This is a genomic window from Veillonella sp. S13054-11 (genome assembly GCF_002959795.1).
In the GTDB taxonomy this organism is placed as follows: Bacteria; Bacillota; Negativicutes; order Veillonellales; family Veillonellaceae; genus Veillonella; species Veillonella parvula_E.
This window is the reverse complement of record NZ_PPCY01000003.1, coordinates 57,672-101,400: the sequence shown is the minus strand read 5'-3', so window position 1 is coordinate 101,400 and position 43,729 is coordinate 57,672. Positions and strand designations below refer to the sequence as shown.

Here is a 43,729-nt window from a genome sequence, read left to right as displayed (position 1 = left end):
GAATTACTAATAGTTAGTTAAATCTTCTATGTATACAATATATTTACTGAATATACGTTGTATATTTAAATCAGTTTAGGTATGATAAATGTGTAATATTCATTTCAGATAGGATGGTGCAAGTTATGACAAGTGTTGCTGCAAAGCATGCAAAAGGAAAAAAATTAAAAGACGTAATCTTCGTAACTGCTGGTCAAGCTCAAGCTGATGCTAAAGAAAATGGCCGTGAGAATGTTGTGAATGGTACGTTGGGTGCTATTCATGATGAAGAGGGAAACTTAGTTTTTCTTAAGACCGTTAAAGAAGAATATTTGAGTCTTTCGGATTCTGAACATGTTGGTTATGCACCAATTGCGGGTATTCCAGATTTTTTGTGTGCTGCTGAAAAAGAATGTTTTGGTAATTTCCGTCCAGAAGGTCATATTCGTAGCATTGCTACCGCAGGTGGCACTGGTGGCATTCATCATTTGATTCATAACTATACAGAGCCTGGTGATGAAGTATTAACAGCGGATTGGTACTGGGGTGCATACCGTGTTATTTGTAGTGATACTGGACGTACACTAGTTACGTATTCCTTATTTGATGAACATAATAACTTTAATCATGAAGCATTCCAAAATCGTGTAAACGAATTGGCGGCTAAACAAACAAATGTGGTTGTTATCTTTAACACACCAGGTAATAACCCAACCGGCTACTCTATTGAGGATAAAGATTGGGATTCTATCCTTAATTTCTTGAAGGATTTAGTTGCTATTGGTCGAAATAATGTGATTATTGGTATTGATGTAGCATATCTTGATTACTCTGGTGAAAAAGATGAGGTACGTGCGTTCTTCAATAAATTTAGTCATTTACCAAAAGAAATTCTCACCTGTGTGTGTTATAGCTTATCTAAAGGATTTACTATGTATGGTCAGCGCGTTGGTGCGATGATTGGGATCTCTGATGATGAAGAAATAGCTGATGAGTTTTTCGAAGTTAACAAATCTACAAGTCGTGCCACATGGTCCAATATTTGTCGTCCCGCAATGCGTACAATGGCTAATATTGTGGCTGATCCAGCTAAGTTTAAGGAATATGAAGCTGAACGCAATTGCTATTATCAATTAATTCGCGATCGTGCTGATATCTTTAAACAAGAAGCAGCACAAGTAGGACTTCCTATGTTACCTTACCGCGGTGGCTTCTTTATTACAATTCCTACAGACTCTGCGAATGCTATCTGTGAAGAATTGAAAAAAGAGCACATCTATGTGATTGCATTAGCAAATGGTATTCGTATAGCAGCATGTGGTATTCCTAAATGTCAAATGACAGGTCTAGCTGAAAAAATTTATAATGCCATGAAACGTCTTGGTAAATTATAATACATAAGTAAATTATACTAAAAACCACTTGATACATGTATCAAGTGGTTTTTAGTATGTAGATATAAATTTGATTGAATAAATATAAAAGGATATTAGTAATGTAATCAATTTTGTTTATTTGTTACATTAGTGAATATCTTTATGCTCTTTAATGTCTTTATCAGCTTCTTTTGCCAAGTTTTCAAGCGCTCGTTTAGGAGCGGTTCTTTCACCTGTTTCTGGGTCTATAAATTCAACGCGGTCCAAGGTGCTTGTAATTTGACCACGAATGAAGCTTAAGTAGATTTCGTATAGTTCTTTTTTTTCTGCTAACTCTTCTGGCGTTAATTCTTGACCAGATTTTTTCTTTGCAGCTAGTTCATTTATTCGTTTTAATGTATCGTTAATATTACTCATATGAGCCTCCTGTATTCTATATTAGAATAGTATGTTTTATTATAACATAGAACTTAATGAATACGTATGGTAAGATATAAGTTGTACGCGTCTGTACTTTCACAGGTGAGAAAGGAGAACTGTATGCGTGTAACAAAAGCGATAAAGGCAGAGCAGTTGAAATTGTTACAAGAGCATTATTTTGATGCAAAACCTGCCCTTGAGTATACAAATGAATTTGAATTATTAGTTGCTGTAGTTTTGTCAGCACAATGTACGGATGAACGAGTTAATATTGTTACTAAACGATTATTTCCTGAACTTAATCATCCTGCAAAGATGCTTGAAATTGGAGTTGCTAAGTTAGAGACTCTTATTAAAGATTGTGGCCTTTATAAGTCCAAGGCAAAAAACTTAATTGCTACTTGTCAAATTTTAGTTGACCGATATCATGGAGAGGTGCCTCGTGAGTTTGATCAACTCGTTGAATTGCCTGGTGTGGGGCGTAAAACAGCAAATGTTGTGGTATCCGTTTTATTTGGTACACCAGCCATTGCGGTAGATACACATGTATTTCGCGTGTCTAACCGATTAAAATTAGGTATTGCTAAGACGCCAGAAGAGATGGAACAAAAGTTACAAAAGGCAATTCCAAAAAAGGACTGGGCTGCCGCACACCACTGGTTAATCTATCATGGCCGTAGATTGTGTAAGGCTCGTAAGCCTTTGTGTAATGAATGTTTTTTAAATCATCTATGTCCTTCAGCCGGAAAGGTTTAATATGAAAGTAAATAACGAAGAATTTATTGCCCTTTGTGCTAATCATGGTATTGAGGGAATTGATATTGTAAATGAGTTAATGCGTTTTAAAGTGCTAGATCAATTGATTTCTAGTAATGCTAGCTCCCGTGAGTGGGGTGTAACGGCAGATGATTTATATGCGTTAGCAGAAAAATCCACAGTAGAATCCTTTGGTCCTGTACCATATGATTTGAATACATTCCAAGCTCTTTATGGACCATCCTTTAGAGTGGAATTGTTTGATTTTATTAGTGACACAGGTATTTTAGAAGGTCTAGATGTAGGCACTATTTGGGAAATTCCTGTTCGTGAAAGTATCGAAGCTCATAGTAAAACGGGAGAATTGGTTCTGTATGCTTATGTAGAAGAATATGCAGGCATGGTTGAAGAGATTCTTCAATCTTATGAAGATAAAAAAGTCGTTCTGTATACGGCATCTCCCGTGTGTTATAGCATTTTGACACGTTTATATCCAATGGCTCAAATCATTAATCAATGGCCTCATCGTAGCTATTTTGACCATATCTTTACAGGCACAGTTGGTATGTTCCAATCCTCTGAAGATATTGTGGAAGAGGTCGCTAACGGATTACATAACTTGGTTCCAGAAGGGACTGCTCAATTATTCTTACCTGCTACAATGGCACAAAATCAATTGGGCTTAAATAATATGGCGTTGCAATTTTTCTTGAACCAAAAACGAGTAGAAGCTATACGGGAATGGACTCCATTAGGGGCTTATGAAATCGTATATGGTAAATACGATGTAAAAAAAATGCGTGTTGGTCTTCGTGAACGTGTAGGGGATGAGTGGAAAACAATTAATTATATTCCATTACCTCATGGCGTATTTGCGCAATTGCCAGTATTTACGGTATTAAATTATGGCTTGTCCTTGCGTTCTATTTTGTTGCCCGGCAGTCAAACGGACGTAGCCTTAGGTCAAGATGGTATTTATTGCATTGATAGCCGTGTATCTGAATTAGGTCGCACTGCTCTTATTGAAAGTGGAGCTTATTTTCTTACTTTTAAACGTCATACTGATCATATTGATGTAGATATTGCGACAGAAGCGCCTGTAGATGATATGTACTGGATGCTCCCAGATGCTGAATTAGCATATATGTGGTATGCCTATTTCTGCAGCACTACGGGTCAAACATTGATTCAAGAAATCTCCATGCTCGTTCAAACAGATGAATCCTTTGGCTATATGCTTAGTAGCGTACGTCGTCGCGTATTAGATGTAAAGGATGAGACCCAACTAATTGAATCTGTACAGGCTGCTGACGAGGCATATATTAAGGCTGTTACGGAGGCTACAACGAGTTGGAAAGAGACCGTAGATTCATTAGGTGCACAAGTTATGCCACCTACAGCTTCTATTGATATTGAAGATTATAGTGACTATAAAAAAGAATTGTAAATCATATAATTTTGGTTTAAAATATATCGTATCCTAAAAAATATAAACTACTAAATATAGTAGATACGAAACATAGCATATGAATATGTAAGAAAGGAGGACCTATGGCAGTTATTAATTTTGAAATCTTCAAGGTTATTGGTACTTTATCTGAAGATAAAGATGGTTGGAAAAAACAATTAACATGTACTAGTTGGGGAAAATACAATCCTAAGTTTGATCTTCGTGCTTGGGATAGTGAATATACAAGCATGAAAAAAGGTATTACCCTTTCTTTAGAGGAGCTTATTGCATTGCGTGACATCCTCAACGAAAGCGACTTGGAAGCTATTTTAGCTGAGGCTATTGAAGAAAAGCAAGCATCCAAGGAATAGTATTGGTTACTTGCATTTGTGCAGGTGTCATGCTATAATCTATAAGAATAATATTGATTGCTGGAAAGAGGTGTATAGAATGAAACAAGGTATTCATCCAGACTATAAAGAAGCTACAGTAACTTGCGGTTGTGGCAACACATTCAAAACTGGCTCTGTAAAAGAAGACCTTCGTGTAGACGTTTGCTCCAAATGCCATCCGTTCTTCACTGGTCAACAACGTGCGGCTCAAGCTCGTGGTCGTATTGAACAATTTAACAAACGTTACGGCAAATAATTTGTATTGTAATGTAACATGTATTGGCAGGGCTGTTGGCTCTGCCTATATTTGTTTATGAGAGGAGATCTTGTGAACAGAGAACGTATAAAAAAGTTTGTCGGAGGACAGGCTGTGATCGAAGGTGTCATGATGAGAGGCCCTGGCTATACGGCAACTGCCGTACGTGAGCCTGCGGGAACTATTGTAGTTCAAAAAGAGGCTACAAAGTCCATTGCTGACACATATCCAATATTGAAAAAACCATTTCTTCGTGGCTGTGTAGCTCTCTATGAATCTCTAGTGATAGGCATGAAGGCTTTATCCTTCTCTGCTAAGGCTGCTGGCGATGAAGAGGAAGAAATGTCTAATAGTGAAATCGCCATTACCATGGTTATTTCTACACTATTTGCGATAGCTGTGTTTTTGGCATTGCCTACATTTATCGTAAAATTCATTCCTGGTGTACAGGATAATCATATAGTATTAAATCTCATTGAAGGTGTCATTCGTTTAGTACTTTTCTTACTTTATATTTGGGGGATTGGTCTTACGAAGGATATTCAACGAGTTTTCCAATATCATGGGGCAGAGCATAAAACGATTCATACTTATGAATTAGATTTGCCTTTAACTGTAGAAAACGTTCGCCAACAAAGTCGCTTGCATGCGCGATGTGGTACAAATTTCTTACTTATTGTTATGGTAGTTAGTATCTTTGTATTTGCTTTCTTGGGTTGGCCCAATTTGTTGGAACGTATCGTGAGCCGCGTACTCCTTATGCCTGTAGTAGCTGGTATTGCGTACGAGGTAATTCGTCTTGCTGGACGTAGCGATCATTCTTTTGTGAAAGCTCTTATTAAACCAGGTCTTGCGTTACAATATATGACAACGCGTGAACCAGAAGATGATCAAATTGAAGTTGCTATACGAGCTTTAGAAGAGGTCCGTCCGCCTGAGAGTGACGCATATGAAGAGGAATAAACATGTTAGTTGATAAATTACAAGTTATTGAAGATAAATTTATGGATCTTGAGCAGCGCATTAGTGACCCAGAGGTCATTGCTCGCCAAGATGAATGGCGTAAATTGACCCGTCAACATGCTCAATTATCTGAAACCGTTGAAACGTTCCGTACTTACAAAAAAGTTTTATCTGGTATTGATGAAGCTATGGAAGTTATTGAAGATAAATCCATGGACGAAGAATTCCGCGAAATGGCACAAGAGGAATTGAAAGAGTTGAAACCTCAAAAAGAGGAATTGGAAGAAAAGTTGCAAGTTCTATTATTGCCTAAGGATCCTAATGATGATAAAAATATTATCATCGAAATTCGCGGGGGCGCTGGCGGTGATGAAGCTGCATTATTTGCAGGTGACTTGTTTCGCATGTACACAAAATATGCGGAAAGCCAAGGCTGGCGTTGTGAGATTATCGATGCTAATGAACCAGAGCTTGGTGGCTTTAAAGAGGTTATTTTCTCTGTGGATGGTGAAAATGTATACTCTAAGATGAAATTTGAATCTGGTGTACATCGTGTACAACGTGTACCGGCTACAGAAACACAAGGCCGTGTACATACATCTACAGTTACAGTAGCCGTATTGCCAGAGATGGAAGATGTTGATATTGAAGTTAATGAAAAAGATTTAAAAATTGATACATATCGTGCGAGTGGTGCCGGTGGTCAGCATATCAATAAAACTGAGTCTGCTGTTCGTATTACACACTTACCATCTGGTATCGTTGTAGCGTGTCAAGATCAACGATCTCAATTACAAAACCGTGAAAAAGCTATGCGTGTATTGCGTGCTAAGTTACAGGATCAAGCTGAACAAGAGGCCATTTCTAGTATGGCTGCAGATCGTAAGAGTCAAGTCGGCACAGGTGATCGTAGTGAACGTATTCGCACCTATAACTACCCACAAGGTCGCGTCACAGATCATCGTATTAATTTAACATTATATAAATTAGATGCTATTTTAAATGGCGATCTTGATGAAATTATTCAAGCCTTAAATGCTGCAGACCAAGCGGCAAAAATGCAGGAGGCTAATACAAATGCATAAGGAGATTTGGACAATCGGTCGTATTCTCCAGTGGACAGAGCAGTACTTTCAAAGCAAGGAGATGGATACACCTCGACTTGATGGGGAAGTACTGCTTTCTCACGTTTTAGGTAAAAATCGGATTTATCTATATACCCATTATGACCAACCGCTTATTCAAGACGAGCTCGATGCCTTTAGGCCTCTCGTTCAACAACGGGCTAAGGGGCATTGTGTAGCGGCTATCATTGGGGAAAAGGACTTTATGGGGTTGACCTTTAAGGTGAATGATAAGGTATTGATTCCACGACCTGATACGGAAACCTTGATTGAGCATGTACTAGGTACTTATCCAAAAGATAGTAATGTGCGTATTCTTGATGTATGCACAGGCCCTGGGACAATATTATTAAGTCTATTACATTATTTGCCAAATGCTAGTGGTGTTGGTTTAGATATCTCCACAGATGCTTTACCGGTGGCACGCGAAAATGGTGAGTCCTTTAATTTAGCTGACCGAGTACAGTTTATGGAATCAGATATGTTCTCCACTTTATATGGAAAAGAGGAGAAATTTGATCTTATTGTTTCTAATCCTCCATACATTCGAACTGGTGATTTAAAGATGTTGTCTCCAGATGTATTAAATGAGCCTCATATTGCATTATTTGGTGGAGAGGATGGGCTTCAATTTTATCGAATCTTAGCTAAAGAATGTAGAAATTATTTAAACGCTAATGGCCGTGTGGCGTTTGAAGTAGGCTTTGACCAAGCAAAAGAGGTAGGTGCTTTATTGCAAGAAACAGGTCAATATTCGAATATTCAATTTATAGCTGACCTCGGTGGTCATAACCGGGTAGTGACAGCTGTATATGAGGGCTAATATGGATACTAAAATCATTACAAATCCATCAGAACAAGATATAGATACGTTAGCCCGTGCTTTGCGCAATGGTGAATTGGTGTCTATTCCTACAGAAACTGTATATGGATTAGGTGCAAATGGTCTAGATCCAGAGGCGATGGATAAAATCTATGCTGCCAAAGGACGGCCTTCTGATAATCCACTTATTTTGCATGTTCCTAATAGTGAAAGCATAAAACCTTTGGTAACAGAAATTTCTGCTACGGCGCAAGCCTTAATGGATACATTCTGGCCAGGGCCATTAACGATTACATTGCCTAAATCTGATTTAGTGCCAGATCGTGCAACAGGTGGTTTATCTCGTGTGGCGCTTCGGTGTCCTGATCATGAGGCATGTCGAGTATTATTAGAGCGTGCAGGCATACCTATAGCGGCACCTAGTGCCAATATTTCAGGGCGCCCAAGTCCAACTACTGCAGAAGATGTATATAATGATATGAATGGTCGCATTTCCTATATCTTAGATGCTGGTCCATGTACGATTGGTGTAGAGTCTACTGTTGTAGAAGTCCATGATGATAAGGTCATTATATTAAGACCTGGTGGAATTACAAAAGCACAGCTTGAACGTGTGGTGTCTACTGTTGAGTATGATACTGCGTTAGTTAATGCAACCACTATACCAAAGGCTCCTGGCATGAAGTATACGCATTATGCGCCTGATGCACCTATGACGGTTGTTGTAGGTAGTCCAGAAGGTGTAGCACACACTTTCAAAGAGCTTTCAGAAGGCATAGAAGGTCCCATAGGGTGTTTGGTAAGTCATGAAACGTATAACTTGATTAAAGAGGATGGACGATTTATGTGCCATTGTTTTGGCCATCATGGAGATGCGTTAGCATTGGGGCACGACTTTTATAAAAGTCTATTACATTTTAATGAAAATCATGTTACGCTAATCCTAGCAGAAGGTGTTGATGATGATGGTTTCGGTGTTGCCATTATGAATCGAATGGAAAAAGCATCGAGTCATCATATCATTTATAAGTAAATTTAATAGCATAAAGATGTCCACTGATAATAGAAAAATGTCTTTACATATTGGATAGATTTGCTATAATGTATAAAGTAATCACAAAATGTGATTGAGTAAGGATGTTATTATGAATATTTTATTTGTATGTACCGGTAACACTTGCCGCAGCCCTATGGCTGAAGGTATTACACGGGCCCTTGCAGCGGAGAAACATAAGGATGTTACAACTGTATCAGCTGGTTTATTTGCCGCTTATGGAGCAAAACCAACTGAACAAGCCGTAGTAGCTGTCCGTTCCATTGCAGATATTTCCAACCATGAATCGAGACCCTTAACGATGGAACTCGTAAATGCAGCAGATCTTATTCTTGGTATGACGAAAGATCACAAATCTGTACTACTTCGCCAATTCCCCTTTGAGGAAGGTAAAATTAAAACAATTTCCGAGTGGGGTGGTCTAGATGGTGATGTTACGGACCCATATGGATCTGACCAAACCGTATATAATCAATGTGCGGAACAAATTTATCACTTAGTAGAGGCCGGTCTTACATCAGTGCCTCAGAAGGCGTAGGAGATGAAATTATGAAAGTTGCAATCGGTTGTGATCATGGCGGATTAAATCTGAAGGAATCTGTTAAAGAAGTATTGAGTGCATTGGGACATGAAGTAGAGGATTTTGGTTGTTATTCAGCTGAGTCTTGCGACTATCCTGATATTGCAGTACCTGTAGCAAATGCAGTTGTATCTGGTCAAGCAGATCGCGGTATTTTGATTTGTGGTACAGGTATCGGTATCGGTATTGCAGCAAATAAGATAGCGGGCATTCGCGCTGCTCTTTGTCATGATACATTTTCTGCTCACGCATGTCGTGAACATAATGATGCGAACATCCTTACTATGGGTGAACGCGTTATTGGACCAGGCCTTGCTAACGATATTGTAACCATTTTTATGGAAACTGAGTTTGAAGGTGGACGTCATGCACGTCGTGTAGAGAAAATAAAAGCATTAGAGAAATAATACATCATTACTTTATAGATAGTTGTTCTATATGAGGAGGATACTCATGAGTTTCTTAGAAAAACAAGACCCTAATATTCAAGCTGTTATCAACCAAGAGTTAGCACGCCAACGCGATAAATTAGAAATGATTGCTTCTGAAAATTTTGTTTCTCAAGCTGTAATGGAAGCTCAAGGTAGCGTATTGACTAACAAATATGCAGAAGGGTATCCTGGTAAACGCTATTATGGCGGTTGTGAAAATGTTGATGTTATTGAAACATTGGCTATCGAACGTGCAAAACGCCTGTTCGGTGCAGAACATGCTAATGTACAACCTCACTCTGGTTCTCAAGCAAACTTTGGCGTGTATTTCGCATTATTACAACCAGGTGATACTATTGTGGGTATGAACTTGTCCCATGGCGGTCATTTGACTCATGGTTCTCCAGTTAACGTATCTGGTACATATTTCAATGTAGTACCTTATGGTGTAGATGCTGAAACACAACAAATCGACTACGATGAGTTCCGTAAAATTGTATTGGAAGCAAAACCTAAGTTGATTATCGCTGGTGGTAGTGCTTATAGCCGTCAAATCGACTTTAAGAAAATGGCTGAAGTGGCACACGAAGTAGATGCTATTTTCATGGTAGATATGGCTCACTTTGCTGGACTTGTAGCAGCTGGTTTACATCCAAACCCTGTGGAATATGCAGATATCGTTACTACAACAACTCATAAAACATTGCGTGGCCCTCGTGGTGGTATGATTCTTTGCAAAGAAAAGTATGCTAAAGCAATCGATAAAGCCATCTTCCCTGGCATCCAAGGTGGTCCTTTGATGCATGTTATCGCTGCTAAAGCTGTAGCATTTGGTGAAGCTTTACAACCTGAGTTCAAAGTGTATGCACAACAAGTTATCGACAATGCAAAAGCGTTGGCTGCAGCATTACAAGAAAAGGGCTTAACAATTGTTTCTGGCGGTACAGATACTCATGTTATGCTTGTAGATGTTCGTAATACTGGTTTAACTGGTAAAGAAGCTGAACACTTACTCGATGAAGTAGGTATTACATGTAATAAAAATACAATTCCATTTGATCCCGCTAGCCCATTTGTAACAAGTGGTATTCGCCTTGGTACGCCAGCTCTTACAACACGTGGTTTGCAAGTGAAAGATATGGAAGAAATTGCTGATATTATTGCAGTGGTTCTTAAAAATCCTGAGGATAAATCGGTCCATGAAGAAGCTAGTAAACGTGTTGCTGCACTTTGTGAAGCGTATCCATTGTACTAATCGATTGTACTAATATTAAATATATATTTATAGTCCTATAAGTTTATAGGTAGTGTAAAAGGGGTGTGCCATTGGCACATCCCTTTCAATATTTTTATGGCATGATTTTCTAATCTGTGATAGAGTAAATATAATAGTTAATCGCTAGAATGGGATATGTATATTGTTTTATAGGAGGACAGTCATGAAAGTTAATGTTATGACACATCCATTGATTCAACACAAAGTTACATTGATGCGTGACGTACAAACAGGCTCTAAAGATTTCAGAGAACTACTTGATGAAATTACTATGTTGATGGGGTATGAAATTACACGCAACTTACCACTTGAGGATGTGGATGTAGAAACACCACTAACTAAAATGACTGGCAAACGAATTGCAGGTAAAAAACTGGGTATTATCCCAATTCTTCGCGCTGGTCTAGGTATGGTAAATGGTATGCTTAGTTTAATTCCAACTGCAAAAGTTGGTCATATCGGTTTGTACCGTGACCCTGAAACTTTGAAACCAGTAGAATACTACTGTAAACTACCATCCGACGTAGGGGAACGCGACTTCATCGTAACTGATCCAATGCTTGCTACTGGTGGTAGTGCAGCCGCAGCAATTACATTGCTAAAAGAAAAAGGTGCTAAACATATTAAATTAATGTGCTTAGTAGCTGCTCCTGAAGGGGTAGAAGCAGTAAATAAAGAACATCCAGATGTTCCTATTTATGTAGCAGCACTTGATGAAAAGCTTAATGATCATGGTTACATCTTGCCTGGCTTAGGGGATGCAGGTGACCGTATCTTCGGTACAAAATAAAATACAATAAAACGACATATTAGAATATAATAAGGGGACATGACGACATATTATTAGATTTGAAATAATAACAAATTATCTAAGGCGTATGTCGTTTTCTCTTATTTAGGGTTGAATAAAAATTACATAAGGTATACAATACAAGTGTAAAAGTATTTTTTTATTTTAGGTGGGACGGATTTTGTTCACATGGGACGAAAAACGATTCATGTAATCTCAACGGGTAAAGGAGGGACCCGATGAACGAATTTCTAATGATATGTGAACGTATTGTTCCTGAAATTGTTAGCGTATTGAAGGAGCGATACAAAATACTAAACCACCTTGTTTATGAAGAGCCTATAGGCCGTAGAACATTAGCTACCGCAACGGATCTTCCAGAGCGAACCGTAAGAAGTCATATTGAGTTAATGCGTGCTAATGGTCTTGTAGACATTTATAAACCAGGGATTTTTCTCACTGATGAGGGACATGCAATTGTTCCAAAGTTACGAAATTTTTTAAATGAGCTAGATCGTATTAACGAGTTAGAACATCGATTGACTGAAGCACTTCATATCGATAGAGTTGTTATTACACCTACAGAAGGAACCTTGATGGTTAAAAAGTTAGGCTTTACAGCGGCAAAGTTATTGCAAGACCTATTGAAACCTAATGCAGTAGTAGCCATCAGTGGCGGTAGCACCATGGCAGCAATAGCTGAAGAAATACCTATCTTACCTTTCAATCCTACTGTGGTACCAGCCCGTGGTGGCGTTGGTGAAGTAGTGGAATACCAAGCTAATGTAATTGCTTCGGTGCTTGCTGAACGACTAAGTGGTTCCTATAAGATGCTCCATTTACCTGATGGACTTTCACAAGACTCATTACATATGCTCATGACTTGTGAACCACAAATTAAAGAAATTGGAGACCTCATTAGTAGGACTGACGTACTATTATTTGGTATTGGTACTGCAATGCGCATGGCGGATCAGCGCCATATTGCCGATGATGTGCGTAAGCAGTTGGTAGATAATCATGCGGTAGGTGAAGCACTTGGCCAATATTGTGACATTGAGGGTAAGTTAATTTATTCTACTAATAATATTGGTTTATCACTTCCCGATGTAGTAAAGGTTCCCAATGTTATTGCTGTAGCTGGCGGACAAGAAAAAGCGAGCGCTATTATAGGTGTGATGCGAGCTTGCCAGAAAGGGATACTTATCATTGATGAGCAAGCAGCCGAAGGTATGCGTCAATTGTTACAAATTTCTGCCTTATAGGCGAATTAGTAGTTATAAATTTTAGTTTGAATATGGTTAGAATTTTTGTTATTAGGAGGATCTAACAATGGCAGTAAAAGTTGGTATTAACGGTTTTGGTCGTATCGGTAAATGTGTAGTTCGCGCAGCGATTAATAATCCTGATGTGGATGTAGTGGCAATTAATGCAACTGGTGATAATGAAGGTACTGCATTATTGTTAAAATACGATTCCGTACACGGTACAATTCCTAATGAAGTAACATTTGATGAAGAAAATATCTATGTTGATGGTAAAAAAATCCGTGTATTCCATGACCGCGACGCTTCTAAATTACCTTGGTCTGAAGAAGGCGTAGAAATTGTTATGGAATGTACTGGTAAATACCGTGATGCAGAGGAAGCAAAGGTTCATTTGAATCAACCTACTGTAAAAAAAGTATTAATCTCTGCACCTGGTAAAAACGAAGACTTAACTATGGTTATGGGCGTTAACCAAGATATGTATGATCCTGCAAAACATCACATTATCTCTAATGCATCTTGTACAACAAATTGCTTGGCTCCATTTGCTAAAGTATTATGTGATGAATTCGGTATCAAACGCGGTATGATGACTACAATTCATTCCTACACAAATGACCAAAAAATTCTTGATGCACGTCATAAAGATCCTCGCCGTGCTCGTGCTGCAGCAATGTCCATCATTCCTACAACAACTGGTGCAGCGAAAGCTGTTGCTAAAGTATTGCCTCAATTAAAAGGTAAATTAGATGGTTTTGCATTGCGCGTTCCTACTCCAGACGTATCTGCTACAGATCTTGTTTGCGAACTTGAAAAACCGGCTACTAAAGAAGAAATCAACGAAGCATTCCGCAAAGCAGCAGCTGGTGAATTAAAAGGTATTCTTGGTGTATCTGATGTACCATTGGTATCCTGTGATTTCAGCTCTGATCCTCGTAGCTCCATTGTTGATGCTGATTTGACAATGGTTATGGATGGCAACATGGTAAAAGTTGTTTCTTGGTATGACAACGAATGGGGTTATTCCGAACGTCTTATCGACATGGCCGCATTTGTAGCAAGCAAAGGCTTATAATCAGGAGGCTTTGATGAAACAAACAATTGAAGGTTTACAAGTAGCTAATAAAACAGTATTTGTTCGTGTTGATTTTAATGTTCCTATGAAAGACGGTGTCATCACTGATGACACTCGTATTCGTAGTGCATTACCTACTATCAATTACTTAATCGAAAAAGGGGCAAAGGTTATCCTTGCTTCTCACTTTGGTCGTCCTAAAGGAGAACGCAAACCAGAAATGTCTTTGGCACCATGTGCTAAGCATTTATCCGAGCTTATCAACAAGCCTGTAGCATTCGTAGATGACTGCATTGGTCCTAAAGTTGAAGAAGCTGTAAAAGCATTACAATCTGGTGATGTATTGATGCTTGAAAATTTGCGTTACCACAATGAAGAAACTAAAAATGACCCTGAGTTTGCTAAGCAATTGGCATCTCTTGCAGATGTTGCTATCAATGATGCGTTTGGTGTATCTCACCGTAATGCGGCATCTGTAGTCGGTATTGCTGATTATATCCCTATGGCAGCAGGTTTCTTGCTCAAAAAAGAAATTGACGCATTAAGTGCAGCTATAGTACATCCCAAAACACCTATGGCAGCTATTATTGGTGGCGCGAAAGTTACAGATAAAATCTCCGTTATTTCTAACTTATTGCCTAAAGTTGATGTAATGATCATCGGCGGTGGTATGGCTAATGCGTTCATTAAAGCGCAAGGTTGCAATATTGGTAGCTCCTTATTTGAAGAAGGTCAAGAAGTTATCGCTACAGACCTTGTTATGGAAGCTCGTGTAGCAGGTGCTAAATTACTAACACCTATTGATGCTGTAGTAGCAGATGCTTTCAGCAACGATGCTAATACTAAAATCGTTGATGTTGATCAAATCGAAGATGGCTGGATGATATTAGATATTGGGCCTAAAACCCGCGAACTTTATGTAGAAGCATTGGCGCCAATGAAGACTATTATTTGGAATGGTCCTATGGGCGTATTTGAAATGGAAAACTTTGCAGCTGGTACAAATGCAGTAGCGAAAGCTGTAGCTGAATCTGATGCGATGACTATCGTTGGTGGTGGCGACTCTGTAGCAGCCATTGAAAAAAGTGGTTTAGCAGATAAAATTAGCCACATCTCCACAGGTGGCGGTGCATCTTTAGAATTCTTAGAAGGCAAAATCCTACCGGGTATTGCTGCATTGTCCGAGGCATAATATGAGAAAACCCATTATTGCAGGGAATTGGAAAATGAATGGCACCATTGCATCTGGATCAATTCTGATCGAAGCGTTTAACAGCGTGTTACAAGATATGGAATTGTCCTGTGATGTAGTTGTATGTCCGCCTTTTACAGCTATCGAACGTGCTGTAGTATTGACGAAAAATACAGCTATTGAAGTAGGTGCACAAACTATGGATTATCATGATGCTGGTGCGTTTACTGGTGAGATTTCACCACTTATGCTTACAGAAGTAGGCGTTAATTATGTAATCATCGGTCACTCTGAGCGCCGTGAATATTATGGCGAAACAGATGAGACCGTTAATGCAAAAATTAAAAGTGCATTTCATCATAATTTGAATCCTATTGTCTGTGTTGGTGAAAGTTTAGAACATCGTGAAACGGGTCATACACTTGACTGGATTACGTCTCAACTAAAAGGGGCTTTGGCTGATATTCCGAAAGAACAAGTCAGTCAATTGATCATTGCGTACGAACCAATTTGGGCTATCGGTACGGGCAAGACAGCAACGGCTGATCAAGCTGAAGAGGTATGCAAAGAAATCCGCAATTACATTCAATCTTTATATGATAATGAAACTGCCGATGCAGTACGCATCCAGTATGGTGGTAGCGTTAAATCAGAAAATGCACTAGAAATCCTTGGAGAGCCTAATATTGACGGTGCTCTCGTAGGTGGTGCATCACTTGTGGTCGATGAATTTATTGATATTATTAAAGCTGCAAACCAAGTAAGCGCTTAATATGAGGTTACAAATGGCTAAATTAGAGGCTCCCGTAATGCTAGTCATCCTAGATGGCTTTGGCTTGGGGGATAAATCAGACACAACCAATGCTGTAGTACAGGCGAAGCCGCTCTGTTTTAATCGATTATGGGATACGTATCCACATACAACATTAGAAGCATCAGGGCTTGCGGTAGGCCTTCCAGAAGGTCAAATGGGAAATTCTGAAGTTGGCCATTTAAATCTTGGCTCTGGTCGCATAGTGTATCAAGATTTGACTCGTATTACTAAAGATGTCGAGTCTGGTGAGTTTTATAATCGCCCTGTTATGAAGGAACTATACGAAGTAGCTAAGAAGCAAAGCTTACATCTTATAGGTCTAGTTTCAGATGGTAATGTGCATTGTTCCTTAGATCATATTAAGGCAGTCATCAAGGGGGCTCATGATAATGGAATCGAGCATGTGTATGTCCATGCTTTGCTCGATGGTCGTGATGTAGCTCCACAATGTGCACAAGGCTATTTAAAGGACTTAGAAACGTATATGGCTGATCTCAATTGTGGTAAAATTGCTACAGTTAGTGGTCGCTATTATGCAATGGACCGCGATAATCGTTGGGACCGCGTTGAATTGGCATATAATGCCATTGTGCATGGTCAAGGTGAAATAGCTATATCTGCATGTGAAGCGGTGCAACAGTCTTATGATAAAGATGCGGCAGATGAGTTTGTACTTCCTACGGTGATTGATGCTGCAGGGACTATCAAAGATGGAGATGCGGTTATATTCTGTAACTTCCGCCCAGACCGTGGTCGTGAACTTACAAAGGCACTAGTGTTACCTGATTTTGATGGCTTTAAAAGGGAGCCACTATCTATATATATGGCAACTATGACAAAATACGAGGATGGTTTGCCCGTACATATCGTGTATGAAAAGGATACATTATCTGAAACATTAGGTGAAGTTCTAAGTGCAGGTGGTTATCGCCAATTGCGTATTGCGGAAACAGAAAAGTATGCTCATGTTACATATTTCTTTAATGGCGGTGAAGAGGAACCCTTTGAAGGAGAGGATCGCATTCTTGTAAAATCCCCTCAAGTGGCCACCTATGATTTACAACCAGAAATGAGTGCTTATGAAGTGACCGATAAGGTTGTACAAGCGATACAAGATGAAACATATGACATGATTATCTTGAATTTTGCAAATCCAGATATGGTTGGTCATACTGGTAGCTTTGAAGCTGCCGTTAAAGCGGTTCAAGCAGTAGATACTTGTTTAGGTCGTATCGTGGAGGCTATTCGTAGCAAGAAAGGTCATCTGTTAGTTACAGCAGATCATGGTAATGCAGAGCTTATGGTTAATCATGAAACAGGTAAGGTACATACGGCACATACAACGAACTTGGTTCCTTTAATTTTAATGAGCGACAGTTTAAAAACAGCTACATTAGAAGCTGGTAAATTATGTGACATTGCTCCTACATTATTAGACTTAGCTGGGATAAAACAACCAAAAGCTATGACAGGTCATAGCTTGGTACATAAAGCATAATATGGAGCTTTCACTATATTAGTAGTTAATTAGAGTTATAAGCCTATAAGGTTTAGCTCAATATATATAATGGCTGTCAGATGGCAGTTATTCCATTAGATTATATGAGGTGAAAAAATGGCAGTAATTGAACAAGTCATTGCAAGAGAGATTTTAGATTCCCGCGGTAATCCAACAGTTGAAGTTGAAGTATGTTTAGAAGATGGTACTATTGCTACAGCAGCAGTTCCATCTGGTGCTTCCACAGGTATGTTTGAAGCCGTAGAATTACGGGATGGAGATAAATCCCGTTATTCCGGTAAAGGTGTTTTAAAAGCTATCGATAATGTAAATGCTAAAATCGGTCCTGCACTTATCGGTTATGATGCGACAGAACAAGTGGCAATCGATAACTTAATGTTGCAATTGGATGGTACCGATAATAAATCTAACCTTGGTGCAAATGCAATCCTTGGTGTATCCATGGCAGTAGCTCGTGCTGCAGCTGAATCTTTGGACTTGCCATTATTTGTATACCTTGGTGGCTTTAATGCAAAAGAGTTGCCAGTTCCTATGATGAATATCTTGAACGGTGGCGCACATGCTGATAATAACGTAGACATTCAAGAATTTATGATCATGCCTGTAGGCGCTAAATCTTTTGCAGAAGCTCTTCGTAGCTGTGCAGAAGTATACCATACTTTGAAATCCGTACTTCACAATAAAGGTCTTAGTACTGCAGTAGGTGATGAAGGTGGTTTCGCACCTAACTTATCATCTAATGAAGAAGCATTAGAAGTAATCTGTGAAGCTATTAAAGCTGCTGGTTATGAACCAGGAAAAGATTTCAAATTGGCACTTGATTCTGCATCTTCTGAATTCTACGAAGGTGGTAAATATAACCTTGCTGGGGAAGGTAAAGTTAAAACAGCAGCTGAAATGGTAGATTTTTACGAATACCTAGTAGGCAAATATCCAATCATATCCATCGAAGATGGCCTTGCAGAAGAAGATTGGGAAGGCTGGAAATTGTTGACAGACCGCCTTGGTGACCGCGTACAACTTGTTGGTGATGATTTATTTGTAACTAACACAAAACGTTTGGCTCGTGGTATTGAGCTTGGTGTAGGTAATTCCATTCTTGTAAAAGTTAACCAAATCGGTACTCTCACTGAAGCTTTCGATGCTATGGAACTTGCTAAACGTGCTGGTTACACTTGCGTAGTATCTCACCGCTCTGGTGAAACTGAAGATACATTCATTGCTGATATTGCTGTAGCTGTAAATGCTGGTCAAATTAAGACTGGTGCACCGGCTCGTTCTGAACGTGTAGCAAAATATAATCAATTACTTCGCATTGAAGAAATGTTATACGAAACAGCTCAATATAAAGGTAATGACGTTTTTTATAACTTAAAATAAGATACGTTATATCTAATAGTCCAATAAGGGCGCCCTTTGGGGCGCCTTTTTTGTATGTCTAAAAAAAGAAAAGTTTTCGCTTCGTGGATTTTTAAAAATAAAAGAGGGATTTAGAGGCTGATGTCGAAACCTATAACGCCATACGCTAGTGTGAGGTAAAAACATACCGCAAGGTATTGGAGGTGACCATGTATGTAGACGTAACATTAGACGATATTATCTTGTATGCTTTAGAACACCATGTAAGTGATATCCACCTTGATCCCGTTGAAAGTGGTGCTCATGTTCGGTTGCGACAAGATGGACTGCTGCAACATTACATGACTGTATCATTTGAAGAAGCTGAACTCATTATCAACCGTATTAAGGTTTGTAGCTCTCTAGATATTAGCGAGAAGCGTTTACCACAAGATGGGCGTTGGTCTTGGAGTCATAAAAATAAGTCTGTAACGATGCGTGTATCTACATTGCCTAGCCTATACGGAGAAACCTTAGTATGTCGCCTTATGGGAAATGAAGGGAGTCATAAAGACTTAAAAGAATTAGGCATGCAGCCGGATATCTTTGAGCACATTGAACAATTATTAAAACGTCCTTATGGATTATTACTTATCTGTGGACCTACAGGCAGTGGTAAGACAGCTACTTTATATGCCATGCTTCGCATGTTAAATTTAGACGAAACTAAGCTTATCTGTCTTGAAGATCCTGTAGAAGCTGAAATCAAAGGGGCTATACAAATTGGTATTAATGAAAAGATTGGATTTACCTTTGCCAAAGGTCTTCGCTCTGTATTACGGCAAGATCCAGATACGATTATGATTGGTGAAATTAGGGATAAGGAGACCGCAGAGTTAGCCGTTAAGTCTGCTTTAACGGGGCATCGCGTATTATCTACTATACATACCAATACAGCTATAGGCGTTGTAACGCGACTCATGGATATGGGCGTAGAGCCGTACTTAATACGGGCTACTTTAATGGGGGCTATTGCACAACGGCTAGTACGAAAATTTGATGGTACATCATATCAGGGACGGACTGCTCTATTTGAATACTTAGAAATACCAGCTAATTCGGCTCATTGGGACGAATTGGAAACACATTTATTATTGTCATTAGAAGAGTCTGCTCGTAAGGCCGTATCTCAGCATGTTACATCTATAGAGGAGGTGCATCGTTGTGGACTCATGCTGTAAACGTGAAAGTTTAGAAACTATTGTAGAAAATGCAATACAACTATCATCAACAGATATTCATCTACAATGTGGTCAGCCTATCTATTTGCGACATGGTGATGGATTAAAGGCTACTTCATTTATGTGTACTACAGAATTAATCGAGGATATATTGCGCCGTTGCGGTATAGCATCCTATGAATGGCAGTCTCTTGATGAGGCTTGTTCCTGTTGTGGTGTGCGTATTCGTGTTCATCTATATCGAGCTAATCAGACCATATGTGGTACATTGCGATTACTTTGTCATCAGCAACTTAAGTTAGATGATAATAGTGAAGGTCAGTTATTACAAAAGCTATGTGAAGCACATGATGGTCTATTGCTTGTTTGTGGTCCTACAGGCAGTGGTAAAAGTTTTACCTTAGCTTGTTGTATTGATTATATAAATCAGACTATGGAGCGCCACATTATTACCTTAGAAGACCCTATCGAATTTGAGTTTGTACCTAAAAAGTCTTTAATACATCAACGACAATTAGGTGCTGATATTAATACTATGTCAGATGGTATTCGAGATGCTTTACGAGAGGATCCGGATGTCATTATGGTAGGCGAACTTCGAGATCGTGAAACCCTTGAAGCGGCACTTCATGCGGCAGAGACTGGTCACCTTGTAATGGCGACTATGCATACACAGCGTGCAGTGATGGCGGTTCACCGCATGATTTCTCTATTTCCTGGGGAGCAACAAGAAGAGATACGCAATCAAATATCTCAAGTGTTACGGGCCGTTATATGTCAGCGTTTACTTCGATGGAATAAAAAGTTCATTACTATTCGTGATATTTTGCTAAATACCCATGCAGTAGCAAATTTGATACGGACCCGTAAGGAACCACAAATCATATCTATTCAAGAAACGCAACTACCGATGAAAACATTAGAAATGGCTGTGCGAGATGTAAAGGCACAATATGGAGCCCAACAACAATTGCATACCTTGCTTGATCAACAATTATCGTAGGTGAGTATATGGAGGCTTATGAATATGTCGTAAAAAATAATCAAAATGAAACAGAAAAAGGTTTGATGTGGGGGGATTCAGAGCAAGAAATTGCAATACGGTTAAAACGAGATGGCTATAAAATTTATAGGATATCGTTGCAGAATGAAAAAAAGAAACATAAATGGAATCATACTATGGTGGTAGATGTGACTTATCAATTAGGTCTACTCATTGAATCTGGTGTTCCATTACGGCGTGCCTTACAGCTACTCTGCCAGGGAAAACGAGGACTACTCTATACAGCTTTATATGAATCTATAGAGCGTGGTCAGACTTTATCACAAGCCCTACGGCGTGAAGGATGTCCTCCTATTGCTTTGGCTTTACTAGAAAGTGGTGAAGCAGCGGGCACCTTGGGTGAGAGTTTACAATATATATCCCGTCACTACGATTGGGAGAGGCAGCTGAAACAAAAGGTTATGAGTGCTATTTCTTACCCTTTATTTCTTCTTCTGATGATGAATATATTTTTTCTAGTCACCATTTTGTTTATTATTCCTTCGTTTGAAAAGGTATTTACCACTATGCATATTACATTACCTTTGATGACGCGAGCTCTTTTTGCATTAGGACAAGGGTTAAAATCGCATCCTTTAATGGTAATAGCTATACATTGTGTTGTAATAGGTTCCTTAGCATTTGCTTATAAACAGCATAGTATAAAGTGTAAAGTACATCGTTGGCTTTGGCTGTTGGCTCACCGATACCAATGGAGTACTTGTGTGTATTATACAAGTATGTTAAAAGTTTGGGCTCTCTTACTAGATTCTGGTATTTCTATCATTCAAACCATGAATATTACACGCCCTTTGTGGGGGAATATATATGGTGTTGAATGTAGTAAACAGGTGGAAGCAAAGTTATTATCAGGACACTCACTGGAAGAAAGTTTGCGTACTGGTCAGATAGGAAATGCTTTTATATGGCAAATGGTCTCCATTGGAGAAGAGAGTGGTGAATTAGTAAAGATGTTAAACCACTGTGGCTGCTACTATGAATCTATACTTTCAAAATATATTGCCCGTTTAGAACGATTGTTGGAACCGATTTTACTAACCCTAATGGGAATCGGTGTAGCCGTATTAGTTGTATCTGTTATGTATCCCTTATTCACGTCCATTGCCAACTTAGGAGGGCAATAGACAATGTTATTACTTAACTATTAAAAGGAGAATATTATGAAGTCTGTTATGCATATGATTCATGGAGTGAATCATCGATTAGAAATGTGCGGTCAATGGGTCGTAGATCGATTACATATTTCTCGTGTTCGAGAAGGGTTTAAAAAATCGAGAAAAGGCGGATTTACTCTCGTTGAATTAATGGTTGTAGTAGCGGTTATCGCTATATTAGCGGCTATTGCAATGCCACAATTCTTATCTGCAGCGGATAAAGCTAGAAATGCTAAAGAAACAGCAGATATTCAAATTATAAAAAATGCCACTCAATTGTATATGATTGATAAGAATGTTGATACACCTCCAACAGTAGAAAATCTATATAAGGAAGGTTATCTTACTGAACATGTTAAGACTGCAAAAGGAAAAGAATACACTATTACTTATGAAGTTGTCAGTGGTGGGACTTCAAAATCTGTTGTTGTTAAAGCACCTAATGAGCCTTAATTAACTTGTATAGATTATGAATTATATACGTTAGTTATATGAAAGGACAAGGTATGAAAGGGACTAATTATGTAATAGGACTTTTGGTATATATAGCATCTATATTGTTACCTATTATAGTTTCATCAAAAACAATATCTTATACTCACATTGCTTTGTATGCTGTGTTTTCACTCATCATCATAGCAGGTGCTACCATCGATATGCATTACTATATATTGCCTGATGAAGGAGCATTGGCTCTTGTAATAGGTGGCATTATATATAGCTATATAAATGATCAATCTATGTTAGTAACCTTATTAAGTGTTATCAGCGTAGGTACTATTACATATGGACTTCGTTTGATTAGCCGTAAAGGCTTTGGTATAGGCGATATTAAATGGTTTTCTGCTATTGCAATATGGCTTACTCCATGGGAAATTATATGTTTCTTTTACGTAACTTTTTGTGTTGGTTCTCTCTATCTCTTACTCACCGGTTATCGTAATCGATATATCCCATTTGGTCCCTTTCTATGCTTTGGCGGATGGTGTGCCTTACATGGTGGTTCCTATATGGAGGTGCTTTATCAATGGTTAAGGTGCAACTTATAAATCGTCAGAGTGGATCTTTATTGGCGGAATGGATTATTACTATTGGTTTAATCTTATTGCTCATCTCCATTGCCTTACCTATTGTGACAACACCTAGTCGTTATACTTTAAATGGTGCTACGCAAGAGGTGGCGTATATGCTCAAGAAAGTTCAACTGTGGTCTATGTTAGGGCATAAATCTAATGGTAAAGGAAGAATGCTTTTTATTTTAAATAAGGATAGTTATACATTAGAGGAAGATGTTAATCATCATACGGTAAACATATTATTACCGCAAAATATTGAGAACGAACGGTCTATGACAATTATTTCTTTTTCGGCCTTAGGCTTACCTTATGATGGGACAGAAATTATTTTGAAAGATCGTGAAAGTGGTGAGAAAAATCGTATATGGATATCTGTACAAACAGGGCGAATTAGGTGGGAAGAAGTGCACTGAAGGATTTATGTATGGTGATGCCTTAATATCAGCTGCTATAATCATGCTCATTTTACCTATTGTATTATCTATATTTTGGATGGCTACTCTTACGGTATATAAGGCGTATTATTGGGATCATATATTGCAAGATACCATAACGTATTTAGAAAAGGCTAAAGCTTCTTATTATAAAACTGGAACAATAGAAGCAGGTGTATATAACTCTCAATTCACTATGAGTCCTAGTGAAAAGATTACTTATAAAACACATATAAAGCCTGTAGTGATAGAAGGTGTATCTTTACAACGATTAACAGTAGATGCCATCGATAATCAATCTGTTGTCTACTCTCTATCAGTTGATTTGGAGGGGATACATTGAAGGGCGAGGATATAGAAAAGGTAATTGGAAAGAACAAAGAATATAAACAGAATCCTATAGCAAATAAGAATAAAAATAATAATAAGAAAAATAATAGTAAGAATAGAAATAATATGGGATTTATTTTGTATTCTACGCTCATTAGTATGACGATTTCTGTCATAGTTCTTACCATATTGTTAGGCATCGTATTCTATGCAGTTATGTGGGATGCTAAATTACTAGATAGTGTAGCTATGATGGAGGATGGTCGATATACACGGCGGATGGTTGTGGCTCAAATGATATGGAACCCTGTGAAGGTTACTGTAGAAGACCATAATAAGAGTTTATATATTCACGATACAAAACGTACAACCTTAACTGTACAACGTCATGCACTATACAGAAAATTAACAGATAGTAGCTTGCAGCCTGTCAGTGGCAGTCGAATTGTAGGAACTACAGATAAACGAAATGTGGGCTATACTCAGGAATATCCTTTTAGTGTAGATACTAATGGGACCGTGTATTTGCGCTGGTATATTAACAATCGTTTTGTTAATGATAGGAAATATACAAGTGGTTATGGAGGACTAACCATATATGAGGTCTCCATTGGACAGAGTGCTATTTATGATTGGTATAAAAGTAAAGAGGAGACAAGTCATGAACATAGGAGCCCATAACGCGGGCTTTATTACATATATAGCGATACTTACGATGTCCTTTTTATTACTATTAGCTTTTATGGGGCTGCGTATAGGACAAATATGTGAAAGTAATGTGGTGGATGAATTGCATTTGGAAGAAGCTCATTACGCAGCACAAAGAGGTGCTCATTGGTTTGTGGGCTATTGTAAATTAGGAAATGTATGGGACTTTCAAAATAAACTTGTTGTAATAGATGATGAAAATGTAGAGATTACTATTGAAGCGGACAGCTCAACAGATAATCCGCGTCATATTATGAGTTATGGAAAACTGAAGAATAGTGAAATCGTGAGTCGTGTACATATGTATGTGACCGTAGATAAAGAAAAACATATGCATGTTATAAAGGTAAAACCTTATTGAGGTGATTCTATGAAACGAAAAAAGAAAATACATTCTGGAGTATGTATAACTGATGAACATATTGTATGTGTTACCGCTCATATAGAAAATAAAACAATGGTCATTACTGATGCGTTAGAAATGAAGCGTACAGGACCTATTGATGAAGACGTTACAAAATTTATAGAAACGTATGATTTAGATGAAGGGGCATATAGTATTGTTGCTAATATTGATACACAAATGCATGTAGCACCTTATGATCCTCATGATTTTGATATGAAGGAGTTTATAAAGTGGAATATAGAGGACTACTTTAGCTTTGATGGGGATAGTTTCCAAATGGATGCTTGTCGCCGGGAATATCCACGACACAATTATCATATGTTTATGGTGGCTGTAGATCGGCATTCACTAGAGCTTTTGAAGCAAGGTATACGAGATACTTATGCACCCGTTGATGTTATTGATTTTTGGCCTATTCCTATTTGTTATTGCTTGATGCGGCGCAGCGGTACTGTAACAGGTGTTGTGGAAGAAGGCGCCATGCATTTATGGCTTTGGTGGAATGATATATGCATTCAAGAGTGTATTGTACCTATTACTGGTAGCGATGTAGCTGAAGCTATGGATAAGTTAGAAGTGAGATTACAAGACTTTGGTATAGATGAGATACAGGGAATTCGGATGTATGGGTTAGAATCTATAACAAATGAAGAACGGACAGATATGGAAGGTATAATTTCCATGTATGGAGAAACTGAATATATTCCATTATTATTCTTAGGTCGTGGCCGTAATCGTTGCAAGCAAGGGCAATTAGATTGGGACATGGCTATTGGTATGGCGGCAAGGGGGCTTAAATGGATTGGATTGGGCTGGTAAGGACAGATGTATTAATTTAATGCCTCGCTCGTTACGATGGCATAGTTTATGGCATACCTATCGATACCTTCTTTATGGGATAAGTCTTATATACATTATAGTAGGGCTTGTTACTATATATAGTTGTTGGTCAAGCTATCGTAGCTATGAAAATCGAAAGATAGACATTGTGCGATTGCAAGCAAATGCTCAGTATCAAGAAATACATCAACAATATGGTGAATTAATGGAAATAAGAAATAAAATAATAAAGAATAAAATCCTTAAGAATCAAACAGATATATTACCCAATACAATGGTCCTATATATTCTTGATGCCGCTATGTCAGAACATATTAGTCTACAGCATCTTAGCATTAAGGATGGGCGTATCAGTATAGATGGTATAGGTACGAGTGACGAAATGTGTCGTAAATTTATTGCTATTCTCCAACAAAAATTACTAGGGATGGAGTGTCATGGAACAGTTAAAGCAGATAAAGGTGTTTATACATTCCATATGGACGGATCTAAAAGAGAGCACAACATATCAGGTCGAGAGAATATTAACGGGCCTAGTGTTGTGGGGGATGCTCATTAGCCTTTCTATGTATGGGCATATTTATTTTGAAGACAAAAATAATAGCTTAAAAAATCAACAAGATAATTATAATATACAAATGAATGCTGAGTCAGATTATATAGTGTCTAATGAAGCAAAACTATTAGAATCTTTTACACGGAACAAGACATCTAATACAAGTTCTAATACAAATATTTTTGATTCCTTGCAAGGAGAACCCTTAATGATTGTCAGTACTGATGAGCATGAAGGTATACTAGAATTAACAGTATTAGGTAGTACAGAGCGTATGATTAACTGGATAAATACTGTTGAAGAAAAGGATCCTTCACGCCGTATAGAAATAGAAGATATAGAACGTAAAGGTAATGTAGTTTATGTGCATTGTGCAATTAAATCGATTATAAAACCTTAATGAAAATCGGGTGTACTGTATAGAGACAGATTATAGATTTTATGTCTATAGTCTGTCTTTGTTTTTGGACCATTTTATAGTACAATGAAGGATATGTAATGATAAGGGGCACATAATAGATGATAATAAAACGGAATATTATGCTCATCGGTTCTATGGGAAGTGGCAAAAGTCACTTTGGACGGAACCTTGCAGAACGCAAGGGTTGGCAATTTGTAGATACCGATCGCGTATTAGAAAGTCGTTTTGGGTTGCCCATTGCTGAGATTTTTAAAAAGATAGGAGAAAAAGCATTCCGCCGCGCCGAAATGGATGTACTAAAAAAGGTTTGCTTATACCATGAAGCAGTGATTTCTGTGGGTGGGAATTTTCCTATTGAACATCGCACCTTAAAGGTATTAAAAAAATATTCCTATATTATTGGTATCCGAGCTGCACAATTCCGTATTGTCAGTCGCGTGAATCGCCGTGTTGGGAAACGGCCTACCATGGACTATAGTAATGTGAATGCCTTTGTACATGCTATGATACAATCGTGGAAGCCCGTGTATAAGCAGTGCGATTTTGTACTAGATACAACAAATGGCCGGACCTATGATTTTATACAGCGTATTGAGGATGAATTAGATGCCTCAGATGTGCAATTTAAAGCAAGACGTCAACCCAATGATATAAACGATGTAGATGCTAAAGAAGCATCTGAAGATATACAATTTAATAATCAACAAAGTAGGAAAAAAGAGATTTCTGAAGCAGTATCAAAAAGAGCAATGTCTAATAAAATTCGTTATGATAAACGGTATAAACAAAAGACTTCTAATCAAACGAATAAAAAAGGTAAGGCACATAGTATATCCAAACAACGTACACCACAAGGGGGTAATGGATATGAGAAGAATCGCAATACTAACAAGCGGCGGAGACGCACCTGGAATGAACGCCACCATAAGAGCGCTAACTAGAAAAGCTATACATGAAGGTTTTGAAATATTTGGTATTGAACGTGGCTATTTAGGTATCATTGAGGAAAAGATATTTCCCTTATCGAATCGAGACGTTGGTGGCATCATAACACAAGGTGGTACGATGCTGAAAACGGCACGCTTTCCAGAATTTCAGAATGAAGAAATTCAACGCAAAGCTTATGAAATTTTGAAAACTTATGACATTGACCATTTGGTTGTTATCGGTGGTGATGGCTCCATGCGTGGTGCTACAAGTTTATCTAAACTTGGTATGTCTACTATGACCATTCCATGTACGATAGATAATGACATGGGTGGTACACAATATACGATAGGCTATGATACGGCTCTTAATACGGTAGTTGATGCGGTTGGGCGTATTCGTGATACATCAAACTCCCATGAACGTGTAGCTATTGTGGAGGTTATGGGGCGCAAAGCTGGACATATTGCATTAAAGGCAGGCCTAGCTTGTGGGGCAGAAATAGTTTTGGTTCCTGAAAATCCCATGCCTTTACATGCGGTTTGTCGTCATTTAAAGGAAACACAAATTCGGGGTAAAGAATATAGTGTTATCCTCGTTGCAGAAGGTGCCTATAACAGCGGTGAGGTGAAAGCTTTTATCAAGGAGCATACAGAATTTGATCCTAGCCTAACTGTGTTAGGCTACTTACAACGTGGCGGTGGTCCATCGGCATTTGATGCTATTTTAGCGGCTCGCATGAGTGAAGTCTGTATTAATTTATTGATGAGTGGTGTCGCTAACCGATTAGTAGGTTATATAGATGGTCATATCCGTGCACTATCTTATGAAGAGGCAGAACGTCTTGAATTTCCAATCGATGAGAAGGATTATAGATTATTGTCAATATTGAGTAGTTAATGGCCCGTAAGGGCCATTTTTTATATATCATAATTTATTCATTAATGAAATTATATTGCGTAAAAGCAATTGGTGCTGTATAATTTAAAAATACTATATGTGTTGATATAGAATAAATGTCTTTTTAATATATCTTCATCTTAAAAAAAGGAGATCATAATGAAAGAGTTCTTACAAAAGCATCGTAAACGTATAGTAACAGGTGCTGTTGTTCTTTGTGTTCTTGGTGGCGGCACATATTACTACATGGATAGTCTAAATGCAAATCAAGCACAAACGTTATATACTACTGGCAAGGTTGAAAAGGGTGATGTAAAAACTAGTATCAGTGCCACAGGTACTATTAACCCTGTAAATTATGTAGATGTTTCTACAAATGTTGCTGGTAAACTTGAAAAAGTTTTAGTTAAAGAGAATGATCAAGTTACGGCCGGTCAAGTTATCGCTTATATTGATACACGTCAATTACAAGCATCTGTTGATGATGCTCGTGCAGCGTTAGCCAAAGCAGAACTTGATATGAATCGTTATAAATCCTTGGCGGCTCAAGATGCTATTGCACAACAAACATATGATGATTCTGTAACATCTTATGAACGTGCTAAATCTACTTATGAACGTGCTGCCGCAGATTTAAGTGATGCTACTATTACAGCTCCAATGTCTGGGACTGTTGTTGGTACACCGCTAAAAGCCGGTCAAACTATTAGTACTGGTATTTCCACACAAATGATCATTGCTACCATTGCAGATTTAAAAAATTTAGAGATTTATCTTACTGTAGACGAAACCGATATTGGCAATATCAAACAAGGTGCTAAGGTAGAGTTTACTGTAGATTCTAAGCCAGGTGAAACTTTCACCGGTTACGTTTCTGAAATTGCAAAAGGTACAAAAGGTAATATGGGCACAACAAGTAGTAGCGTTGTGTACTATACTGTTAAGGTTCAAATTCCTGAAAATATTGCAGGTAATTTCTTACCAACTATGACGGCTCGTGCCACAATCTTTGGTGAAGATATTAAAAATACATTGGTAGTTCCTCTTACTGCTGTACGTACGGACAAACAAGGTGAGTATGTATATGTTATAAAAGATGGTCAACCAGTACGAACCGCTGTCTCTACAGGTGTAACTGGGGATACTAATGTTCAAATCTTAAAAGGTTTATCTGAAGGTGATGAAATTATCGTAAGCGGTGATGTGAATGCACCAAAAAATAATGTAGCTGGACCATTCTAAGGGTAGGTGCTTATGAACCAAACAGTAATTGACATACAAGGAATTACAAAAACCTATGTGAATGGCAAATTATCAGTACCTGTTCTACATGGCATTGATTTAGTTGTCAATAAGGGTGAATTTGTATCCATTATGGGACCATCTGGCTCAGGTAAATCAACCTTTATGAATATTCTTGGATGTTTGGACCGACCTACAACTGGTTCTTATCGACTCAATGGAGACGAGGTTGCTACCTTATCTGATGATGAACTTGCGTATGTACGTAACAAACAGATAGGTTTTGTATTTCAAAGCTTTAATTTGTTGACAAAATTGACAGCCCTAGAAAATGTAGCGCTTCCTATGATTTATGCCGGTGTAAATAAAAAGATGCGCATTGAACGGGCCACTCAATTATTACAGTCTGTCGGCTTGGGCGAGCGTATGGACCATTTGCCATCCGAGTTGTCTGGTGGGCAACGTCAACGCGTGGCGATTGCTCGTGCATTGGCAAATAATCCTGCTATTATCATGGCTGATGAACCGACAGGGAATCTTGACTCCAAGTCAACCATTGACGTTATGAACATCTTTCGAGGCCTTCATGATGAAGGCCGTACGATTCTTCTAGTTACACATGAACCGGATATTGCTACGTACGCGAGTCGTAATGTAGTCTTGAAAGATGGGATAATCGTAGAGGATTCGATCAATTCTAATATGACTCCTATAAAGGAGGTGCCTAATGTATAAAGAAAGTTTTCTAATGGCATGGGCTTCCTTGATTGCTAATAAATTGCGCTCCCTTTTGACCATGTTAGGTATCATTATCGGTGTAGCAGCTGTTATTGCCTTGGTATCTATCGGTAATGGGGTGAAGCAAGATATTGAGGATTCTATTTCTAGCTTAGGCTCTAACTTGTTGGTAGTTCTGCCAGGGGCGCCGCGGACGCCAGGTGCTAGATCTTCTCAGGGGTCCATGAAATCGTTGAAAATATCTGACTATGAAGCTATTGCTAAGTTAGAAGGTGTAAAAGCCGCCAGTCCTATGACAAATGGCTCTTATGTGGTGATTTATCAAAATAAAAACTGGACTACATCTGTTGCGGGGGTTAATTCTAACTTTCAGGACGTAAATAATTGGACTATGACATCTGGTCGATTTTTCTCCGATAAAAATGTTCAGAACCGAGAACGTGTAGCGGTTGTGGGACAAACGGTAGTAAAAAATTTGTTTACTGATGAAGATCCTGTAGGCAAGGAAATCCGTGTTAAAAATATTCCATTCCGTGTCATTGGTGTTCTCAAAAGTAAAGGGAACGGAACCATGGGTAATGACCAAGACGATACGGTGTTAATTCCATATACAACATCAATGGAGCGCGTAGAGGGCATTGACTATCTTCGCAGGGTGTATGTTGTGGCTAAGGATGATGGGGGCATTGACCGTTTGCAGGCAGATATAGAGAATTTGTTGCGTGTTCGTCATAATATTAAAGATACAAATTTGGATGATTTCAATATTCAAAATATGAAATCTATTATGGAAACAGTGGCTCAGACGACGGGAACATTTACGTTATTCCTGGGGGCTGTTGCTGCGATTTCTCTAGTTGTAGGTGGCATTGGTATTATGAACATCATGCTTGTATCTGTAACGGAACGGACTCGAGAAATTGGTGTGCGTAAAGCTTTGGGGGCTACGTATAGCGTAATTGTTACGCAATTCTTAATAGAAGCCGTTGTAATCAGTTTGATGGGGGGCTTTATTGGTATTGCTTTCGGTATAGGAGCCTCAAAAGTAATCGGAATGGTATCTGGAATGAGTACAATTGTATCTGTTCCAACAATCATAATGTCCTTTGCCTTTTCCATGGCTATTGGTTTGATTTTTGGTATATACCCAGCCCGTAAAGCGGCTAAGCTCAATCCAATCGATGCATTGCATTATGAATAGTTTTGAATTTATAAATGTGTTTTCTTAAGAACATACCATATAATTAGATAGAGTTATTCGCATATGGTGCGTTGCATGATACAATATGTATGATGTAACGCACCATTTTTATATGTTTGTATTGAATTTTGACATATAACTATAAAGATTTTCATACAGGTAATGTAATAGAATTAGTATTTAGATTAGTTAATCTATGGGTATGTATATAGAATGGAGAACCTTATGGCTACAACATTGTTAGAATATTTCAACGAATTACGAGATCAAAACCCATTTTCTTGGGTGAAAGATTCTGAGATTACAGCAGTGGAACCAGGTCATGCGGAAATGACATTGCAAACAAATGAAACAGATTACTGCAATTTTAGAGGGGATTTGCATGGTGCCGTATGTATTGGCTTAGCAGATAGTGTGATGGGGACTGCTTGTTTTACATTGGGAAAATCTGTTAGCACCATTGATCTTAATGGTAACTATGTGAAAGCTGTTAAAGGCGGTGCTGTATTGCGTGGTGTAGCCAATGTAGAGCACAATGGTAAAACTACTATGGTTGCTACCGCTCGTATTTATAATGAATTAGGTGAACTTGTTCACTTGGCACGGGGTACATTTTTTGTACTAGAAGAGAAGCCATTACCTGATTTACCATGGCGTTTTATTGAAGAAGACAACCCTGATTTGGTATAATATAAGTTAGACTTTTACAAATAGGAGGATGCTTGAATGGAACAAGAATTACAACGTATTAAGGCAGAAGCCCTTGATGCCATCAAAGACGCTGCTGATCAACAAGCGTTGCAAGATATACGTGTTAAATATTTAGGTAAAAAAGGCGAGGTAACGGCTTTACTAAAAGGTCTTGGTAAATTATCTCCAGAAGAACGTCCGAAGGCTGGCGCCCTCGTTAATGCTATTCGTGAAGCGTTAGAGGCTGAAATTGATACAGTTAAAGCTCGTATGGAAACTGCAGAGTTAAATGCTCGTTTAGAAAAAGAGCGCATCGATATTACATTGCCTGGCCGTGCACAAAAAGCTGGTCATATCCATCCATTAACAAAGGTTAATGAAATGATTGAAGACTTCTTCATGAAAATGGGGTATACCGTTGAAGAAGGTCCAGAAGTAGAGCAAGATTACTATAACTTTGAATGCTTAAACTTGCCTAAAGATCATCCTGCACGTGATATGCAAGATTCCTTCTATATTACAGAAAACTTCTTATTGCGCACGCATACATCTCCAGTACAAGCTCGTACAATGCAACGTCATGAACCTAATAGCCCAATCCGTATGATTGCGCCTGGTAAGGTTTACCGTTGGGACTATGATGCGACTCATTCCCCTGTATTCCATCAAGTGGAAGGCCTCATCATCGATGAGCATATTACATTTGCTGACTTAAAAGGCACATTAGAGTCCTTCTTACGTCACATGTATGGTGATGACACAAAGGTACGTTTCCGTACAAGCTTCTTCCCATTCACAGAACCATCTGCAGAGGTAGATATTTCTTGTGTAATGTGTGGTGGTGAAGGTTGCCGCGTATGTTCTCATACAGGCTGGCTTGAAATTTTGGGCTGTGGTATGGTTCATCCCGATGTATTGCGTATTAATGGGTACGATCCTGAAAAGGTTAAAGGCTTCGCCTTTGGCATGGGCGTAGAACGTATTGCTATGCTTTTATATGGCATTAACGATTTACGTCTATTCTTTGAAGATGATGTACGATTCTTGGAACAATTTTAGGAGGAACTCATGAAAGCAAGTTTACAGTGGATGAACGAATACGTGCCTGTGGATATGAATCGTCCTGCTCAAGAATTGGCCGATGAATTAACACAAGCTGGTATTCCTGTAGAAGATGTCATTGCTATGGATAATGGCATTAAGAAAATTTATACTGGTAAAATCGTGGAGATTACAAAACATCCAGATGCAGATAAATTACAAGTATGCCAAGTTGAATGCCTTACAGAAGAAGGCGAACCTGTTACAAAACAAATCGTAACGGCTGCTACTAATGTTGCAGTAGGTCAAATCGTGCCTGTAGCGTATCATAAATCTCGTTTAGCAGATGGTACAGAAATTAAAAAAGGTAAATTGCGTGGCGTTGTTTCTGAAGGCATGTTCTGTTCCGTTGCAGAATTTGGTATCTCTAGCGACTTAGTATTGCCAGAAGAAGCTCAAGGAATTTACATTTTCCCTGAAGGAACACCAATTGGTCTTGATGTAAAAGATGTTTTAGGCTTAAATGATACAGTATATGAATTTGAACTCACCGCTAACAGAGCTGATTGCTTCTCAATGGTTGGTTTGTCCCGTGAATTTGGAGTCATGACAAATCAAAAAGCTTTATTCCCTGTTATTATGGTTAACGAGAATGGCGAATCCATTGAAGGCAAAGCATCTGTATCTATCGAAGCTGATGACCTTTGTACGCGTTTTACAGCTCGTGTAGTAACTGATGTTAAGGTTGAGCCATCCCCATTGTGGATGCAAAACCGTTTACGTAATAGCGGCATTCGTCCTATTAATAATGTAGTAGACGTAACAAATTATGTTATGTTAGAACTTGGTCAACCTATGCATGCCTATGATTATGATCATGTAAAAGGTCATAAATTAGTGGCGAGACGTGCTAAAAATGGTGAAGTGCTTGTTACACTTGATGGTTCTGAACGCGAATTGAATGACTCCATGCTTATCATTGCTGATGCTGAACGTCCAGTAGGTGTAGCAGGTATCATGGGTGGCTTTGATAGTGAAGTGACAAACGAAACGACCACAGTTATGTTTGAAGCTGCTGTATTTAATGGTCCATCTATTCGACGCACTGCTAAAGCTCTCGGCATGCGTTCTGAAGCATCTGGTCGTTTCGAACGTGGTGTAAATCATAAATACACCGCCTATGCTATCGACAGAGCGGCGCAATTATTACAACAAATCTGTCCTACTTGTAAAGTTGATGTAGGCGTTATCGATGTATATAAAAATCCTGTAGAACAACATACAGTTACTTTCACAGCAGCAAAAATCAATGATTACTTGGGTACAAACATTGAAAAAGACGAAATGGTTCGTATTTTGACAGCCCTTGAGTTCGTTGTAACCGAAGACGGAGACAAATTGTCTGCCCTCGTTCCAACATGGCGTGGTGACGTAACAGTGATGCCTGATATCGCCGAAGAAGTGGCTCGTATCTACAACTACGATAATATTGCGCCTACAATCCCTGTTGCGGTATTGTCCTCTGGTGGTATGACACCTAAGAAAGCGCTTACTAAAGAGGTAACTCATGCATTAGCTAAATTGGGTATGACTCAAATCATTACATTTAGCTTCATGCATAAAGATGGTCTTTCCAATATGATGCTTCCTGAAGGGGATAGCCGTTATACAGCCATTCCAATCTTGAACCCTATTTCCGAAGAATTCCCTTATATGCGCACTACATTGGTACCAGCTGTTATTGAAGCTGCAAAACGCAATATTGCACAACAAAATAAGGATCTTTGGTTATTTGAAACGGCTAATGTGTATGAACCAAAAGATTTACCTTTAACAGAAGTACCTTATGAACGCCCTATGGCTTGTGGTATTTTGATGGGGAAGGCAAACCAAGCTGGTTGGAATCAAGCAGAACGTACTACAGATTTCTATGATGTAAAGGGTATTGTAGATGCGTTGTTAGCTGAGCTAGGCGTTACAAGCTATGAAATAAATCGTGGTACTGAGCCATACTTCCACCCAGGTGTAAGCGCTCAATATGTAGTCGATGGTAAAATCATTGCTCAATATGGTGAATTACATCCACAAGTGAGCAAAAACTTTAATTTGCCTGGTAAAGTATATATGTTTGAAATCGATTTGGAAGCCGTATTATCCTTAACGATTCCACCGTTCCGTTATACATCCTTCAGTAAATTCCCAGGCACTAGCCGTGACCTTGCCATCGTTGCACCTGTGTCCGTATCTAGTGGTGAAATTTTATCTATCATTAAAGAACATGGTGGAGAATATTTAGAAAGTGCATCTATCTTTGATGTTTATGAAGGTGAACATATCGAAGCAGGTTACCGCAGTCTCGCATACAACTTACAATTCCGCTCTATGGAAGGTACGTTGAATGATGAGGATATTGACGGTAATATTCAAGCTATTATCGATGCATTAGCAGAAATTAACTGCAAATTACGTTAATTTTAAGCAGTATATTGAAAGGGTTTACCATATGGTAAACCCTTTTAGTACTATAGTTATGCCTTTAGTTAGGTAGAAAGGACTGTCCATGGAATTATTGGCTCCTGCCGGTACGATGGAAAACTTTATAGCCGCTTTAGAATCTGGAGCAGATGCCATTTATCTTGGTGGCAAAGGTTTTAATGCCCGAGCTCATGCAGCAAACTTTGGAATTGAGGAATTAACCGAGGCTATTCGCTTGGCCCATATTCTAGATGTGTCTGTATATGTAACGGTAAATATCCTCATAGGTGACTCCGAATTATCTGCTCTTGAGGCATATTTAAAGGACTTAGAGCGCATCGGCGTGGATGCTATCATCGTTCAAGATTTAGCAGTGGCTAAATTGGCGCAGCGAGTGGCTCCTAAATTACACTTACATGGCAGTACACAAATGACTGCAGCTACGCTCGATGCGGTTCGTTTTTATGAAAGTCTCGGTTTTACACGTGTCGTTTTAGCTCGTGAATTGAGCCTCGCTGAAATTGAACATATTTGCAAGAACTGTACAGCTGAAATCGAAGTCTTTGTACACGGTGCGTTGTGTGTATGTTATTCTGGTCAATGCTTAATGAGTTCTTTCATCGGTGGTCGCAGTGGTAACCGTGGTGCTTGTGCACAGCCTTGTCGGTTGCCTTATGAGCTATTGGATTCTTTAGGTACTAGCTTGTTGCCAAAACACGAAGCCTATCTATTAAGTCCAAAGGATCTTAACTATAGTGAATATATGAATGAACTTGTGGCGGCCGGTGTTACGTCCTTTAAGGTAGAAGGGCGTATGAAAAAGGTTTCCTACGTGCGTCAAGTTATTGGAACCTATCGTCATATTTTAGATACGGCTCATATAGATTCTACTGATGCCGATGCATTAGCTTCTGGATTTAATCGTGGATTTTCTACGGATTATTTAACAGACCATGTAGGAAAATCAATGATGACCGTGGTGGCCCCAAATAATCAAGGGAAATTGATTGGCAAAGCAGAGGTCAAAAAGGGTCAAGTTCATTTATTCCTAACAGAACCAATTGAAAAAGGATCACTCTTAAAGGTCATGCAACGTTCTGGTAGTATTACGTACTATCAAATCGATCAGAACTGGTCTCTAGTGGATGAAAAGCATATTGTAGGTAAACCGGATGAAGGCTTTGCTGCGGGGCAAGTATTCCTTGCATCAGGCCCTAAAGCTCAAAAGCAACGGGGACTACAAGACTTTACCGCTAAATTAGAGGTACATGGTTATCTATCTATTAATACTGAACGAGAAATACCTTATACAGAACTAACCTTTGTATTGAATGATGGTCGTACTGTGACTATATCTAACGAGTTTGAACCTGTTTATGCTAACAATAAACCGACTACATTAGAGAAGGTTAGAGATCAAGTAGGTAGATTAGGGAATACATTATTTACACTAGGCTCTATGTCTATTCCTGATGGACCGTACATGTGGCCCGCTAGTGTTTTAAATGCATTGCGTCGCGATGCTGTAGAGGCGCTAGAAAACTTGTTGCTTACAGACCATGAAGCAGCTTGGGCAGAACGTGCTGTAGAACCCCGAAATATGTCATCATTAGTAGCTAAAAGTAAGGTTCAATACACAGAGCCTATGGTGAGTGCTCGCGTTGATGAACTCGATGGTGTAAAAGCAGCAATCGAAGGTGGTGCTAAGAAGATTATCTTTGGTGGTGACCGTTTGCAACGTAAGCCTTATGAAATTAGCATCTACGAGCAGGTAGCCAAACTTTGTAAAGAGCATAATGTGCTTTGTGTATTTGCTACGCCTCGCGTCGTTAAAGATGATGAGGTAGACGCGTACATGAATACGCTTAAGGCCATAGTTGAGTCTAAACCAGATAGTATTTCTATTCATATGCCACAAGCTCTATTATGGCTTCGTGAGTTAGGATATTCAGGTGCTATTGAAGCTGATACAGGTCTTAACATATTCAATGGCTCTGCACTACAAGTATGGCAAGATTTTAATATGAGTAGTATAGCTCCATCCTTAGAGTTGACCTTGGCACAATTAGTAAACTTACAAAAATCTGCTCATTTGCCATTAGAGGTAATGGTACACGGTTATACAGAAATGATGATTTCTGAGTATTGTGCCATCGCTAGTTTTGTGGGCACTGGCAAAAAGGAAAACTGTCCTATGCCATGTGTAACAGAGAACTATGCATTGAAGGACCGTAAAGGGGAAGTGTTCCCATTGCGTACCGATCCTTATTGCCGCATGCACATCATGAATAGTCATGAAATGGATATGCGTGCTTACGTGCCCGAGTTATATCGTAAAGGTCTACATATCTTGCGCATCGATGGGCGTCATATGGATCCACATCGATTGCGTAACATTGTAGCAGATTATGTATCTATTCAAAATGGAACAAAAGAGGCTCCTCCTAAGAGCGTAGGCAAGGATGATACGCCTATTACAAGGGGCCACTATTTTAGAGGTATTTTATAAAAGAGGTAGTACATTGTTTAACGAAGATGTATTAGACTTTCACCATATAAAAGAACAATTACAACAGCATTGTAGTTCTACCATTGCTAAAGAATTGGCTATGAATATTGAGCCAATGATCGATGCAAAACAAATTCAAGAGAATCTTGATGAAGCAGCAGAGGCTATTCGTTCACTACAAACAGAGGTAGAACAACCGTTAGGTGGTACACGAGATATTCGTGAATCCTGTAAAAAGAGTCGAAAAGACTTTGTCCTTACTCGTGAAGCATTGTGGGATATTTATTTGACCATTGGTGCTTATAAGCGCATGACAAAGTTCTTTAGAACGAAATATATGGATTATCCATTGCTATCCCTATGGGTACAGGATATGCCGAACACAGATCGCATTGAAAACCGTTTTAAACGCGTCTTTGATGAAAAGGGGGAATTGCTTGATACAGCGTCTCCTAAATTGGCGAGCCTTAGAAATACGATTATCAAGACTCGTGAAAAGATTAAAAATGATATTCAAGCTATCCTGCATGATAAAGATAATCAAAAGTATTTCCAAGAAACCATCATTACGCAGCGTAATAATCGTTACGTAATTCCTGTAAAACAAGAGTATCGCCAATACTTTGATGGTCTCATTCACGACCGTTCTGCAACGGGTCAAACACTTTACATTGAACCGATGCGCTTGGTGAATCTAAATAATGAATTACAAGAGGCTTTGATTGGTGAAGAGCAAGAGGTCTTGCGTATTTACCGCGAGTTATCGGCTCTTGTAAAACAACATAGCAATGATTTGATGGATGCTTGTGAAAAGGTATCCCATATCGAATTTGTATATGGTAAGGCAAGTCTTGCTATTTCTTATAAAGGTGTACCAGCTATCTTGAGTACTGACAGAACTGTTAATCTCATGAGAGCTCGTCATCCATTAATTCCACCAAATATGGTAGTGCCTACGAATATTCAATTAGGTACATCATATCGTATCCTATTAATCACAGGCTCTAACACAGGTGGTAAAACAGTATCCCTTAAAACATTAGGCCTGTTGAGCTTGATGAATCAATGTGGTCTATTTATCCCTGCCGATCACGGATCTATGTTACCAGTATTCCATAATATCTTTGCCGACATTGGAGACGAGCAAAGTATTGAGGCCAGCCTTAGTACGTTCTCTGCTCATATGACACAAGTTATTTCCATCATTAAACATTGTGGTCCTAATGACTTGGTTTTACTGGATGAACTTGGGTCTGGTACTGATCCAGAAGAAGGTAGTGCACTTGCTGTATCTATTCTTGAGTTCTTCCGTAAAAAAGGTGCCCTTATGATGGTAAGTACCCATTATAATGAGCTTAAAAATTATGCATACCATACGGAAGGTATTGAAAATGGCCACGTAGAGTTTGATGAGCGTACCTTAAAACCTACATATCGACTCCATATCGGCGTAGCCGGCAGTAGCCATGCGTTAAGCATTGCTTCACGTTTAGGCTTACCAAAAGACATTGTAGAACGCGCAACAGAGTATAAATCTCAATTTGGTAGTCATGAAATGGAAGAAGTTCTTTCCGACTTAAACGAACAACTCCGTAAAGCCTCTGAACGTGAAAGAGCGTTAAAGAAAGAGCTTGATGAAACACGTCGTATGCGTGGCCAACTAGAGAAGGAAAAGAAACAGTTTAATGAAAAACGTAAACAAATCTTAGCCAAAGCTCAGGCCGATGCAGAGTCCATGAAACGTAGTTTACGCGTTGAAGGGGAAGCGATTATCAAGCAATTGAAATCGCAATTCTCTGAAACAAATAAGAATAAGCGTCAATCTGCTATTAATGCTGCACGTAAGGGGATCTCTAATGTACATATACCAGAATCTCCAGTAGATGATGATCGTAAATCTTTGACTGCAGATGCTATTAAGGTAGGCCAAGCAGTATATGTTACATCTTTACGCTCATTAGGTACCGTATTAGCTATCAATGGCAATCGTGTAAATGTAGATATTAATGGCTTAACTGCAACAGTTAAGGTTAATGAATTGCAATCTACCACACGTGAAGAGGGCAATAAACTAGAACGTGAACAAAAAGCGGCTATGCCTAAAACTAGAAAACGTATGGGTGGCTCTGCCGTACAACGCCAAAAAGAGGTTCGTACTGAAATTAATATTCTTGGACAAACGGTAGATGAAGCGACAGTTTCTGTTGGTAGATTTATTGATCAAGCTTTACTTGGTGGTGTTAATCAAGTGCGCATTATTCACGGTAAGGGGACTGGTGCATTACGAGAAGGTGTACATCAATATTTGCGCACCTTACCGCATGTGGCTCATTTTGAAACAGCAGGCTATGACGAAGGTGGTGCAGGGGCTACCAATGTAGTTCTGAAATAAAGCTACACAATAGTGATATAGTTATAGATAATACAGTAAATTATTATCGTATATCAAATTGGTTATGGGGTATAGCCATATACATATATAGAAATAGAAGAGGTAGTAAGTTCTTAGAACTTACTACCTTTTTACGTAAAAGAAAGGAGCGGAACACATGTTCCGCTCCTTTAGAGTATTAGATTAACGATCTTTTTTACTAGACTTTTTACTTTTGGATGAATTAGATTTCTGTTCAGTTGCATCATCTTTTGAGCCACTGTCATCTTTTACAGCTTCATCTTTCGATTTGTCTTTATCGTCTTTTTTGTCTGCTTTTTCGTCCTTAGCAGCTTCTTTTTTAGGCTGTGCTTTTACAGGATTATAATAACCTTCAGAAACAGCTGATTGAGCGCTAGCAGGAACGGAGAAGTCAGAAGCAGGGGTATTGGCAAGCGCATTTGCCATGAATTGGCCCCACATAATAGCAGGTGTGTCACCACCGGTCATGCCTCGTAATGTTTCCGAGCCATAGTCATCACCAATCCAAACGGCAGCTACTAAATCAGGCGTGTAACCAACGAACCAAGCATCCTTGGAATCATCTGTTGTACCAGTTTTGCCTGCTGCAGGACGACCGATTGCGGCATTACCACCAGTACCGCCATTTATAACGGATTCTAGCATATTTGTAATGATAGCTGCATCTTTTTCATCTACAACACGTTTTTCTTGGATGGAGTTTTCTTCCACAACTTGACCATTGCGGTCTACAATTTTAACGATTGCCGTAGGTTGAACTTTGATACCACCATTAGCGAGTACACCATAAGCTTGAACCATTTCAAGAGGTGTTACACCATGAGTTAAACCACCAAGTGCAGTAGACAAGTTATTATCTTGATCAGTTAGAGTAGAGATACCCATTTCTTTAGCAAGTTTAATAATCTTAGACATGCCTACTTCATCAGCAATTTTTACGGCAGCTACGTTACGAGAATGTTGTAATGCATAGCGGTATGTAATGCTACCTACGAAGTCATTTTCATAGTTTTTAGGGCTCCAGTTACCAAATGTAACAGGGCTATCATCTACGATAGAACCAGGAGTTTTACCAGATTGAATAGCTGCCAAATATACAAATGGTTTCATAGCGGAACCTGGTTGACGTTCTGCTTGTGTAGCACGGTTAAATGCATCATCACCACGGCCACCAACCATAGCCATAATGTAACCATTATGAGGGTTCATAGCTACGATAGCACCTTGTGGTTGATGTAAACCATTGCTATCTGTGTAGTAGTTAGGCAAGTTTTGCATTGCTGCTACAGCTGCATTTTGTGCATCCATATCGAGAGTAGTATAAATTTTTAAACCATCTTTATAGATTGCATCGTCACCATATTTTTCAGAAACTTGTGCAATAACATAGTTAATGAAGTAAGACGCATTAGATTTTTCATGCGTTTGTTCTTGTTTTGCCACTAAGCCTAAATCTGCTTGACGCGCTTCATCAGCTTGCTCTTGTGTAATGTAACCGTATTTAACCATTTGGCCTAATACAACGGCTTGACGTTTTTTACTAGCTTCCAAATCATTGAATGGAGAGTAGTAGTTAGGACTTTGTGGTAAACCAGCAATGAGTGCCGCTTGTGCAAGTGTTAACTCACTAGCATCCTTACCAAAATATACATGAGATGCAGATTGTACACCGTAAGCACCTTGACCAAAGTAGATTTGGTTCATATACATTTCAAGGATTTCATCCTTGGTGTAATGTTGTTCAATTTTAAGGGCTAATAAAGCTTCGGAAATTTTACGTTTTAATGTTCTATCTTGAGATAAGAATGCATTACGAGCTAACTGTTGAGTAATCGTGGAACCACCTTCAGATACGCCGCTATGTACAATGTTTACCCATACGGCACGTAAAATACCAATTGGGTCAATACCATGATGCGTATAGAACCGAGAATCTTCTGTAGCTACAAAGGCATTCTGTAAATCTTTTGGTACATCCTTTAGAGGTACTGGTAATCTATTTTCTGTGGAGTGAACCGTAGTAATGAGATTGCCATGCACGTCATAAATCTGAGACGATGCAGAAGGGCGTACATTGGATACATCCGGTAGATTTGATAATGTGGCACTTATGAAACCACAGCCACCACCGGCTACGATGAGTATAAAGAGAAGTGTACAAATCCAAAATAGACGCTTAGGATTTGTTTTCTTCGGTGTAGAACCATTGCCATTTGAGCGGCGGTTGGCTCTCGTATTTGAGTTACTACTCATAGAGTCACCTCTTTTTTCTTTTAGTAAATATAACGTAAATTCTATTACGCAGTTATAAATATTATATCATAAATGGTTTAAATCCAATACTATATATAATTGTGAAAGTTTTTAGATAATGGTATACTTAAACAATAGTATTTCTAGGAGGATTATCATGATTAGTGCTCAAGAACAAGTGCGCCAAATTAAACATGGTGTAGCGGATTTAATTAACGAACAAGATCTTGTAAAA

The 43,729-nt window shown here is 38.8% G+C and carries 44 protein-coding genes (1 of these 44 running past the window's edge); 42 read left to right on the top strand and 2 right to left on the bottom strand.

Going from position 1 to position 43,729, the window contains the following annotated elements:
• Positions 1-125 precede the first annotated feature (125 nt).
• Positions 126-1,373 carry an aminotransferase class I/II-fold pyridoxal phosphate-dependent enzyme gene (locus tag VPHSUH08_RS03920; RefSeq protein ID WP_004696196.1) on the top strand — a complete coding sequence of 416 codons (1,248 nt, stop codon included), beginning with the start codon at positions 126-128 and terminating at the stop codon, positions 1,371-1,373.
• Positions 1,374-1,502: 129 nt separating this feature from the next.
• On the opposite strand, the gene VPHSUH08_RS03915 is transcribed toward VPHSUH08_RS03920, so the two are convergent.
• Positions 1,503-1,772 (bottom strand): DUF896 domain-containing protein, encoded by a 270-nt coding sequence (locus VPHSUH08_RS03915; protein ID WP_004696194.1) that lies wholly within the window; start codon positions 1,770-1,772, stop codon positions 1,503-1,505.
• A 123-nt stretch (positions 1,773-1,895) separates the two neighbouring features.
• Between VPHSUH08_RS03915 and nth the strand changes: the two genes are divergently transcribed.
• The 40 genes from nth (at position 1,896) to VPHSUH08_RS03715 (ending at position 41,220) form a co-directional block, all read left to right on the top strand.
• Positions 1,896-2,531 carry an endonuclease III gene (gene nth, locus VPHSUH08_RS03910; RefSeq protein WP_004696192.1) on the top strand — a complete coding sequence of 212 codons (636 nt, stop codon included), beginning with the start codon at positions 1,896-1,898 and terminating at the stop codon, positions 2,529-2,531.
• 1 nt (position 2,532) lies between these two features.
• Positions 2,533-3,978 (top strand): hypothetical protein, encoded by a 1,446-nt coding sequence (locus tag VPHSUH08_RS03905; protein WP_105086771.1) that lies wholly within the window; start codon positions 2,533-2,535, stop codon positions 3,976-3,978.
• A 104-nt stretch (positions 3,979-4,082) separates the two neighbouring features.
• Positions 4,083-4,352, top strand: a complete 270-nt coding sequence (locus VPHSUH08_RS03900; protein WP_004696187.1) for a YdbC family protein — start codon at positions 4,083-4,085, stop codon at positions 4,350-4,352.
• A 79-nt stretch (positions 4,353-4,431) separates the two neighbouring features.
• Positions 4,432-4,629, top strand: coding sequence for a 50S ribosomal protein L31 (rpmE, locus tag VPHSUH08_RS03895; RefSeq protein WP_004696185.1), 198 nt, complete (start codon positions 4,432-4,434; stop codon positions 4,627-4,629).
• Between the two features lie 57 nt (positions 4,630-4,686).
• The gene (locus tag VPHSUH08_RS03890) at positions 4,687-5,592 is read left to right on the top strand and encodes a DUF1385 domain-containing protein (protein WP_008601206.1); all 906 of its coding nucleotides are present in this window, start codon (positions 4,687-4,689) and stop codon (positions 5,590-5,592) included.
• A gap of 2 nt (positions 5,593-5,594) precedes the next feature.
• Positions 5,595-6,677 (top strand): peptide chain release factor 1, encoded by a 1,083-nt coding sequence (gene prfA, locus VPHSUH08_RS03885; RefSeq protein WP_004697261.1) that lies wholly within the window; start codon positions 5,595-5,597, stop codon positions 6,675-6,677.
• Entirely contained in the window at positions 6,670-7,539 is an 870-nt protein-coding gene (gene prmC / locus VPHSUH08_RS03880) for a peptide chain release factor N(5)-glutamine methyltransferase (protein WP_004697198.1), read from the top strand. The genes prfA and prmC overlap by 8 nt, the downstream gene beginning before the upstream one ends.
• Before the next feature lies 1 nt (position 7,540).
• Positions 7,541-8,572 (top strand): L-threonylcarbamoyladenylate synthase, encoded by a 1,032-nt coding sequence (locus tag VPHSUH08_RS03875; RefSeq protein ID WP_004697150.1) that lies wholly within the window; start codon positions 7,541-7,543, stop codon positions 8,570-8,572.
• Between the two features lie 112 nt (positions 8,573-8,684).
• A complete protein-coding gene (locus tag VPHSUH08_RS03870) occupies positions 8,685-9,131 on the top strand; it encodes a low molecular weight protein arginine phosphatase (protein WP_004697098.1) in 447 nt (148 codons plus the stop codon).
• Positions 9,132-9,142: 11 nt separating this feature from the next.
• Positions 9,143-9,580 (top strand): ribose 5-phosphate isomerase B, encoded by a 438-nt coding sequence (gene rpiB / locus VPHSUH08_RS03865; RefSeq protein ID WP_004696955.1) that lies wholly within the window; start codon positions 9,143-9,145, stop codon positions 9,578-9,580.
• 46 nt (positions 9,581-9,626) lie between these two features.
• The gene (gene glyA / locus VPHSUH08_RS03860; RefSeq protein ID WP_004697326.1) at positions 9,627-10,859 is read left to right on the top strand and encodes a serine hydroxymethyltransferase; all 1,233 of its coding nucleotides are present in this window, start codon (positions 9,627-9,629) and stop codon (positions 10,857-10,859) included.
• A 184-nt stretch (positions 10,860-11,043) separates the two neighbouring features.
• On the top strand, positions 11,044-11,670 hold the full coding sequence (gene upp, locus VPHSUH08_RS03855) for a uracil phosphoribosyltransferase (protein WP_004697164.1): 627 nt from the start codon (positions 11,044-11,046) through the stop codon (positions 11,668-11,670).
• Between the two features lie 239 nt (positions 11,671-11,909).
• Positions 11,910-12,935, top strand: a complete 1,026-nt coding sequence (locus VPHSUH08_RS03850; RefSeq protein WP_004697235.1) for a sugar-binding transcriptional regulator — start codon at positions 11,910-11,912, stop codon at positions 12,933-12,935.
• A 67-nt stretch (positions 12,936-13,002) separates the two neighbouring features.
• Entirely contained in the window at positions 13,003-14,013 is a 1,011-nt protein-coding gene (gap, locus tag VPHSUH08_RS03845; protein ID WP_004697289.1) for a type I glyceraldehyde-3-phosphate dehydrogenase, read from the top strand.
• A gap of 13 nt (positions 14,014-14,026) precedes the next feature.
• Positions 14,027-15,205 carry a phosphoglycerate kinase gene (gene pgk, locus VPHSUH08_RS03840; RefSeq protein ID WP_039964996.1) on the top strand — a complete coding sequence of 393 codons (1,179 nt, stop codon included), beginning with the start codon at positions 14,027-14,029 and terminating at the stop codon, positions 15,203-15,205.
• Position 15,206: 1 nt separating this feature from the next.
• Complete coding sequence (gene tpiA / locus VPHSUH08_RS03835) at positions 15,207-15,977, top strand: triose-phosphate isomerase (protein WP_060919726.1); 771 nt, start codon at positions 15,207-15,209, stop codon at positions 15,975-15,977.
• Positions 15,978-15,990: 13 nt separating this feature from the next.
• Positions 15,991-17,517, top strand: coding sequence for a 2,3-bisphosphoglycerate-independent phosphoglycerate mutase (gpmI, locus tag VPHSUH08_RS03830; RefSeq protein ID WP_105086770.1), 1,527 nt, complete (start codon positions 15,991-15,993; stop codon positions 17,515-17,517).
• A gap of 117 nt (positions 17,518-17,634) precedes the next feature.
• Entirely contained in the window at positions 17,635-18,918 is a 1,284-nt protein-coding gene (gene eno, locus VPHSUH08_RS03825) for a phosphopyruvate hydratase (protein ID WP_008601191.1), read from the top strand.
• A 188-nt stretch (positions 18,919-19,106) separates the two neighbouring features.
• The gene (locus VPHSUH08_RS03820; protein WP_105086769.1) at positions 19,107-20,117 is read left to right on the top strand and encodes a GspE/PulE family protein; all 1,011 of its coding nucleotides are present in this window, start codon (positions 19,107-19,109) and stop codon (positions 20,115-20,117) included.
• Positions 20,101-21,120, top strand: coding sequence for a type IV pilus twitching motility protein PilT (locus VPHSUH08_RS03815; RefSeq protein WP_105086768.1), 1,020 nt, complete (start codon positions 20,101-20,103; stop codon positions 21,118-21,120). The genes VPHSUH08_RS03820 and VPHSUH08_RS03815 overlap by 17 nt, the downstream gene beginning before the upstream one ends.
• Positions 21,121-21,128: 8 nt before the next feature.
• Positions 21,129-22,304, top strand: coding sequence for a type II secretion system F family protein (locus tag VPHSUH08_RS03810; protein ID WP_105086767.1), 1,176 nt, complete (start codon positions 21,129-21,131; stop codon positions 22,302-22,304).
• A gap of 36 nt (positions 22,305-22,340) precedes the next feature.
• A complete protein-coding gene (locus tag VPHSUH08_RS03805) occupies positions 22,341-22,787 on the top strand; it encodes a competence type IV pilus major pilin ComGC (RefSeq protein WP_004697182.1) in 447 nt (148 codons plus the stop codon).
• 53 nt (positions 22,788-22,840) lie between these two features.
• Positions 22,841-23,383, top strand: coding sequence for an A24 family peptidase (locus VPHSUH08_RS03800; protein WP_105086766.1), 543 nt, complete (start codon positions 22,841-22,843; stop codon positions 23,381-23,383).
• Positions 23,362-23,823 (top strand): hypothetical protein, encoded by a 462-nt coding sequence (locus VPHSUH08_RS03795; protein ID WP_004697487.1) that lies wholly within the window; start codon positions 23,362-23,364, stop codon positions 23,821-23,823. Before VPHSUH08_RS03800 ends, VPHSUH08_RS03795 begins: the two co-directional genes overlap by 22 nt.
• A gap of 7 nt (positions 23,824-23,830) precedes the next feature.
• On the top strand, positions 23,831-24,187 hold the full coding sequence (locus VPHSUH08_RS03790) for a hypothetical protein (RefSeq protein ID WP_004696139.1): 357 nt from the start codon (positions 23,831-23,833) through the stop codon (positions 24,185-24,187).
• Positions 24,184-24,855, top strand: coding sequence for a hypothetical protein (locus tag VPHSUH08_RS03785; RefSeq protein WP_105086765.1), 672 nt, complete (start codon positions 24,184-24,186; stop codon positions 24,853-24,855). The genes VPHSUH08_RS03790 and VPHSUH08_RS03785 overlap by 4 nt, the downstream gene beginning before the upstream one ends.
• On the top strand, positions 24,836-25,243 hold the full coding sequence (locus VPHSUH08_RS03780; RefSeq protein WP_004697137.1) for a hypothetical protein: 408 nt from the start codon (positions 24,836-24,838) through the stop codon (positions 25,241-25,243). The genes VPHSUH08_RS03785 and VPHSUH08_RS03780 overlap by 20 nt, the downstream gene beginning before the upstream one ends.
• A 9-nt stretch (positions 25,244-25,252) precedes the next feature.
• Positions 25,253-26,107, top strand: a complete 855-nt coding sequence (locus tag VPHSUH08_RS03775; RefSeq protein WP_105086764.1) for a hypothetical protein — start codon at positions 25,253-25,255, stop codon at positions 26,105-26,107.
• Positions 26,091-26,687, top strand: coding sequence for a fimbrial assembly protein (locus VPHSUH08_RS03770; RefSeq protein WP_105086763.1), 597 nt, complete (start codon positions 26,091-26,093; stop codon positions 26,685-26,687). The genes VPHSUH08_RS03775 and VPHSUH08_RS03770 overlap by 17 nt, the downstream gene beginning before the upstream one ends.
• Positions 26,688-26,892: 205 nt before the next feature.
• Entirely contained in the window at positions 26,893-27,084 is a 192-nt protein-coding gene (locus VPHSUH08_RS09595; protein WP_004696130.1) for a hypothetical protein, read from the top strand.
• Positions 27,085-27,203: 119 nt separating this feature from the next.
• Positions 27,204-28,046: a shikimate kinase gene (locus VPHSUH08_RS03760; RefSeq protein WP_105086762.1), complete on the top strand. Its 843-nt coding sequence runs from the start codon at positions 27,204-27,206 to the stop codon at positions 28,044-28,046.
• A complete protein-coding gene (locus tag VPHSUH08_RS03755) occupies positions 28,018-28,932 on the top strand; it encodes an ATP-dependent 6-phosphofructokinase (RefSeq protein ID WP_233189879.1) in 915 nt (304 codons plus the stop codon). The genes VPHSUH08_RS03760 and VPHSUH08_RS03755 overlap by 29 nt, the downstream gene beginning before the upstream one ends.
• Before the next feature lie 159 nt (positions 28,933-29,091).
• Entirely contained in the window at positions 29,092-30,174 is a 1,083-nt protein-coding gene (locus VPHSUH08_RS03750) for an efflux RND transporter periplasmic adaptor subunit (RefSeq protein WP_004696124.1), read from the top strand.
• Positions 30,175-30,186: 12 nt separating this feature from the next.
• The gene (locus tag VPHSUH08_RS03745) at positions 30,187-30,909 is read left to right on the top strand and encodes an ABC transporter ATP-binding protein (RefSeq protein WP_004696122.1); all 723 of its coding nucleotides are present in this window, start codon (positions 30,187-30,189) and stop codon (positions 30,907-30,909) included.
• Entirely contained in the window at positions 30,902-32,113 is a 1,212-nt protein-coding gene (locus VPHSUH08_RS03740) for an ABC transporter permease (RefSeq protein WP_004696120.1), read from the top strand. Before VPHSUH08_RS03745 ends, VPHSUH08_RS03740 begins: the two co-directional genes overlap by 8 nt.
• 225 nt (positions 32,114-32,338) lie before the next feature.
• Complete coding sequence (locus tag VPHSUH08_RS03735; RefSeq protein WP_004696117.1) at positions 32,339-32,803, top strand: PaaI family thioesterase; 465 nt, start codon at positions 32,339-32,341, stop codon at positions 32,801-32,803.
• Positions 32,804-32,839: 36 nt separating this feature from the next.
• A complete protein-coding gene (gene pheS, locus VPHSUH08_RS03730) occupies positions 32,840-33,862 on the top strand; it encodes a phenylalanine--tRNA ligase subunit alpha (RefSeq protein WP_004696116.1) in 1,023 nt (340 codons plus the stop codon).
• A 9-nt stretch (positions 33,863-33,871) separates the two neighbouring features.
• Positions 33,872-36,316 carry a phenylalanine--tRNA ligase subunit beta gene (pheT, locus tag VPHSUH08_RS03725; RefSeq protein ID WP_105086760.1) on the top strand — a complete coding sequence of 815 codons (2,445 nt, stop codon included), beginning with the start codon at positions 33,872-33,874 and terminating at the stop codon, positions 36,314-36,316.
• Positions 36,317-36,404: 88 nt separating this feature from the next.
• Positions 36,405-38,828 carry a DUF3656 domain-containing protein gene (locus tag VPHSUH08_RS03720; RefSeq protein WP_105086759.1) on the top strand — a complete coding sequence of 808 codons (2,424 nt, stop codon included), beginning with the start codon at positions 36,405-36,407 and terminating at the stop codon, positions 38,826-38,828.
• Positions 38,829-38,841: 13 nt separating this feature from the next.
• Positions 38,842-41,220: an endonuclease MutS2 gene (locus VPHSUH08_RS03715; RefSeq protein WP_105086772.1), complete on the top strand. Its 2,379-nt coding sequence runs from the start codon at positions 38,842-38,844 to the stop codon at positions 41,218-41,220.
• A 183-nt stretch (positions 41,221-41,403) separates the two neighbouring features.
• Here VPHSUH08_RS03715 and VPHSUH08_RS03710 read toward each other — a convergent pair whose 3' ends face one another.
• Positions 41,404-43,494: a transglycosylase domain-containing protein gene (locus VPHSUH08_RS03710; protein WP_105086758.1), complete on the bottom strand. Its 2,091-nt coding sequence runs from the start codon at positions 43,492-43,494 to the stop codon at positions 41,404-41,406.
• A 157-nt stretch (positions 43,495-43,651) separates the two neighbouring features.
• On the opposite strand from VPHSUH08_RS03710, the gene tyrS reads away from it, so the two are divergent.
• Positions 43,652-43,729 carry the beginning of a tyrosine--tRNA ligase gene (tyrS, locus tag VPHSUH08_RS03705; RefSeq protein ID WP_105086757.1) on the top strand. Its footprint extends 1,131 nt past the window's final position, so only the first 78 of its 1,209 coding nucleotides appear in the window; it begins with the start codon at positions 43,652-43,654; the stop codon falls past the right edge of the window.

Bases quoted from the DNA above. Each gene is read 5' to 3' on its own strand.
- VPHSUH08_RS03920 (WP_004696196.1), top strand. From the start codon at position 126: ATGACAAGTGTTGCTGCAAAGCATGCAAAAGGAAAAAAATTAAAAGAC.
- VPHSUH08_RS03915 (WP_004696194.1), bottom strand. From the start codon at position 1,772: ATGAGTAATATTAACGATACATTAAAACGAATAAATGAACTAGCTGCA.
- nth (WP_004696192.1), top strand. From the start codon at position 1,896: ATGCGTGTAACAAAAGCGATAAAGGCAGAGCAGTTGAAATTGTTACAA.
- VPHSUH08_RS03905 (WP_105086771.1), top strand. From the start codon at position 2,533: ATGAAAGTAAATAACGAAGAATTTATTGCCCTTTGTGCTAATCATGGT.
- VPHSUH08_RS03900 (WP_004696187.1), top strand. From the start codon at position 4,083: ATGGCAGTTATTAATTTTGAAATCTTCAAGGTTATTGGTACTTTATCT.
- rpmE (WP_004696185.1), top strand. From the start codon at position 4,432: ATGAAACAAGGTATTCATCCAGACTATAAAGAAGCTACAGTAACTTGC.
- VPHSUH08_RS03890 (WP_008601206.1), top strand. From the start codon at position 4,687: ATGAGAGGAGATCTTGTGAACAGAGAACGTATAAAAAAGTTTGTCGGA.
- prfA (WP_004697261.1), top strand. From the start codon at position 5,595: ATGTTAGTTGATAAATTACAAGTTATTGAAGATAAATTTATGGATCTT.
- prmC (WP_004697198.1), top strand. From the start codon at position 6,670: ATGCATAAGGAGATTTGGACAATCGGTCGTATTCTCCAGTGGACAGAG.
- VPHSUH08_RS03875 (WP_004697150.1), top strand. From the start codon at position 7,541: ATGGATACTAAAATCATTACAAATCCATCAGAACAAGATATAGATACG.
- VPHSUH08_RS03870 (WP_004697098.1), top strand. From the start codon at position 8,685: ATGAATATTTTATTTGTATGTACCGGTAACACTTGCCGCAGCCCTATG.
- rpiB (WP_004696955.1), top strand. From the start codon at position 9,143: ATGAAAGTTGCAATCGGTTGTGATCATGGCGGATTAAATCTGAAGGAA.
- glyA (WP_004697326.1), top strand. From the start codon at position 9,627: ATGAGTTTCTTAGAAAAACAAGACCCTAATATTCAAGCTGTTATCAAC.
- upp (WP_004697164.1), top strand. From the start codon at position 11,044: ATGAAAGTTAATGTTATGACACATCCATTGATTCAACACAAAGTTACA.
- VPHSUH08_RS03850 (WP_004697235.1), top strand. From the start codon at position 11,910: ATGAACGAATTTCTAATGATATGTGAACGTATTGTTCCTGAAATTGTT.
- gap (WP_004697289.1), top strand. From the start codon at position 13,003: ATGGCAGTAAAAGTTGGTATTAACGGTTTTGGTCGTATCGGTAAATGT.
- pgk (WP_039964996.1), top strand. From the start codon at position 14,027: ATGAAACAAACAATTGAAGGTTTACAAGTAGCTAATAAAACAGTATTT.
- tpiA (WP_060919726.1), top strand. From the start codon at position 15,207: ATGAGAAAACCCATTATTGCAGGGAATTGGAAAATGAATGGCACCATT.
- gpmI (WP_105086770.1), top strand. From the start codon at position 15,991: ATGGCTAAATTAGAGGCTCCCGTAATGCTAGTCATCCTAGATGGCTTT.
- eno (WP_008601191.1), top strand. From the start codon at position 17,635: ATGGCAGTAATTGAACAAGTCATTGCAAGAGAGATTTTAGATTCCCGC.
- VPHSUH08_RS03820 (WP_105086769.1), top strand. From the start codon at position 19,107: ATGTATGTAGACGTAACATTAGACGATATTATCTTGTATGCTTTAGAA.
- VPHSUH08_RS03810 (WP_105086767.1), top strand. From the start codon at position 21,129: ATGGAGGCTTATGAATATGTCGTAAAAAATAATCAAAATGAAACAGAA.
- VPHSUH08_RS03805 (WP_004697182.1), top strand. From the start codon at position 22,341: ATGAAGTCTGTTATGCATATGATTCATGGAGTGAATCATCGATTAGAA.
- VPHSUH08_RS03800 (WP_105086766.1), top strand. From the start codon at position 22,841: ATGAAAGGGACTAATTATGTAATAGGACTTTTGGTATATATAGCATCT.
- VPHSUH08_RS03795 (WP_004697487.1), top strand. From the start codon at position 23,362: ATGGTTAAGGTGCAACTTATAAATCGTCAGAGTGGATCTTTATTGGCG.
- VPHSUH08_RS03790 (WP_004696139.1), top strand. From the start codon at position 23,831: ATGTATGGTGATGCCTTAATATCAGCTGCTATAATCATGCTCATTTTA.
- VPHSUH08_RS03780 (WP_004697137.1), top strand. From the start codon at position 24,836: ATGAACATAGGAGCCCATAACGCGGGCTTTATTACATATATAGCGATA.
- VPHSUH08_RS03775 (WP_105086764.1), top strand. From the start codon at position 25,253: ATGAAACGAAAAAAGAAAATACATTCTGGAGTATGTATAACTGATGAA.
- VPHSUH08_RS09595 (WP_004696130.1), top strand. From the start codon at position 26,893: ATGATTGTCAGTACTGATGAGCATGAAGGTATACTAGAATTAACAGTA.
- VPHSUH08_RS03760 (WP_105086762.1), top strand. From the start codon at position 27,204: ATGATAATAAAACGGAATATTATGCTCATCGGTTCTATGGGAAGTGGC.
- VPHSUH08_RS03755 (WP_233189879.1), top strand. From the start codon at position 28,018: ATGAACGCCACCATAAGAGCGCTAACTAGAAAAGCTATACATGAAGGT.
- VPHSUH08_RS03750 (WP_004696124.1), top strand. From the start codon at position 29,092: ATGAAAGAGTTCTTACAAAAGCATCGTAAACGTATAGTAACAGGTGCT.
- VPHSUH08_RS03745 (WP_004696122.1), top strand. From the start codon at position 30,187: ATGAACCAAACAGTAATTGACATACAAGGAATTACAAAAACCTATGTG.
- VPHSUH08_RS03740 (WP_004696120.1), top strand. From the start codon at position 30,902: ATGTATAAAGAAAGTTTTCTAATGGCATGGGCTTCCTTGATTGCTAAT.
- VPHSUH08_RS03735 (WP_004696117.1), top strand. From the start codon at position 32,339: ATGGCTACAACATTGTTAGAATATTTCAACGAATTACGAGATCAAAAC.
- pheS (WP_004696116.1), top strand. From the start codon at position 32,840: ATGGAACAAGAATTACAACGTATTAAGGCAGAAGCCCTTGATGCCATC.
- pheT (WP_105086760.1), top strand. From the start codon at position 33,872: ATGAAAGCAAGTTTACAGTGGATGAACGAATACGTGCCTGTGGATATG.
- VPHSUH08_RS03720 (WP_105086759.1), top strand. From the start codon at position 36,405: ATGGAATTATTGGCTCCTGCCGGTACGATGGAAAACTTTATAGCCGCT.
- VPHSUH08_RS03710 (WP_105086758.1), bottom strand. From the start codon at position 43,494: ATGAGTAGTAACTCAAATACGAGAGCCAACCGCCGCTCAAATGGCAAT.